Annotated in this window: 58 protein-coding genes and 2 other annotated features (2 of these 60 only partly in view); all 58 genes read right to left on the bottom strand. The window is 44.0% G+C overall.

Going from position 1 to position 57,671, the window contains the following annotated elements; all coding sequences use genetic code 11:
- Nucleotides 1–389, bottom strand: partial view of a 30S ribosomal protein S7 gene (rpsG, locus tag J2Z37_RS12365; RefSeq protein ID WP_209810564.1) — the 5' portion only. 82 nt of this gene lie to the left of the window's left edge; 389 of the gene's 471 nt are visible here — the first part of the coding sequence; it begins with the start codon at nt 387–389; its stop codon lies beyond the left edge, outside the window.
- 64 nt (nt 390–453) lie between these two features.
- On the bottom strand, nt 454–876 hold the full coding sequence (gene rpsL, locus J2Z37_RS12360; RefSeq protein ID WP_209810563.1) for a 30S ribosomal protein S12: 423 nt from the start codon (nt 874–876) through the stop codon (nt 454–456).
- Nucleotides 877–1,027: 151 nt separating this feature from the next.
- Nucleotides 1,028–1,282 carry a 50S ribosomal protein L7ae-like protein gene (locus tag J2Z37_RS12355; RefSeq protein ID WP_209810562.1) on the bottom strand — a complete coding sequence of 85 codons (255 nt, stop codon included), beginning with the start codon at nt 1,280–1,282 and terminating at the stop codon, nt 1,028–1,030.
- Nucleotides 1,283–1,395: 113 nt separating this feature from the next.
- On the bottom strand, nt 1,396–5,031 hold the full coding sequence (rpoC, locus tag J2Z37_RS12350; RefSeq protein ID WP_209810561.1) for a DNA-directed RNA polymerase subunit beta': 3,636 nt from the start codon (nt 5,029–5,031) through the stop codon (nt 1,396–1,398).
- Between the two features lie 95 nt (nt 5,032–5,126).
- Nucleotides 5,127–8,765, bottom strand: a complete 3,639-nt coding sequence (gene rpoB / locus J2Z37_RS12345; protein WP_209810560.1) for a DNA-directed RNA polymerase subunit beta — start codon at nt 8,763–8,765, stop codon at nt 5,127–5,129.
- Between the two features lie 458 nt (nt 8,766–9,223).
- Complete coding sequence (locus J2Z37_RS12340) at nt 9,224–9,823, bottom strand: class I SAM-dependent methyltransferase (RefSeq protein ID WP_209810559.1); 600 nt, start codon at nt 9,821–9,823, stop codon at nt 9,224–9,226.
- Between the two features lie 208 nt (nt 9,824–10,031).
- Nucleotides 10,032–10,397, bottom strand: coding sequence for a 50S ribosomal protein L7/L12 (gene rplL, locus J2Z37_RS12335; protein WP_209810558.1), 366 nt, complete (start codon nt 10,395–10,397; stop codon nt 10,032–10,034).
- A 100-nt stretch (nt 10,398–10,497) separates the two neighbouring features.
- Nucleotides 10,498–10,992, bottom strand: a complete 495-nt coding sequence (gene rplJ / locus J2Z37_RS12330; protein WP_209810557.1) for a 50S ribosomal protein L10 — start codon at nt 10,990–10,992, stop codon at nt 10,498–10,500.
- Nucleotides 10,993–11,017: 25 nt separating this feature from the next.
- Nucleotides 11,018–11,145, bottom strand: a sequence feature (ribosomal protein L10 leader region).
- Between the two features lie 56 nt (nt 11,146–11,201).
- Nucleotides 11,202–11,903 carry a 50S ribosomal protein L1 gene (gene rplA, locus J2Z37_RS12325; protein ID WP_209810556.1) on the bottom strand — a complete coding sequence of 234 codons (702 nt, stop codon included), beginning with the start codon at nt 11,901–11,903 and terminating at the stop codon, nt 11,202–11,204.
- A 163-nt stretch (nt 11,904–12,066) separates the two neighbouring features.
- Nucleotides 12,067–12,492: a 50S ribosomal protein L11 gene (rplK, locus tag J2Z37_RS12320; protein ID WP_209810555.1), complete on the bottom strand. Its 426-nt coding sequence runs from the start codon at nt 12,490–12,492 to the stop codon at nt 12,067–12,069.
- 148 nt (nt 12,493–12,640) lie between these two features.
- Entirely contained in the window at nt 12,641–13,174 is a 534-nt protein-coding gene (nusG, locus tag J2Z37_RS12315) for a transcription termination/antitermination protein NusG (protein ID WP_209810554.1), read from the bottom strand.
- Between the two features lie 36 nt (nt 13,175–13,210).
- On the bottom strand, nt 13,211–13,426 hold the full coding sequence (secE, locus tag J2Z37_RS12310) for a preprotein translocase subunit SecE (protein WP_209810553.1): 216 nt from the start codon (nt 13,424–13,426) through the stop codon (nt 13,211–13,213).
- 32 nt (nt 13,427–13,458) lie between these two features.
- Nucleotides 13,459–13,608 (bottom strand): 50S ribosomal protein L33, encoded by a 150-nt coding sequence (rpmG, locus tag J2Z37_RS12305; RefSeq protein ID WP_209810552.1) that lies wholly within the window; start codon nt 13,606–13,608, stop codon nt 13,459–13,461.
- Between the two features lie 292 nt (nt 13,609–13,900).
- A complete protein-coding gene (gene sigH, locus J2Z37_RS12300) occupies nt 13,901–14,560 on the bottom strand; it encodes an RNA polymerase sporulation sigma factor SigH (protein ID WP_209810551.1) in 660 nt (219 codons plus the stop codon).
- 87 nt (nt 14,561–14,647) lie between these two features.
- Nucleotides 14,648–15,157, bottom strand: coding sequence for an NYN domain-containing protein (locus tag J2Z37_RS12295; protein WP_209810550.1), 510 nt, complete (start codon nt 15,155–15,157; stop codon nt 14,648–14,650).
- A gap of 17 nt (nt 15,158–15,174) precedes the next feature.
- On the bottom strand, nt 15,175–15,924 hold the full coding sequence (rlmB, locus tag J2Z37_RS12290) for a 23S rRNA (guanosine(2251)-2'-O)-methyltransferase RlmB (RefSeq protein ID WP_209810549.1): 750 nt from the start codon (nt 15,922–15,924) through the stop codon (nt 15,175–15,177).
- A complete protein-coding gene (locus tag J2Z37_RS12285; protein WP_280922205.1) occupies nt 15,921–16,340 on the bottom strand; it encodes a Mini-ribonuclease 3 in 420 nt (139 codons plus the stop codon). The genes rlmB and J2Z37_RS12285 overlap by 4 nt, the downstream gene beginning before the upstream one ends.
- Complete coding sequence (gene cysS / locus J2Z37_RS12280; RefSeq protein ID WP_209810548.1) at nt 16,337–17,731, bottom strand: cysteine--tRNA ligase; 1,395 nt, start codon at nt 17,729–17,731, stop codon at nt 16,337–16,339. Before cysS ends, J2Z37_RS12285 begins: the two co-directional genes overlap by 4 nt.
- Nucleotides 17,732–17,750: 19 nt before the next feature.
- On the bottom strand, nt 17,751–18,422 hold the full coding sequence (gene cysE, locus J2Z37_RS12275) for a serine O-acetyltransferase (RefSeq protein WP_209810547.1): 672 nt from the start codon (nt 18,420–18,422) through the stop codon (nt 17,751–17,753).
- A 65-nt stretch (nt 18,423–18,487) separates the two neighbouring features.
- Nucleotides 18,488–18,726 (bottom strand) — a binding site (T-box leader).
- Between the two features lie 21 nt (nt 18,727–18,747).
- Nucleotides 18,748–20,196 (bottom strand): glutamate--tRNA ligase, encoded by a 1,449-nt coding sequence (gene gltX / locus J2Z37_RS12270; RefSeq protein ID WP_209810546.1) that lies wholly within the window; start codon nt 20,194–20,196, stop codon nt 18,748–18,750.
- 186 nt (nt 20,197–20,382) lie between these two features.
- Complete coding sequence (gene ispF, locus J2Z37_RS12265; RefSeq protein WP_209810545.1) at nt 20,383–20,859, bottom strand: 2-C-methyl-D-erythritol 2,4-cyclodiphosphate synthase; 477 nt, start codon at nt 20,857–20,859, stop codon at nt 20,383–20,385.
- Complete coding sequence (ispD, locus tag J2Z37_RS12260; RefSeq protein ID WP_245203758.1) at nt 20,852–21,547, bottom strand: 2-C-methyl-D-erythritol 4-phosphate cytidylyltransferase; 696 nt, start codon at nt 21,545–21,547, stop codon at nt 20,852–20,854. Before ispD ends, ispF begins: the two co-directional genes overlap by 8 nt.
- Nucleotides 21,548–21,576: 29 nt before the next feature.
- Nucleotides 21,577–22,665 carry a PIN/TRAM domain-containing protein gene (locus J2Z37_RS12255; protein WP_209810543.1) on the bottom strand — a complete coding sequence of 363 codons (1,089 nt, stop codon included), beginning with the start codon at nt 22,663–22,665 and terminating at the stop codon, nt 21,577–21,579.
- Between the two features lie 143 nt (nt 22,666–22,808).
- Complete coding sequence (gene pssA / locus J2Z37_RS12250; RefSeq protein ID WP_209810542.1) at nt 22,809–23,555, bottom strand: CDP-diacylglycerol--serine O-phosphatidyltransferase; 747 nt, start codon at nt 23,553–23,555, stop codon at nt 22,809–22,811.
- A gap of 79 nt (nt 23,556–23,634) precedes the next feature.
- On the bottom strand, nt 23,635–24,996 hold the full coding sequence (radA, locus tag J2Z37_RS12245) for a DNA repair protein RadA (RefSeq protein ID WP_209810541.1): 1,362 nt from the start codon (nt 24,994–24,996) through the stop codon (nt 23,635–23,637).
- A gap of 218 nt (nt 24,997–25,214) precedes the next feature.
- Nucleotides 25,215–27,668: an ATP-dependent protease ATP-binding subunit ClpC gene (gene clpC / locus J2Z37_RS12240; RefSeq protein ID WP_209810540.1), complete on the bottom strand. Its 2,454-nt coding sequence runs from the start codon at nt 27,666–27,668 to the stop codon at nt 25,215–25,217.
- Nucleotides 27,669–27,715: 47 nt separating this feature from the next.
- The gene (gene mcsB, locus J2Z37_RS12235) at nt 27,716–28,786 is read right to left on the bottom strand and encodes a protein-arginine kinase McsB (protein WP_209810539.1); all 1,071 of its coding nucleotides are present in this window, start codon (nt 28,784–28,786) and stop codon (nt 27,716–27,718) included.
- A 17-nt stretch (nt 28,787–28,803) separates the two neighbouring features.
- A complete protein-coding gene (mcsA, locus tag J2Z37_RS12230; RefSeq protein ID WP_209810538.1) occupies nt 28,804–29,322 on the bottom strand; it encodes a protein-arginine kinase activator protein McsA in 519 nt (172 codons plus the stop codon).
- Nucleotides 29,323–29,339: 17 nt separating this feature from the next.
- A complete protein-coding gene (locus J2Z37_RS12225; protein WP_209810537.1) occupies nt 29,340–29,804 on the bottom strand; it encodes a CtsR family transcriptional regulator in 465 nt (154 codons plus the stop codon).
- 124 nt (nt 29,805–29,928) lie between these two features.
- Nucleotides 29,929–30,618, bottom strand: coding sequence for an HAD family hydrolase (locus tag J2Z37_RS12220; protein ID WP_209810536.1), 690 nt, complete (start codon nt 30,616–30,618; stop codon nt 29,929–29,931).
- Between the two features lie 409 nt (nt 30,619–31,027).
- Nucleotides 31,028–32,539: a lysine--tRNA ligase gene (gene lysS, locus J2Z37_RS12215; RefSeq protein ID WP_209810535.1), complete on the bottom strand. Its 1,512-nt coding sequence runs from the start codon at nt 32,537–32,539 to the stop codon at nt 31,028–31,030.
- A gap of 34 nt (nt 32,540–32,573) precedes the next feature.
- On the bottom strand, nt 32,574–33,053 hold the full coding sequence (greA, locus tag J2Z37_RS12210) for a transcription elongation factor GreA (RefSeq protein WP_209810534.1): 480 nt from the start codon (nt 33,051–33,053) through the stop codon (nt 32,574–32,576).
- A 145-nt stretch (nt 33,054–33,198) separates the two neighbouring features.
- Nucleotides 33,199–34,209: a tRNA dihydrouridine synthase DusB gene (gene dusB, locus J2Z37_RS12205; protein WP_209810533.1), complete on the bottom strand. Its 1,011-nt coding sequence runs from the start codon at nt 34,207–34,209 to the stop codon at nt 33,199–33,201.
- Nucleotides 34,210–34,220: 11 nt separating this feature from the next.
- A complete protein-coding gene (locus tag J2Z37_RS12200; RefSeq protein WP_209810532.1) occupies nt 34,221–34,433 on the bottom strand; it encodes a helix-turn-helix domain-containing protein in 213 nt (70 codons plus the stop codon).
- The gene (gene folK, locus J2Z37_RS12195; protein WP_209810531.1) at nt 34,385–34,915 is read right to left on the bottom strand and encodes a 2-amino-4-hydroxy-6-hydroxymethyldihydropteridine diphosphokinase; all 531 of its coding nucleotides are present in this window, start codon (nt 34,913–34,915) and stop codon (nt 34,385–34,387) included. Before folK ends, J2Z37_RS12200 begins: the two co-directional genes overlap by 49 nt.
- Before the next feature lie 6 nt (nt 34,916–34,921).
- The gene (gene folB, locus J2Z37_RS12190) at nt 34,922–35,290 is read right to left on the bottom strand and encodes a dihydroneopterin aldolase (protein WP_342453819.1); all 369 of its coding nucleotides are present in this window, start codon (nt 35,288–35,290) and stop codon (nt 34,922–34,924) included.
- A complete protein-coding gene (folP, locus tag J2Z37_RS12185) occupies nt 35,287–36,123 on the bottom strand; it encodes a dihydropteroate synthase (protein ID WP_209810530.1) in 837 nt (278 codons plus the stop codon). Before folP ends, folB begins: the two co-directional genes overlap by 4 nt.
- 134 nt (nt 36,124–36,257) lie before the next feature.
- On the bottom strand, nt 36,258–36,833 hold the full coding sequence (pabA, locus tag J2Z37_RS12180) for an aminodeoxychorismate/anthranilate synthase component II (RefSeq protein WP_209810529.1): 576 nt from the start codon (nt 36,831–36,833) through the stop codon (nt 36,258–36,260).
- Between the two features lie 142 nt (nt 36,834–36,975).
- Nucleotides 36,976–38,586 (bottom strand): DHA2 family efflux MFS transporter permease subunit, encoded by a 1,611-nt coding sequence (locus J2Z37_RS12175; RefSeq protein WP_342453818.1) that lies wholly within the window; start codon nt 38,584–38,586, stop codon nt 36,976–36,978.
- 11 nt (nt 38,587–38,597) lie between these two features.
- Nucleotides 38,598–39,872, bottom strand: a complete 1,275-nt coding sequence (locus tag J2Z37_RS12170) for an efflux RND transporter periplasmic adaptor subunit (protein ID WP_209810528.1) — start codon at nt 39,870–39,872, stop codon at nt 38,598–38,600.
- An 11-nt stretch (nt 39,873–39,883) separates the two neighbouring features.
- Entirely contained in the window at nt 39,884–40,543 is a 660-nt protein-coding gene (locus J2Z37_RS12165) for an efflux RND transporter periplasmic adaptor subunit (RefSeq protein ID WP_209810527.1), read from the bottom strand.
- Nucleotides 40,540–40,977 (bottom strand): MarR family winged helix-turn-helix transcriptional regulator, encoded by a 438-nt coding sequence (locus tag J2Z37_RS12160; RefSeq protein WP_209810526.1) that lies wholly within the window; start codon nt 40,975–40,977, stop codon nt 40,540–40,542. Before J2Z37_RS12160 ends, J2Z37_RS12165 begins: the two co-directional genes overlap by 4 nt.
- 161 nt (nt 40,978–41,138) lie before the next feature.
- Nucleotides 41,139–42,071, bottom strand: coding sequence for a cysteine synthase A (cysK, locus tag J2Z37_RS12155; protein ID WP_209810525.1), 933 nt, complete (start codon nt 42,069–42,071; stop codon nt 41,139–41,141).
- A 79-nt stretch (nt 42,072–42,150) separates the two neighbouring features.
- Entirely contained in the window at nt 42,151–43,035 is an 885-nt protein-coding gene (locus J2Z37_RS12150; protein ID WP_209810524.1) for a peptidylprolyl isomerase, read from the bottom strand.
- Nucleotides 43,036–43,053: 18 nt separating this feature from the next.
- Nucleotides 43,054–43,941: an Hsp33 family molecular chaperone HslO gene (hslO, locus tag J2Z37_RS12145; protein ID WP_209810523.1), complete on the bottom strand. Its 888-nt coding sequence runs from the start codon at nt 43,939–43,941 to the stop codon at nt 43,054–43,056.
- Between the two features lie 6 nt (nt 43,942–43,947).
- Nucleotides 43,948–44,721, bottom strand: coding sequence for a type III pantothenate kinase (locus J2Z37_RS12140; protein ID WP_209810522.1), 774 nt, complete (start codon nt 44,719–44,721; stop codon nt 43,948–43,950).
- A 17-nt stretch (nt 44,722–44,738) separates the two neighbouring features.
- Nucleotides 44,739–45,593, bottom strand: coding sequence for a carboxylating nicotinate-nucleotide diphosphorylase (gene nadC / locus J2Z37_RS12135; RefSeq protein WP_209810521.1), 855 nt, complete (start codon nt 45,591–45,593; stop codon nt 44,739–44,741).
- Nucleotides 45,590–47,203, bottom strand: a complete 1,614-nt coding sequence (gene nadB, locus J2Z37_RS12130; protein WP_209810520.1) for an L-aspartate oxidase — start codon at nt 47,201–47,203, stop codon at nt 45,590–45,592. The genes nadC and nadB overlap by 4 nt, the downstream gene beginning before the upstream one ends.
- A gap of 96 nt (nt 47,204–47,299) precedes the next feature.
- Complete coding sequence (gene nadA, locus J2Z37_RS12125) at nt 47,300–48,250, bottom strand: quinolinate synthase NadA (protein ID WP_209810519.1); 951 nt, start codon at nt 48,248–48,250, stop codon at nt 47,300–47,302.
- Between the two features lie 250 nt (nt 48,251–48,500).
- Nucleotides 48,501–50,393 (bottom strand): ATP-dependent zinc metalloprotease FtsH, encoded by a 1,893-nt coding sequence (gene ftsH / locus J2Z37_RS12120; RefSeq protein ID WP_209810518.1) that lies wholly within the window; start codon nt 50,391–50,393, stop codon nt 48,501–48,503.
- A gap of 85 nt (nt 50,394–50,478) precedes the next feature.
- Nucleotides 50,479–51,018, bottom strand: a complete 540-nt coding sequence (gene hpt, locus J2Z37_RS12115) for a hypoxanthine phosphoribosyltransferase (RefSeq protein WP_209810517.1) — start codon at nt 51,016–51,018, stop codon at nt 50,479–50,481.
- A gap of 2 nt (nt 51,019–51,020) precedes the next feature.
- Nucleotides 51,021–52,445 carry a tRNA lysidine(34) synthetase TilS gene (tilS, locus tag J2Z37_RS12110; RefSeq protein ID WP_209810516.1) on the bottom strand — a complete coding sequence of 475 codons (1,425 nt, stop codon included), beginning with the start codon at nt 52,443–52,445 and terminating at the stop codon, nt 51,021–51,023.
- Between the two features lie 189 nt (nt 52,446–52,634).
- Entirely contained in the window at nt 52,635–55,121 is a 2,487-nt protein-coding gene (spoIIE, locus tag J2Z37_RS12105) for a stage II sporulation protein E (protein ID WP_209810515.1), read from the bottom strand.
- Between the two features lie 358 nt (nt 55,122–55,479).
- Nucleotides 55,480–55,791: an FtsB family cell division protein gene (locus J2Z37_RS12100; RefSeq protein WP_209810514.1), complete on the bottom strand. Its 312-nt coding sequence runs from the start codon at nt 55,789–55,791 to the stop codon at nt 55,480–55,482.
- Nucleotides 55,792–55,802: 11 nt separating this feature from the next.
- Nucleotides 55,803–56,390 carry a spore cortex biosynthesis protein YabQ gene (gene yabQ, locus J2Z37_RS12095; protein ID WP_209810513.1) on the bottom strand — a complete coding sequence of 196 codons (588 nt, stop codon included), beginning with the start codon at nt 56,388–56,390 and terminating at the stop codon, nt 55,803–55,805.
- Nucleotides 56,387–56,674 (bottom strand): sporulation protein YabP, encoded by a 288-nt coding sequence (gene yabP, locus J2Z37_RS12090; RefSeq protein WP_209810512.1) that lies wholly within the window; start codon nt 56,672–56,674, stop codon nt 56,387–56,389. Before yabP ends, yabQ begins: the two co-directional genes overlap by 4 nt.
- 64 nt (nt 56,675–56,738) lie before the next feature.
- A complete protein-coding gene (locus tag J2Z37_RS12085; RefSeq protein ID WP_209810511.1) occupies nt 56,739–57,035 on the bottom strand; it encodes an RNA-binding S4 domain-containing protein in 297 nt (98 codons plus the stop codon).
- Nucleotides 57,032–57,671, bottom strand: partial view of a bifunctional methyltransferase/pyrophosphohydrolase YabN gene (gene yabN, locus J2Z37_RS12080; RefSeq protein ID WP_209810510.1) — the final stretch only. 830 nt of this gene lie beyond the right edge of the window; 640 of the gene's 1,470 nt are visible here — the last part of the coding sequence; its start codon lies off the right edge, out of view; it ends in the stop codon at nt 57,032–57,034. The genes J2Z37_RS12085 and yabN overlap by 4 nt, the downstream gene beginning before the upstream one ends.

The raw sequence follows: 57,671 nt of genomic DNA, 5'->3' as shown, positions 1-57,671 counted from the left end.
TTATTGGCAGCATCCAAGATTTCAGCAGCAAGACGCTCTTGCATGGTATGTTCACCGCGATTGCGGGAATATTGAACCAACCAACGTAATCCCAAAGCAGTACGGCGCTCTGGTCTTACTTCTACAGGAACTTGGTAGTTAGCTCCCCCTACACGGCGGGCACGAACTTCAAGAACCGGCATGATATTTTTCATTGCTTCTTCGAAAACCTCAATTGGTTCACGACCTGTACGTTCTTGAATTACATTAAATGCATCATAAATAATGCCTTGAGCAACACCTTTTTTCCCGTCGATCATAAGACGGTTTACAAGGCGTGTTACTAGCTTGCTATTGTATATTGGATCAGGTAATACGTCACGACGTGGTACTGGTCCTTTACGTGGCATGTGATTCCCTCCTTTGTTACAAAAGTTAATCTAGACAGCTTGTCTATTTTTCGTTCTAAAGTGATTATTTCTTAGCTTCTTTTGGACGCTTTGCTCCGTAGCGAGAACGAGCTTGCTTACGGTTTGCAACACCAGCAGTATCCAATGCACCGCGGATGATCTTATAACGAACCCCTGGAAGGTCCTTTACACGTCCACCACGGATTAAAACAACACTGTGCTCTTGTAGGTTATGTCCAATTCCAGGAATATAAGCAGTTACTTCGATTCCGTTTGTTAAACGTACACGAGCATATTTACGAAGAGCGGAGTTAGGCTTCTTCGGAGTCATTGTACCTACACGAGTACAAACTCCACGCTTCTGTGGAGAAGCAAGATTGGTGTGCTCCTTCTTCATGCTATTGTAACCCTTTAATAGAGCTGGTGCTTTGGATTTTACCTCTTTCTGTTCGCGACCTTTACGTACAAGCTGGTTAATAGTTGGCATTGCCGCACCTCCTTCCAAATTTGCATGGGGTTTTAAGCCCACAGATCCAGGTGAGTCATATATGAGCAAAACAAAAGTTTTTGATCCGTGAAGTATGGTGTAAGCAAAGAGATCGCTTATCACCACGCCTCACAGATTCAAAAACGCTATTCTACTCATTTATCAGGATGGCTGCCGCTGCAGCTCCTACTTCAATTCCACAAGCCTTGCCTAGATGCCTCATAGAATCAACGTATTCAACCGGCAGTTGTTTCTCTTGACAGAGATGGGCAACCTTACCCGTCAGTCTTGAGTCCGCATCTTTTGCGATATAGACTTCCTTCACCATTCCTTGTTCAATGGCCTTCAATGTTTGCTTCAAGCCAATGACCAGTCCAGTAGCCTGTTTTACTTTTTCATAAGACATGTTTCTATATCCTCCAAAGTACAGGATCACTTGGCACACTACGACATATTAACATTTTCATTTTCCAAAGTCAACTGTATTTTTTCCTGTTAAATAAGTCTTTTTTCCAACACTTATTCTACAGTCACAGTTTCCTTTTCTTCATTTGAATCAATCACGTCATCATGATCTTCTTGTTCTTCAACAAGTTTTGTATTGCGATAGCGTGACATTCCTGTTCCTGCAGGAATCAACTTCCCTATAATAACGTTTTCCTTCAATCCAAGCAACTTGTCGATTTTTCCTTTTATAGCTGCATCTGTCAATACGCGTGTTGTTTCCTGGAAAGATGCGGCCGACAAGAAGGATTCCGTTTCCAGTGATGCCTTTGTAATACCAAGCAATACAGGACGAGCTACTGCAGGTTCTCCACCTTCGCGGAATACCTTTCGGTTTGCTTCTTCATATTCTTGAATGTCTACATAGGAACCTGGCAACAAGTCCGTTGTTCCACTATCAATAATTCGAATCTTGCGGAGCATCTGACGGATCATAACCTCAACGTGTTTATCGTTGATTTCTACCCCCTGCATCCGGTAAACCTTCTGAACTTCCTGCAGGATATAGTACTGAACTCCGCGCAGACCTTTAATGCGCAACAATTCCTTCGGATCAATCGAGCCTTCTGTCAGTTCTTCACCAGCATTGACCTTAGAGCCAACTGAGACACGCATACGGGAACCAAACGGAATTTGATAAACCTTTGTCTCAGCGTGACCCTTGACCTCAATTTCACGGCGATCCTTGCCTTCACGAATATCCACAACTTCACTGTCAAATTCAGTGATCGCAGCCTGACCTTTCGGGTTACGTGCTTCAAACAGCTCCTGAATCCGCGGTAAACCTTGGGTAATATCGTCTCCCGCAACCCCACCGGTGTGGAAGGTACGCATGGTCAACTGGGTACCTGGTTCACCGATCGATTGTGCAGCAATGATTCCAACTGCTTCACCAATCTCTACATCTTGGCCTGTAGCTAGGTTGCGTCCATAGCATCGCTTGCAGACACCATGTTTGGTCCGGCAAGTGAGAACTGTGCGGATATGAATCGTTTCTTTACCTAAATCATCTATTAATCTTTCCGCAATATCTTCGGTGATTAATTGGTTCTTTTGAAGGATTACTTCGCCAGTTTCCGGATGTTTAACCGTGGCAAAGGAGGTTCTTCCAACAACCCGGTCATAGACATTTTCAATAACGTTCTTTCCGTCCCGAATGGCTGAAACCTGAATCCCTTTATCTGTACCGCAGTCTAATTCACGTACGATGACATCTTGGGCTACGTCAACAAGTCGTCTGGTTAAATAACCAGAGTCAGCTGTACGCAATGCCGTATCCGCCAAACCTTTCCGAGCACCGTGTGTAGAAATGAAGTACTCCAATACGGTTAACCCTTCACGGAAATTGGACTTGATCGGCAATTCAATGATACGACCAGATGGGTTAGCCATCAATCCGCGCATCCCTGCTAACTGGGTGATCTGTGATACGTTACCACGGGCACCGGAGTTTGCCATCATGTAGATGGAATTAAATTTGTCTAGCGACCCCATCAAAGTTTCTGTTACTTCATCCTTCGCCTTACTCCAGATAGAAATGACTCGATCATAACGCTCATCCTCGGTAATCAGACCACGGCGGAATTGATGCAAAATGGTTTGTACCTTATCCTCCGCATTAGCGATGATTTCCTTCTTCTTTTCCGGTGTCTTAATGTCGGCAACAGCAACAGTCAGACCTGCCTGGGTAGAATACTTGAATCCTAATTCCTTAATGCGGTCAAGCATAACCGATGTCTGTGTCGTGCCAAAGCGACGGAATACCTCGGCGATAATTGATCCTAGGAAACTCTTCTTAACGGCATCCATTTCTTTTTCTAGCTTGGTTTCAATAAATTCGGCAACATTCTCACCTTTATTAAAGATAAAGTAACGATCAGGTGTGCCGACCTGTAAATTGTATTTTGTCGCTTCATTAATGTAAGGCATATCAGGCGGGAAAATTTCGTTAAAGATAATCTTTCCGACTGTTGTCACCAATAGAGCGTTTTGTTGTTCAGGTGTAAACGATTCTTTGCCTAGGCTGTTTGCCGGAATAGCAATCCGGGCATGCAGTTCAACATGAGCGTTTTGGTAGGCATGGATCGCAGCATTAGGAGCATGGAATAACTTCCCTTCCCCTTTTGCACCTTTCTTTTCAATGGTTAAATAATAGCTTCCCAATACCATATCCTGAGATGGTGTAACAACTGGCTTCCCATCCTTCGGATTGAGGATATTCTGCGCAGCAAGCATTAACAAACGTGCCTCAGCCTGGGCTTCAGCAGAAAGTGGTACGTGAACAGCCATCTGGTCACCGTCAAAGTCCGCATTATAAGCCGTACAAACAAGTGGATGAAGACGAACGGCACGGCCTTCTACCAAGATCGGTTCGAAAGCCTGGATTCCCAGACGGTGCAAGGTAGGTGCACGGTTCAACAGAACTGGATGTTCCTTAATAACTTCCTCAAGTACATCCCAGATTTCTGGGTGGACGCGCTCTACTTTTCGTTTTGCCGATTTGATATTGTGTGCAAGACCTTTGCTTACAAGCTCTTTCATAACGAATGGTTTGAAAAGCTCCAAGGCCATTTCCTTTGGCAAGCCGCACTGATACATCTTCAAATATGGACCAACTACGATAACGGAACGACCAGAGTAGTCAACCCGCTTTCCTAGCAAGTTTTGACGGAAGCGTCCCTGCTTCCCTTTCAGCATATGGCTAAGTGACTTCAGTGGGCGGTTCCCAGGCCCTGTTACAGGTCTGCCACGGCGACCGTTGTCAATGAGAGCATCAACAGCCTCCTGAAGCATTCTTTTTTCGTTTTGTACGATGATATCAGGTGCTCCGAGATCAAGCAGTCGCTTCAAACGATTATTCCGGTTAATCACACGTCGATATAAATCATTCAAATCAGATGTAGCGAAACGGCCCCCATCCAGTTGCACCATCGGACGAAGTTCAGGTGGGATGACAGGAAGAACATCTAACACCATCCAATCGGGATGATTGCCAGAGGAACGAAATGCTTCAAGAACTTCCAGTCTCTTAATGATTCTTGCCCGCCGCTGACCTTGGGCTGACTTCAACTCTTCCTTCAGCTGATCAACCTCTTTATCCAGGTCGATTTGCTGCAGCAGTCTTTTGATGGACTCTGCTCCCATCCCTGCCTGGAAGGAGTTTCCGTATTTCTCACGATAATTCCGGTATTCTTTTTCAGACAACAGTTGCTTTCTTTCTAGCGGAGTATCCGCAGGATCAATGACAACATAGGAAGCAAAATAAATGACTTCTTCCAAGGACCGCGGAGACATATCAAGAACAAGTCCCATCCGGCTTGGAATTCCTTTGAAATACCAGATATGGGATACTGGGGCAGCAAGCTCGATATGGGCCATTCTTTCCCGGCGCACCTTCGCCCTTGTTACCTCAACGCCACAACGATCACAAACGACTCCCTTATAACGGACTCGCTTGTATTTTCCGCAATGACATTCCCAATCCTTTGTCGGACCAAAGATTTTTTCGCAGAACAACCCTTCCTTTTCGGGTTTCAGCGTACGATAATTTATTGTTTCAGGTTTTTTTACTTCCCCATAAGACCAAGATCTTATTTTCTCCGGCGAAGCCAAACCTATTTTCATAAATTCAAAGTTATTTACGTCTAACAAGGGGCATACCTCCCATGACCGGTTTTTCCGCATCAGATTGAACGTATCGTCATAAAACTATCTTAAGAAGGCTCAGAGAGCCTTCTTCAAGCTTTTTAATCTTCGGCGCCAATCCCTTGGAGGTTAAGGTTTAATTTATCACCTGTATTTTCATCCTCTTCGTCGACTTCGCGCATTTCGATTTCCTGTTCATCTTCCGCAAGAATCTTCACATCCATCCCCAAACTCTGCAGCTCTTTAATTAACACTTTAAAGGATTCAGGAACGCCTGGCTCGGGAACATTCTCCCCTTTAACAATCGACTCATAGGTTTTCACACGACCTACAACATCATCTGACTTAACGGTAAGAATCTCTTGCAGGGTATAAGCAGCACCGTAAGCCTCTAAAGCCCAAACCTCCATCTCTCCAAAACGCTGTCCACCAAATTGGGCCTTCCCGCCCAATGGCTGCTGTGTAACCAACGAGTAAGGTCCCGTTGAACGGGCGTGGATCTTGTCATCAACCATGTGTGCGAGTTTGATCATATACATAACACCAACGGTTACGCGGTTATCAAACGGTTCACCAGTACGGCCATCGAACAGGACTGTTTTTCCATCGCGGGACATTCCGGCTTCTTCCAACGTATCAAACACATCATCTTCCGTAGCACCATCAAACACTGGCGTTGCAATATGAATCCCAAGTGCTCTCGCCGCCATTCCCAAGTGGGTTTCCAAAACCTGCCCAATGTTCATCCGCGATGGTACCCCAAGTGGATTTAGGACGACCTGCACAGGTGTACCATCTGGTAAGAATGGCATATCTTCTTCTGGCAGGATCCGTGCAATAACCCCTTTGTTTCCGTGTCGTCCAGCCATCTTATCACCAACAGATATTTTACGTTTCTGGGCAATATAGACCCTCACCAGTTGGTTCACGCCAGGAGGTAGTTCATCTCCATTATCTCGCGTGAAGACTTTCACATCGACGACGATTCCGGAACCGCCATGCGGAACACGCAAGGAAGTATCACGCACTTCACGGGCCTTTTCACCAAAGATGGCATGCAACAAGCGCTCTTCTGCCGTTAATTCGGTTACCCCTTTTGGTGTTACTTTTCCAACTAAAATATCGCCATCTGAAATTTCCGCCCCAACTCGGATAATTCCACGCTCATCAAGGTTTTTCAACGCTTCTTCCCCGATGTTCGGGATATCGCGGGTGATTTCCTCAGGCCCAAGCTTTGTATCCCTAGCCTCTGATTCATATTCTTCAATATGAATCGAGGTATAGACATCCTCTTTCACCATTTTTTCACTCATCAAAATGGCGTCTTCATAGTTATAACCTTCCCAAGTCATAAAAGCGACGAGCGCGTTCCGACCAAGGGCAAGTTCACCCATCTCAGTAGAAGGACCATCCGCCAAGATATCTCCAACCTTGATAAATTCTCCTTTTCTAATCCTGGTTCGCTGATTAACACAGGTCCCCTGATTAGAGCGAATGAACTTCTGCAGGCGGTATTTATCAATATCACCTTTCACCATTTTAATACCTTCAGGCAGTTGGTTTGGCTGGTTTTCCTTAAATTCACGTCCTGTTTGTTCTGAGACGGAAAGTCCCCAATCTCGTGGAACAGGAACAGGGTTGTTGTTTTGGTCGAAGAATTGAACTCTTCTAACCCAAATCTCCCTTGCTGTAACTCTTTCCACAATCCCCGGATACTTTGCAACGATAGCTACTCCAGAGTCCTTTGCAGACTTGTGCTCCATTCCCGTTCCAATAAATGGCGCTTCTGGTACAAGAAGTGGTACAGCTTGCCGCTGCATGTTCGCTCCCATCAAAGCACGGTTGGCGTCATCGTTTTCCAAGAACGGAATCATTGCCGTAGCAACCGAAACAACTTGCTTTGGTGAAACGTCCATGAAGTCGACTTTATCGCGTGGAATAGTTAAGATTTCCCCTTTCCGGCGACAAATCACGGTATCATTCAAAAATTCCCCTTCTTCACTGATCGGCGCATTTGCCTGGGCAACATTATAGATGTCTTCTTCATCAGCAGTTAAATAGACAATATCCTTTGTCACCAGATTCGTTTCTGGATTGACAATTCTTCTAGGCGTTTCAATAAACCCGTATTCATTAATTCTCGCATAGGTAGACAGAGAGTTAATCAACCCAATGTTCGGACCTTCCGGAGTTTCAATTGGACACATCCGTCCATAGTGTGAATGATGCACGTCACGCACTTCAAAACCAGCGCGTTCCCTAGTCAAACCACCAGGTCCCAAAGCACTGAGACGGCGTTTATGGGTCAATTCAGCCAATGGATTGGTCTGATCCATAAACTGGGATAACTGACTGCTTCCGAAGAATTCTTTAATGGCTGCAATCACAGGTCGAATATTAATCAGAGCTTGTGGAGTGATCGCATTCGCATCTTGGATGGACATCCGTTCACGAACCACTCGCTCCATCCGTGATAAACCGATACGGAACTGGTTTTGCAATAATTCCCCAACAGAACGGAGACGACGATTCCCTAAATGGTCAATATCATCGGTGTTTCCAATTCCGTGGAGTAAGTTAATAAAGTAGTTAATGGATGAAATAATGTCAGCAGGCGTAATATGCTTGACGGATTTATCAATCAATCCGTTCGCCATTACTTTCACTACTTTTCCATCGTCGATTGGCGAGAAAATATTAATGCTTTGTACTTCTATTTCCTCTTCTATTACTCCGCCGCGAGGTCTAATCTTGGCTAAATTCAAGCCCTTCTCAAGGTATCTTTCCAGCTTATCCATTAATCGACGATCAACGGTTTGCCCAGCCTCTGCAAGGATTTCACCTGTTTCACTATCAACCAACGTTTCTGCTAGCTTTTGATTATAAATTCGATTGCGAATATGTAGCTTCTTATTGATTTTATATCGACCGACACTAGCTAGATCATATCTTTTCGGATCAAAAAAGCGGGAAACCAATAGGCTCTTGGCATTATCTACAGTTGGCGGCTCACCTGGACGAAGACGCTCATAAATTTCGATTAATGCCTTCTCCGTAGAATCCGTGTTATCTTTTTCTAGTGTATTCTTGATATATTCATCTTCACCGAGGATATTCAGGATTTCCGCATCTGATCCAAATCCTAATGCACGCAAAAGAACCGTTACTGGAATCTTCCTTGTACGGTCGATACGGACATAGATGACATCCTTAGCATCGGTTTCCAATTCCAACCAAGCACCGCGATTCGGAATAACAGTAGCCGTATAAGCCTGTTTCCCGTTCTTATCAATTTTGGTACTGTAGTATACACTAGGAGAACGTACAAGCTGGCTGACAATAACCCGTTCAGCACCATTAATAATGAAGGTCCCGGTTTCTGTCATGAGCGGAAAATCACCCATAAAGACTTCCTGTTCCTTCACTTCTCCTGTTTCCTTGTTGATTAAACGCACCTTCACACGTAGGGGTGCAGCATAGGTAACATCCCGTTCCTTCGTTTCATCAACGGAATACTTTGGTTCTCCTAAGCTGTAATCTATAAATTCTAACACGAGGTTCCCCGTAAAATCCTGAATCGGAGATATATCATGAAACATTTCACGCAATCCTTCATCAAGGAACCATTGGTACGATTGTTGCTGGATTTCAATTAAATTAGGGAGCTCCATTACTTCTTCAATCCTGGCATAACTCCTACGTTTACGATAACGTCCACTTTGAATCAGATGACCTGCCAAATCCATTCACCCCTCAAACCCGAAGTTTAGCTTCCTGCCGATCAGATTCATCCTTCTGATATCGGTAAATCCCCGTATGCATAATAAAAAGCTTCAATCGATAGGTCAATGAAGCCACTTATGATTGGGGAATCTAAAGCCATTTCATTAAAACGAGAAAAAATGCAAGCTATTAGCGGTTGTTCTAATAGAGCATTTTTAAAAATATGGTCGGTTATTATGTTATTATTGACAAAAAATAACCAAGCCATTCATTCGAAATGGTCATTTTAAGAAAAGCTTCTATTGAATCTTTAGGAGAAGCTTTTCATGCCGATAGAAACGTTTTGTTCACTTTGACATTTTGCGAAGTCCAACTTTCCTATGCGGTAAAAAATCAAGTCTTGACATCTATAAAAAATTTGCCTTTTATAGCATTTTATAACGATAACACAATAGGGATAATTATGTCAATAACTTTATTTCATTGCTTTGATAATCCAATATCCTTTGTCTTGTGTCACCTTTTCCACCGTTTTATAGGTCTCTTCAAGCTTGCTGTAAGCTGAAGGAGCTCCTTGTTTTTTCTGAATCACAACCCAAAGCGCTCCGCCTTCCTTCAAACGATGATAGGCCTCTTCAAAAATCTGATGAACCACTTCTTTTCCAGCCCGAATCGGAGGATTGGTGAGAACTACATCATAAATCAGTTCGTTAGGAATCTCTGTAAAAAGATCACTAACAATAACCGCAGCGTTTTCGATGTGATTGTTTTTCAGGTTTTCCTTCGCAAGACCTACTGCCCTTTCATTAATATCAGCCATTAAAACATGACCCCGGTTTGCCAGTTTCGCAGCAACAATACCTACTGGACCATAACCACAGCCTACATCGAGAACACGGTCAGTCTCCCGAATATCCATCTGCTCTATTAAAAGAACACTGCCGAAATCAATCCGATCTCTCGAAAAGACACCAGCGTCAGTTTTAAAACGATAGGTCATGCCGCGCAAGACAAACGTAAACTCATGGATATCATGTTTTGCGTTTGGTTGGTTCGTATAATAATGGTCAGCCAATCAGATCACCCCCGAAAATTAAAAACACCCTTTAGCCAAATGATTTTTATTTCAGTAGATTGGAGGTTAACAATGAGGTTTAGAGGTTAACTCAAACAAATTTTTACCATTTCCTTGATTTTACGAGATATATGTAAAAGGAGGGCACTCATAGAGCCTCCTGTAAAAAGGATCTCCATGAGTCACCCTCCCGAATAACACTTTTAAACTATTTTACTTCGATAGTAGCCCCAGCTTCTTCAAGCTTAGTTTTGATGGTTTCAGCTTCATCCTTAGAAACGCCTTCTTTAACAGTTGCAGGCGCGCCATCAACCATAGCTTTTGCTTCTTTCAAACCAAGACCAGTGATTTCGCGAACAACTTTGATAACGTTGATTTTGGAAGCACCAGCGCTAGCAAGCACAACATTGAATTCAGTTTGTTCAGCAGCTGCATCAGCTCCGCCAGCAGCACCAACTACAGCTACAGGTGCAGCAGCAGTTACTCCAAATTCCTCTTCAATTGCTTTTACAAGATCGTTCAACTCAAGAACGGACATACCTTTAATCGCTTCAAGAATTTGCTCTTTAGACATTTTATAATCCTCCTAATATCATTTTAATAAATTTATTTACCCCGAGTGGGTAGTCATTCAACCATAACTTCAAGCTAGGCTAACTACATGTAATAGTATCCTATGCTTCTTGTTCTTTTTGCTCGGATACTGCTTTAACAGCAAGAGCAAAGTTGCGCATTGGTGCTTGAAGAACGCTAAGCAACATAGAAAGTAAACCTTCGCGAGATGGAAGGGAAGCAAGGGCTTTGATTTCTGCTTCAGACATAACTTGTCCATCAACAATACCTGCTTTAATTTCTAGTTTGTCGTTTTTCTTTGCAAATTCTGCAACAATCTTAGCAGCTGTAATTTCATCCTGTGCAAAAGCAAAAGCGGTTGGTCCAGCTAAAAACTCGTTTAAGCCTTCTGCTCCTACTTCTGAGGTTGCACGCTGCGCTAATTTGTTTTTGTAAACTTTAAAGTCTACACCAGATTCGCGACAAAGCTTACGAAGCTCAGTAACCTGTTTCACAGTTAATCCGCGGTAGTCAGCCAACACAACACTTTTTGCATCCTTAAATTTAGACGCGATTTCTTGCACGGTTTGGACTTTCTCTTCACGTACTACTGCCATGGTACACCTCCTACAATTAATTATGGCGCACATAGAAAATGCCCTTCGCAGAAAACGAAGGGCACAAGTATTCCACAGGAAATCTATTATGCACCTCGGAAGGATATTAAGCCTTTCGGCACCTTCTGTCTACGGTAGATATTATTTTAAAATGAATGCGCTCGAAAAGCACATCTATTATATTATCAACAGTCGATTACAATGTCAACCTACTTCGTTGCACCAATTGTTCCCACATCAACCTTCACGCCAGGTCCCATTGTAGAACTGATAGATACGTTCTTCATATACATCCCCTTAGCTGCAGCTGGCTTAGCTTTTTGAAGGGTATCAATAATCATAGCAAGGTTTTCAGCAAGTGCTTCCTCACCGAAAGATACTTTACCGATTGGAGCATGGATATTACCAGCTTTATCAGTACGGTATTCAATCTTACCTGCTTTGATTTCTTTAACAGCTTTTGCTACTTCGAAAGTAACGGTTCCTGTTTTAGGGTTTGGCATTAAGCCCTTAGGACCAAGAACACGTCCCAACTTACCAACTTGTCCCATCATATCAGGAGTTGCTACGATTACATCAAAATCAAACCATCCTTGTTGGATCTTGTTGATTAGATCTTCTTCACCAACAAAATCTGCACCGGCTTGCTCAGCTTCTTTTGCTTTTTCGCCTTTAGCGAAAACAAGAACACGTTGAGTTTTACCAGTACCATGTGGCAATACAACAGCTCCACGAAGCTGTTGATCAGCTTTCTTCACATCTACACCAAGCTTCACTGCAACTTCAACAGTTTCATCAAACTTTGCAGGTGCAGCTTTTTTAACTAGATCAATCGCTTCAGAAACCGGATAGGACTTTGCGCGATCGATTGTTTTTGCAGCTTCTTGATACTTCTTACCTTTTTTAGCCATGTTAAAATAGCCTCCTTCATTAATGTGGTAGTAGCGGCTTGATGGTTTTACCTCCCACTTGACCGTTAGACAGAAATCTAACAAGTCAAAACCGATCTCCTCAAACGAAACGTCGGCTCAAATAGAACTTGTCCATTTCACAGCCGACGTCCTTTTCGTTCCATTAGTCTTCAATCACAATACCCATGCTGCGGGCAGTACCTTCAACCATACGCATTGCAGATTCAACATTCGCTGCATTTAGGTCAGGCATTTTTTGTTCTGCGATTTCACGAACTTTATCACGTTTGATGGTTGCAACCTTGTTACGGTTTGGCACACCAGAACCAGATTCAACACCAGCAGCTTTCTTCAAAAGAACAGCAGCTGGAGGAGTCTTTGTGATAAAAGTGAACGAACGGTCTTCAAATACAGTTATTTCAACAGGGATAATTAATCCTGCTTGATCTTGTGTGCGTGCATTGAATTCCTTACAGAATCCCATAATGTTCACACCTGCTTGACCAAGAGCCGGCCCTACTGGAGGGGCTGGATTCGCTTTCCCTGCAGGAATTTGTAATTTAACCATTTTGATTACTTTTTTAGCCATGTGACACACCTCCTTAGTCCGAAATGTGGTTGACGGGCATTCCGAAGAAACAACCCTCCCACTTTACAAGCAACCTATCCAATAAAGGATAGATCAAACAAAATCGAAATTACCACAATCAGCGGTTGATTTCAAGATATTAACGACTTTATATTTTTTCCACTTGATTATAATCCAGTTCGACCGGTGTTTCACGACCAAACATGTTTACGTGTACCTTAATTTTGTGCTTATCGAGTTGGATTTCCTCAATCGTACCGACAAAATCCGCAAACGGCCCTTCCTTCACTTTTACCGTTTCCTTCAAGGAGAAATCGATCTTCGCTTTGACCTCTTCGACGCCCATTTGCTTATAGATCGCTTCCACCTCATTCGGCTTAAGGGGAGTGGGTTTCGAACCAGATCCCGAGGAACCTACAAAGCCAGTCACCCCAGGTGTATTGCGTACAACGTACCATGAATCATCCGTCATAATCATCTCGACGAGAACATAGCCAGGGAAAACCTTCTTGGTCACGGTTTTCTTCTTGCCATCCTTCATCTCTACTTCATCTTCGGTAGGGATAAAGACACGGAAGATCTTATCCTTCATATCCATGGACTCGACACGCTTTTCTAAATTCGTTTTAACTTTGTTTTCATACCCGGAGTAGGTATGAACAACATACCACTGTTTTTCCATGACACAGGACAAACCTGTCCCTTCCCCCCTATCGATTTATCGACCTAAAATCAATTCAATGATCTGCGAAATCCCTAAATCGATAACCGCAAAGAATACGGAAATCAGTGTCACCGTTACAAGAACAACAATCGTATAGCTTGTCAGTTCTTTACGACTGGGCCAGCGTACCTTCTTAAGCTCGCTCCAGACTTCGCGTAAAAAGGTAGGCCATCTTTTGAACCCGGCACCAAGCCTAGCTAGAAAGCCCAAAACGACACCTCCAATACCTTGAGCCTATATGTTTAGCGAGTTTCGCGATGAGCTGTATGTCCATTGCAATACTTGCAAAACTTCTTCATCTCAATGCGGTCAGGATGTTTGCGCTTGTTCTTGCCTGTGGTGTAGTTACGTTGCTTACACTCGGTGCACGCTAAAGTTACAATAACCCGCATGATATTACACCTCCCACATCTATACTAAAACTATATCAGAACAGGTAAAACCAGCTATTTGCACAGCTACCCTAAACACTTTAGCACATCGATATTTCTATGTCAAGAAATTCCCTTATGGGGTATCTAACTTTTCAACAGCTACTGTCTGTTCTTTATTCTTTCGGTCTATCAAAACTAGGGATATAATCAGCCTATTGCCATACATAGTATTGCCAGATCCTGGCGTTTGAAAACTAACCCTCAGAAAAAAAGCAAAAAGCTCCGAACCCGAAGCCTTTGACATCAATTGCTATTTAAGAATAGAAATTTCCCTGATTTCCAAATATTTCTCCAATTTTCTTTTCACTCGTTGTAAAGCGTTATCAATCGACTTCACATGACGATCGAGGTCTACAGCAATTTCCTGATAGGATCGCCCATCCAGGTATAACATTAGGACTTGCCTCTCTAAATCGCTTAGAATCTGCCCCATCTTATCTTCGATATCATCGAATTTTTCCTGGTTGATAATGAGTTCCTCCGGGTCGGTTACCCGATTGCCACAAATGACATCAAGCAATGTACGATCAGAATCTTCATCATAAATGGGCTTGTCTAAAGAAACGTAAGAGTTAAGGGGGATATGTTTCTGCCTTGTGGCAGTTTTAATTGCGGTGATAATTTGTCTGGTTATACAAAGCTCTGCGAAGGCTTTAAAAGAGGTGAGCTTGTCCCCACGAAAATCACGTATAGACTTATATAAACCAATCATACCTTCCTGAACAATATCCTCTCTGTCAGCCCCGATTAAAAAATACGATCTCGCTTTTGCCCGCACAAAGTTTTTATACTTGTGAATGAGAAATTCGAGGGCGTCAGAGTCTCCTTCTCGGACCATGTCAACCAGTTCTTCATCAGCTATGGTTTCATAATGTGATGACGGATTTATATCTTTAAGGTCAACATTCACCTGCATCCCCCCGGGCTTGAGACATAAATAGTTATGTTAATTATACATTATGTAATCTAAAAACGTCAACACAGCTGTATATCCTAGCTACTTTTGTCTGCGCCACTTCTCAAAGATCGAGGCAATCTCACTGTTTAAAGGTATCCCGGTACGAAGGGGTTCATATTTTTGCTGTTCTACTGTTTTTCGTATCGATTGTTTCGCCCGATTAATGTTTTCCAATAGTTCCCTTGCTGACATACGAAGGGCCCCATGACCAAAAGTGATGTTTTGTTCAGTATAATCTGAGGTTGCAACGGTAATCCGCCTTGTCCGCGATCGTAGTTTTTTGGTAAGCCTTTCGATCAGCTCATCCGCCGTCTCCTCTTCTTCTGTATAATAAATATCGATTTTATACTGTTTTATCTTTTTTCCCATCCCAGGGACTTGGTGCGCATCAAACACGACCACAACCTTCGTACCTGAATAGGCCTGATATTCAGAAAGGATGGACAGAAGTTCATCCCTCGCCCTCCCCAGTTCCTTCTCTTTATATTTGATCAGCTGTGGCCAGGCACCGATCATATTGTACCCATCAACAATTAGTAGCTCTTCCATCCCTCTCTATCCCATCATTATGCTTTTTCTATCGGTTTTCTTTGTCTATACACTTCAAACATAAGCAAGGCAGCAGCCACAGAAGCATTTAATGAGGTGACCTGACCAACCATAGGCAAACGAACAGTAAAATCACAGGTTTCCTTCACCAGGCGGCTCATCCCTTTTCCTTCACTCCCAATGACCAGCCCGATCCCCATATCGTACCGTCCCTGGCGAAAATCTTGTGTCCCGGAAGCATCTGTACCAACCATCCAGATTCCCTTTTCTTTGAGTTCCTCCATCGTTCTGACGATATTCGTCACCCGGGAAACCGGTACATACTCCATCGCTCCTGCGGAGGATTTTGCTACGGTTGAGGTCAAGCCTACAGCCCGGCGTTTAGGAATAATGACACCATGTGCGCCCACCGCATCAGCGGTACGAAGAATCGATCCCAGATTGTGCGGATCTTCGATTTCGTCGAGGATAAGTATAAATGGCTCTTCATTCTTGTCCTTCGCAGCTTGTAAGATATCTTCTACCTCTGCATAGGCATGGGCTGCAACAAATGCAACAACTCCCTGATGTGCTTCACCTTCTGCCACCTGATCCAGCTTCTTTTTGGGAACGAGCTGAACCTGAATTTTCGCTTCCTTCGCCATCCCCATCACTTGGTTCATCGTGCCCTTCAGCGACCCTTCCGCAATCCAAATCTTGTTGACGGATCGACCTGAACGAAGTACTTCTAGTACAGGGTTTTTTCCTACGATATACTCTTCACTCATTCTTTTTCACCTGCCTCAATAATCCTAAATACCTTGTCCATGATTTCTTGTAGTCTTTCCTGTTGATGGGTCAAATAGAGGTAACCAAGCATGCATTCAAAACCGGAGCTCATGCGATATTCCATGATATCCGTATTTTTCGGAACAGTACCTGATTTCGTGTTGCGCCCTCTTTTTATGAACCACCACTCCTCTTCGCTTAAATGTTCTTGTAGCGCTAGCAACACTTTGGCCTGCGCCTTTGCTGAAACATATCCTTTAGCCATCTGATGAAGTTGGTGCGGCTTCCCGCCTCTCATTTGAATGAGGTGATGCCGCACAAAAATCTCCAGTACAGCATCACCCATATAAGCTAGTGAAAGAGGATTTAACAGTTTTGGGTCTTGATCCAATTTCCCTGCGGGCGGTAGCATCATTTTCTTCTCCACCTGATTCCTTGTGGTGTGTCTTCCAAAATAATCCCCTTTTCCATGAGAAGATCGCGAATTTCGTCAGCCCTTTGAAAATTCCTCTGCTTTCTTGCTTCCGTACGTTCTTGTATCAAAGCCTCAATTTCTTGGTCCAACAACTCTTCTTCTGCAGGTTCCAGCTGCAACCCTAGCACCGAGCCCATTTCTTCAAATAAATCCAGATAAACCTGAACCCCTTGATTCGAAACCTTTTCTCCCAACAAATATTGGTTGGATTCACGCACCCATTCAAATACAATAGCCAATGCATCCGCCGTATTAAAATCATTATCCATCGCTTCGATAAATTTCTTCCGATAGATCTCTTGCTTTTCATTTTCCTCATTTACTTCGGAAGTCGCTGCCACTTGCCTGTGCCGAAGATTTGAAATCGCTGTTTGAATCCTCTCCAGACCATTTTTCGCTTGCTCGATCAGATCCTCACTAAAATTGATCGGGTGGCGATAATGGGCGCTTAACATAAAGAAACGCAATACCTGGGGGGCAATTTTCTCCCGAATATCCTTGACGAGAACAAAATTCCCCAAGGACTTAGACATTTTTTCATTATCGATATTAATATACCCGTTATGCATCCAATATTTCGCCATCGGATGCCCCGTTAATGCTTCGCTTTGAGCAATTTCATTTTCATGGTGTGGAAACATTAAGTCATGCCCGCCACCATGAATATCAAAGCTCTCCCCAAGATACTTCATCGACATGGCCGAACACTCAATATGCCAGCCAGGTCTGCCTTTTCCCCAAGGGCTTTCCCAGTAGATTTCACCTGGTTTGGCACTCTTCCAAAGGGCAAAATCGAGCGGGTTATCCTTTTGCTCGTTTACCGCAATCCTTACCCCAGCCTGAAGTTCCTCAATATTTTGATGGGATAGTTTCCCATACTCAGGGAACTTCTCCGTGCGGAAGTAGACATCTCCTGATGACTCATAGGCGTACCCCTTATTGATTAACTTTTGAATGAAATCTATAATTTCCTCAATATGGTTAGAAACCCTAGGATGGACATGGGCCTCTTTCACGCCAAGGGCCTGGGTATCTTCCTCAAAAGCTCGGATGAAACGATCTGCCACTTCTAAAACTGTGACCCCTAACTCTTCCGCCTTTCTAATTAACTTGTCATCCACATCGGTGAAGTTTTGAATAAAGGTCACTTCATAGCCTCTATATTCGAAGTATCTGCGAACCACGTCGAAAAAGATGGCAGGTCTCGCATTTCCGATATGAATATAATTGTAAACCGTTGGGCCACACACATACATACTGACCGTCCCGGAATGGAGCGGAACAAACGGCTCTTTTTTCCTTGTTAATGTGTTATAGATTTGAATTCCCACTGGTCGAACTTCCTCCTTATTATTTTTGAACCACGTCCAGCCCATCCGCCGGCCGACTTTGCTGTAATCTTTTAATCTCGCTACGCAAATCATCGATCTCCTGTTGCATCGAACGCAACATATCTGCTACAGGGTCTGGGAGGTTGACCTGGTCAAGATCATCCTGGACTTTCACTCCATTCTGAACAACCACTTTCCCTGGAATCCCAACTACAGTGGAATTCGGTGGTACTTCTTGAAGGACAACCGAACCAGCCCCTATCTTTGAATGATCACCGATCTTCATTGATCCCAACACCTTTGCCCCAGAAGCGATCAGGACATTATTCCCAATGGTAGGGTGACGTTTGCCTTTTTCTTTTCCTGTACCACCCAGTGTCACCCCTTGATAAAGGGTTACATTATCGCCGATTTCACAGGTCTCTCCAATGACGATTCCCATTCCATGGTCGATAAATAGATTTTTTCCGATCACAGCTCCTGGATGGATCTCAATCCCAGTAAGAAAACGGCCGAATTGGGAAAGCATACGAGCGACTGTGTACCACTTCTTTTTCCAGAACCAGTGGCTGATGCGATACATCCAGATCGCGTGTAGCCCTGAATAGGTTAAAACGACTTCAAGGGTGCTCCTAGCGGCAGGGTCTCGGTCAAAAACAGCCTCAATATCTTCTCTTATCGTTTTAAACACCGTCACCCACTCCTTTCATTATATTTTTTAACGTAAAAAAAAACCGCTCCAAAGCTTATCTAAGCCTCAGAGACGGTTTTCCCGCGGTTCCACTCTGTTTAGAGCAAGACAAATTGCCTTACTCTCTCTCATAACCCTGTTAACGGTGGTCAACCGGTTGCACCTACTCATCCCTGGTCAGGAAGATTTTCAGTTGAACAGCTCCCAGGCGCATTTCCAATCACTCGTAAGCGAACTGATTTCAGCCGGGTCAGTTCTCTCTGTGGCCTCTACGTGATCGTACTTTCCTGTTCTACGCTTTTTCCATCTTTATCTTATCATTACCTTATTGTATGAATCCTAAAAGACGACCGGACACTTTCTCTTTACCCAGGAGGGAAATCGTATGATTTAAATCCCTGCCGTGAAGTTCCCCGGTTACAGCCGCCCGAACAGGCATAAACAGGGCTTTCCCTTTGAATCCTGTCCCTTTTTGTACAGCCTTCAGCGCCTGCTTAATATCCTCGTCCGTAAAGCTCTCTAACGCTTGAAGTTCAGCATAAAAAGCCTTTAACACTGTAGGGACTTGGTCCTCGGAAAGGACTGTTTTCGCTTCTTCTCCGTATTCTATCTCATCTTGGAAGAAAAGAGAAGCCAATTCTACAATCTCTGCACCGAAATGAAGCTGCTCTTGATACAACGCAACCAAACGCTTGATCCACTCTTCATCGGACTGTTCATTGATCCATCCAGCCGCTAGAAGATGTGGTTTACACAGCTCAACCACTCGCTCTACAGGCTGTTGTTTAATATAATGATTATTCATCCATTTTAATTTTTCCTGGTCAAACACAGCTGGAGACTTGGACACTCTCTCTAACGAGAACTGTTCGATCAACTGCTCTCTTGTAAAGATTTCTTCCTCACCCTCTGGTGACCAGCCAAGTAAAACCAAGAAATTCAAAAGTGCTTCCGGAAGATACCCTAGATCACGATATTGTTCTACAAACTGCACAACCGATTCATCCCGCTTGCTCATCTTTTGCCGATCTTTATTCAAGATGAGGGCTACATGGGCAAATTCCGGCGTTTCATAACCGAAAGCCTCATAAACCATCAGCTGTCTCGGCGTATTAGACAAGTGTTCTTCCCCGCGAATGACATGGCTGATTTTCATTAAAGAATCATCCACTGTGACGGCAAAATTGTAGGTCGGGATCCCATCTGGGCGAGCAATGACAAAATCACCAATCCCATTGGATTCAAAGGTAACTTGTCCCCGAACATGGTCAGAAACAACATATTCTCGGTCTTTCGGCACGAGGAAGCGAATGGATGGTTTGCGTCCTTCCTGCTCTAGCTTTTGTCTTTGGTCCAAGGTTAAATGACGACATCTCCCGGCATATTGAGGCGTTTCACCTTTGGCCTTTTGCTCTTCACGATCCTTCTCTAGCTCTTCTGGTGTGCAATAGCAGTAGTAGGCTTTTCCTTCATCAATCAACTGCTGTAAATGGTTTGTGTAAATATCCATTCGATCCATCGAACGGTAAGGTGCATAAGGCCCTCCCACATCGATGCTTTCATCCCAGTCCACGCCAAGCCAGCGCATGCTGTCAATGAGCTTAGCCTCCGCATTTTCAACATTTCTCTGCTGATCCGTATCCTCAATGCGAATGACAAATTTCCCACCCTGATGGCGGGCAAATAGGTAGTTGAACAAGGCGGATCGTGCCCCGCCGATATGTAAATGTCCTGTTGGACTTGGTGCAAACCGAACACGTACTTCTTTTGACATAGCTTTGACACCTTCCTTATCTGAATACAGCGATTATCGGCATTAACGGGCAGTAAGTCCCACACTTCAATACCATTTAAAACAAAATAGGAGGAGGGGGACAACTGCCCGTAAATGCCCGATAAGTCAGCTAACCATCAGGGGGGGTGCAGCTCCCTTTCTGATGGAAGTTTTCTTTATAGCATACTACGCTTTTTGCAGGAGGACAACCGCTTGGGCAGCAATCCCTTCCCCGCGTCCGGTAAATCCAAGCTTCTCCGTTGTTGTCGCCTTCGTATTCACCCGGTCCATATCCACCTCGAGCAGCTCAGCAATCTTTTCATTGATCTGGGGAATATAGGGAGCCATCTTCGGTTTTTGAGCAATAATCGTCCCATCCACATTCACGACTTTATAGCCCTTCGCTTTCATCTGCTCTACCACATGCTTTAATAAAACTTTACTGTCTGCTCCCTTGTACGCCTCATCCGTATCAGGAAAATGTTTTCCGATATCCCCTAATCCCAAGGCTCCTAAGATAGCATCTGTAATCGTGTGCAGCAATACGTCGGCATCGGAATGTCCAAGCAGTCCCTTCTCATAAGGGATTTGAATGCCGCCAATAATTAGATCCCGTTCTTCGGCAAATTGATGTACATCAAACCCTTGTCCTATTCTAAACATCCTTTTCTCCACCTTTTTTCTCTATAATCTTCTCTGCCACTTGTAAATCTTCCGGTGTGGTCAACTTGATATTTGAATATTCCCCATCCATGATATGTACCGTAATCCCTTTGGCTTCGAGCAATGTTGCATCATCCGTCCCCAAAAACTGTTGCTCCTTGGCCCAGTGATGAGCCTCAAGGATCGTGGAAAGACGAAAAGCCTGTGGGGTTTGCACAGCCCACAAGCTTTGCCGCGGGGGAGTCGATTGCACCTCCCGCTTTTCGTTAACCACTTTAATCGTATCCTTTACAGGAACAGCCGGGATGACTGCGCCGGTTTCTGCTACCCTAGCAATCAAACGATTGATCAGATCCTGCGTAGCAAAAGGTCGGGCGGCATCATGGATCAACACAAACTCGGAGTTTTGAAGGGCCTTCAGGCCGCAAAGAACACTTTCTTGCCGTTCCTTGCCGCCTTCAACAACGGTAACATAGGCAAAGTCTTTTACGATTTCTTTGGTTTGTGCCATGTCTTCTTTCGAAGTCACCACAACAATTTCCTGAATAAACGGGTGCTCTTTAAATAGGCAAATCGAATGATATAAGACCGGTTTCCCTTTCAATTCAATAAACTGCTTGGGAATTCTTGCACCCATTCTTTTCCCCTGGCCTGCAGCCGCAATCACAATTCCAACCTTCACCGTCATATTCTCCCTTAATTAAGTCAGTCCCCGGCTTATAATGCCTTTTCCAACATTTTTGGTTTTGCAAAAATCATTCGACCGGCAGACGTTTGCAGGACACTGGTCACTAGGACGTCAATCTGCATCCCAATAAAATCGCGTCCACCTTCTACTACGATCATTGTTCCATCATCCAAATAAGCGACACCTTGCCCGTGTTCCTTCCCATCCTTAATCAGCTGTACGTTCAGTTCCTCACCCGGGAGTACCACAGGCTTGACCGCATTGGCTAAATCATTGATATTTAGAACCTGAACACCTTGCAGCTCACACACCTTATTCAAGTTGAAGTCATTTGTGACAACAATCCCTTGCGTAACTTTTGCCAGGCGAACCAATTTACTGTCCACTTCATGGATATCATCAAAGTCTTTTTCCTCAATCGTTACTTTTACTTTCAGCTCTTTTTGAATTCGATTTAAAATATCCAATCCTCTTCTTCCCCGGTTTCGTTTCAGAACGTCCGAAGAATCAGCAATATGCTGCAATTCTTCCAGCACGAATTGGGGAATGACCAGCGTGCCTTCGATAAATCCCGTCTTACAGATATCTGCAATTCGCCCGTCAATAATCACACTTGTATCAAGAAGCTTAAGGTTTTCCGCCTTCGCTTTCGGTTCATCCTTCTTCCCCTTGGACAGCTTTCCTATTGAGAAAGTAGACATCAGTTCGTCACGCTTGCGAAATCCTACTTGGAATCCCATGTATCCAAATAAGAACGAGAAAATAATAGGCAAGTAGTCACCGATAAACGGCAACGGGATGTAACTAATCGGCAGAAATAATAAGAAAGCAACTATAAGACCTATGATAAGACCCATTGCACCAAATAAGACATCGGTAATCGGTAATTTTATAAGAGCATCCTCACCCCAACGCATGAAATTAACAATATACTCTGCTAGCCATGTAGAGAGCAGGAAGAAAAGGATTGCACCTACCGCTGCACTAATATAAGGACCAGCCGGACTACCGCCAATATTCAAGAGGGGATCCAAAAGCATAAACAAATCAGCTCCAATACTGAACCCCAGACCACCACCAATTATCGTGATGATTAACTGAATAAATCTTCTTACCATGACTTCACCTCCTTCCTACATTATTGACAAATTAAGCAAATTAAAATCAGCCTTTTCCATTTCAGGAACAAAAAAGCTTCTCAGCGAGAAGCTTTTTGCTCGTTGCGATGTTAGGATACTATGGACTGGATATATTTGTCAAATTAACCGTGGAAGCTGGAATCGTGATACACCTTTTCCTCTTCTTCCAACTGCTGCTTACGCGATCTTCTTCTCAGGTGGAAAAAACTTTTCCTCACTCCATACAATGCATATAAAGCGAGCGGAATGCAGACAATCTTTGGAAATTGCGTTGGAAACATAAACCCGAGAATCGCAACAACTGCAATTAACAGGGGGACAACCCAATACGTTGATTTGGGCAAACCTACTTTTTTGAAGTTGGGGTATTTCACCTTGCTTACCATCAAGTACGACAATAAGAGCATAAAAACCAAAAGATAAGTGCTGGAAAATTGATTATGGTAAAGGGCCAAGGTTGCTAAAACCCCACCTGCAGCAGTTATAGGTAATCCTACAAAATACCCGGTATTCCCCCCAGTTTGAATGTTAAATCGGGCAAGCCGCAGTGCTCCACAGGCTGGAAAGATCGCTGTTGCCAAAATCCCAGCTACTCCAAGTTCCTGTAATCCTGCAACATACATAATGATTGCAGGCGCTACCCCAAAGGTAATGACATCAGACAAAGAATCTAGTTCCTTGCCAAATTCACTCTGGGCGTTCAGGATTCGCGCCATCCTTCCATCCAATCCGTCCAAAAGCATGCCAATAATGACCGTAATTGCAGCATAGTCCACATAGCTGAAGTCATCCTGAAAGGCTAACAAAATGGCTAAGATGCCAACAAACAGATTTCCAATTGTCAGCATATTGGGTATGGCTTTAATCATCTCTTTTTCTTCCTCCTATCCATATCCCTCTATTTTAATACGAAAATCACACTTTTAAAGTTTCACTTTTTTCCGGTTCTCAACCTCCAAGCGCTTCTCGCAGGGCATCCTCTACTGTTTTCACGGGAATCAACTCAATTCCGCGCGGATGCTCCCACCCTGCCAAATTTTTCTCGGGAATAATCACCCGTTTAAATCCCAACTTTTGGGCCTCTTTTACTCGTTGCTCAATCCTGGAAATCCCGCGCACCTCACCTGTCAATCCAATTTCACCCAGGACCACATCATCTGCCTGCGTTGCTCGGTTGCGGAAGGAGGAAGCAATGCTTACTGCAATGGCCAAATCAATCGCAGGTTCATCCAGACGAACGCCACCTGCTACATTGACAAAAGCATCCTGATTTTGCAAGAGCATCCCTACTCTCTTCTCCAGTACTGCCATGATTAAAGCAACGCGGTTGTAATCAACTCCGGTAGCTGTCCGCCGCGGAGAGGGGAAGCTAGTCGGTGTAACCAACGCCTGAAGCTCAACCAATACTGGGCGCGTGCCTTCCATACTGGCTACTACAGTCGCTCCAGCAGCTATACTCCGTTCGGATAGGAACAGTTCAGATGGGTTGGATACTTCACGCAGCCCCTTTTCCATCATCTCAAATATTCCCATTTCATGTGTGGAGCCAAAACGATTCTTGACAGAGCGAAGGATCCGATACGTATTATGCCGTTCCCCTTCAAAATAGAGAACCGTATCCACCATATGCTCAAGCAGGCGAGGTCCAGCAATTTCCCCTTGTTTTGTCACGTGTCCGACAATCATAATGGCGATTTCTTTTGTTTTCGCAATACGCATGAGATGTGCGCAACATTCTCGAACTTGAGAAACACTCCCCGGAGCAGAGGTGACGGTCGGGTGAAACATCGTTTGAATGGAATCAACGACAACGACCCGAGGGTTAATCTCGTTTAATTGCTCTTCAATGGTTTCGATATTCGTTTCCGAGAGAACAAACAAGTCATCATTATTAGCACCTAACCGTTCCGCTCTTAACTTCACTTGTTTGGTTGACTCTTCACCAGATGTATATAGTACCTTATGCTTGGAATGGGCTAAAAAATGAGACATTTGCAAAAGAATCGTTGATTTTCCAATTCCGGGGTCTCCACCAACGAGAATGAGCGATCCAGGGACAATCCCGCCGCCTAACACCCGGTCCAATTCATCCATACCCGTGCGAATTCTCGGTTCCCTTTCACTCTGAACCTGACTGATCGGAAGGGCTTTATTCTGCTTCGTCGTAAGCGACCTTCCACCCATCCGGTGAGTTTCAATGATTTCTTCAACGAGGGTGTTCCAGTTCCCACAGCCTGGGCATTTTCCCATCCACTTGGGTGTTTCATATCCGCATTCTTGGCAGACAAACTTGGTTTTTGTTTTGGACATGCTCTCTCCCACCTTCGTTTTAACATTAACTTATACTTTTTCTAGAAAACTAGTGTGGATTCCTGCCCCTCAGTCAAAATCTTATGATTTTAATTGAAAGCAAGAGATGAGGTTGGGGGAAATCGGGGAAGCCTAAATCTGAGGGCAGGGGATCGTGATCATAGGTAGCAAAAAGGAGACAGTCCATTTCACCCCGGACTGTCTCCTTTACTCCATGATTAGTTCTCTTTTGCTGCCAAAGTTTTTTCTTCTCGTTTCACCGTTAGGCTGCCATCTTCAAAACCAATCAATACGGTATCGCCTTTTTTAATATTGCCCAGGAGAAGTTCTTCCGACAATCTGTCTTCAATGTGACGCTGAATAGCCCGGCGTAACGGACGTGCTCCAAACACAGGGTCGAACCCTTCTTTAGCCAGATAAGCTTTCGCTTCATCCGATAGAATAAAGTCGATATCCTGTTCTCTCAGGCGCTTTCTCAATTCTCCTGCCATCAAGGTGGCAATTTCTGCAATATGCTTTTCCTCCAAAGAGTGGAAGACAATTAGCTCATCGATCCGATTCAGGAATTCTGGACGGAATGTCTTTTTCAATTCCTCCATCACTCGATCTTTCATGTTTTGATATTGCTTCTCTTGACCCCCGGCTATAAATCCTAAAGAAGTATTTTTCTTAATCGTGTCTGCTCCCACGTTTGATGTCATAATAATCACTGTGTTGCGGAAGTCGACGGTTCTCCCTTTAGAATCTGTTAATCTTCCGTCTTCAAGTACTTGCAGCAGGATGTTAAAGACATCCGGATGGGCTTTCTCGATTTCATCTAAGAGGACGACAGAATACGGCTTTCTTCTAACCTTTTCTGTTAATTGTCCGCCTTCTTCATATCCAACATATCCCGGAGGTGCACCGACCAGACGAGAGGTCGAATGTTTCTCCATGTATTCAGACATGTCAATGCGAATAATGGCTTCTTCATCACCGAACATGACTTCCGCTAAAGCACGGGCCAACTCCGTTTTCCCAACACCAGTAGGTCCTAAGAAGATAAAGGAACCAATCGGGCGTTTCGGATCCTTGAGGCCTGCCCTTGCTCGGCGGATTGCCCGTGAGATCGATTTCACCGCTTCTTCCTGCCCAATCACACGCTTATGAAGGATTTCTTCCATTTTAAGAAGTCGATCAGTTTCTTCTTCCTTCAACTTATTAACCGGGATCCCCGTCCATCCGGCAACAACATGCCCAATATCTTCCGGAGTCACTTCATAGTCGGATTGACCTTGCTTTTCCTGCCATTCAGCCTTGGTTGACTCCAGCTCTTCCCTTAGTTTTTGCTCCTTATCGCGAAGCGCTGCGGCTTTTTCAAACTCCTGACTTTGTACTGCAGAATCTTTTTCTTTGCGTACTTCCTCCAACCGCTGCTCCAATTCCTTCAGATTGGGTGGAACGGTAAAGGATTGAAGGCGAACTTTGGAAGCTGCCTCATCAATTAAATCGATCGCTTTGTCAGGCAGGAAACGGTCAGAAATGTATCGATCGGAAAGCTTGACTGCTGCTTCAATGGATTCGTCAGTGATTTTTACCCTGTGGTGTGCCTCGTAACGATCACGCAGCCCTTTCAAAATTTGAATAGCTTCTTCAGCACTCGGTTCATTCACTTGAATCGGCTGGAATCTCCGTTCTAAAGCAGCGTCTTTTTCGATGTATTTCCGATATTCATCGAGGGTTGTCGCCCCAATACACTGCAGCTCTCCTCTGGCCAAAGAAGGTTTAAGGATGTTCGATGCATCAATCGCTCCTTCCGCACCACCAGCTCCAATTAGCGTATGAAGCTCATCGATAAACAAAATGATGTTTCCAGCCTGACGAATCTCATCCATAATCTTTTTCAACCGATCCTCAAATTCCCCACGATATTTCGTCCCCGCCACAACGGTCCCCATATCTAGGGTCATCACCCGTTTATTACGCAACGTTTCAGGGATCTCGTTGTTTACGATTTTTTGTGCCAATCCTTCGGCAATCGCTGTTTTTCCCACTCCAGGCTCACCGATTAACACAGGGTTGTTTTTCGTCCGTCGGCTTAATACCTGGATGACCCGTTCAATTTCCTTTTCCCGACCAATTACCGGATCCAGTGCCCCGTCTTTGGCAATTGCAGTAAGATCACGAGCTAGACTATCCAGTGTAGGGGTGTTAACAGCAGCATTTCCTGCTCCCTGGTTACTCGAGGAAAGCGCCTCATTGCTTCCCAACAACTGCAGTACCTGTTGCCTCGCTTTATTCAGACTAACGCCAAGGTTATTTAAAACGCGCGCAGCAACCCCTTCACCCTCACGAATCAGCCCTAAAAGGATGTGCTCTGTTCCAACATACGTATGACCAAGCTTCCTCGCTTCATCCATGGAAAGTTCGATAACCTTCTTGGCTCTTGGTGTATAATTGATATTGCTTGGATGTTCTCCACCGCGTCCGATTAGACTTTCCACTTCACCCTGAATTTTGTCAAGGCCAAGCCCTAGAGCTTGTAAGGCCTTCGCTGCAATCCCTTCCCCTTCGCGAATCAAGCCAAGGAGGATATGTTCAGTTCCAATATTCTTGTGACCAAGCCGAACTGCTTCTTCTTGGGCTAACGCTAGTACCTTTTGGGCTCTTTCTGTAAATCGACCGAACATCATGTGAGAAGACCTCCATTCTATTAAATATTCTAATTTTTACAGTTCTACTATGATTCCAAGGCAGCAGACAGACGTTCTCGAATAAGCTTGGCCCGTCTCGCATCCCGCTGTTCAGGAGTTAACTCTTTCCCTGAATACATCTGTAAAAATCCCGGTTGTATAAGAACCATTAGTTCATTAATAATATGAGCGGAAAATCCAGTTATGAGTCCCAGATCCACGGCTAGCCGCAAATCAGATAAGCGGGTTGCTGCTTCTTTTGATTCCATGATCCTTGCATTGGCCAGAATCCCATAGGAGCGACACAGGCGATCTTCAAATTGTAATTTATTATGTTCAAGCAGAGATCTTCTCGCTGCACGTTCATGCTCAATAATTTGTTTTGTTACACCATATAAATTCTCAATAATCTCTTCTTCAGAGTGCCCTAGGGTAATCTGGTTGGAGATCTGGAATAAATTCCCTGCTACCTCACTGCCTTCTCCATAAATCCCCCTCACCACTAGGCCGATTTGGTTAATCGCGTTGAGAATCCGAGTGATCTGCTGGGTCATGACCAGTGCCGGCAAATGCATCATCACGGAAGCGCGAATTCCCGTACCTACATTGGTTGGACAACTTGTTAAAAAGCCGTGCTTCTCATCAAAGGCAATATCTAATGAATTCTCAAAGAGATCGTCTATTTTATCCGCCATTTTCCAGGTCTCCATCAATTGAAACCCAGGAAACAAACATTGAATCCGTAGATGGTCTTCTTCATTGATCATGATGCTTACTGCTTCGTTTTCGCTTAATACTACGGCACCATTCCGAGATTCATTGGCTAAGTGTGGACTAATCAAGTGTTTTTCTACAAAGACTTTTTTCTCCAGGGCAGAAAGGTTATCTAGCTTTAGCAATTCGTAGCGGCCCAAGTTTTGAAATTCCTCTGAGCGCACGACTTGTTCCACTTCCTGAACCACCTGATCGGCCTCTGTATCTGTTGCAAGCAGCGGGAATGGGTGATTCCGCAGGTTCCTGGCCAATCGGACTCTGCTACTGAAAACAATATCCGAATCAGGGCCCTCCCCGTTCATCCATTCACTTACTGCTGTTTGAAGGAAACGCTGTAAAGACATTGGTACCACTCCCTCCATTATGAATGAGCAATCTCTTTTTCCAACTGCTTGATTTTATCGCGCAGCTTGGCTGCTTGCTCAAACTCCTCCCGGGCTACTTTCTGCTGTAATTGCAGTTTCAATTCCTGCAATTCCTTTTTTAGCTTGATCTTTCCCCCGGAACGTTGGGGAACCTTTCCACTGTGCTCCATATTGCCATGAATTCTCTTCAAAAGCGGATCCAAACGGCCAGCAAAGCTGGTATAACAATCCACACAACCGAATCTTCCGCTCTTGCTAAACTGAGAATAGGTTAGACCGCAGGTTTCACAACGAAGTGGCTTCTCCGTAGACGGACCACCGATCGATGTTCCTGCTCCGTTAAAATTGAGCAATCCGGACAACAAATGGTTGATGGTAAAATTGGACGGCGAAGAAAACATATCTCCCTTTTCACCTGCACATGTTTCACATAAATGAAATTCCGTTTTTTCACCGTTTACAATCTTCGTAAAATGAATGGTTGCCGGTTTTTGTCCGCATTCTTGACAGATCATGGGGGTCTTCCCTCCTCTTATCCATGCATGAAAATTTGCGTAATCATCGCGCGCATGATAACTGCCCTTAATTTATCCCTAATTTGCACCTGAAAGGATAATACATCGCGCGAAATCGCAGCTCGCATAATTTGGGCCTCTCTATGGGAAATGATCTCCTCTTCCTGAAGCCGACCCACCATATCCTCCGCCTGTGACTGACTCATTTCGTCGCCAATCATATCCATCAATAAGGAATAAAGATTTTTGCTTCGTAATATTTCCACCTTACGAATCCGGATATAACCTCCGCCCCCACGTTTACTCTCCACCAGATATCCTTTTTCAGTTGTAAATCGGGTGCTTATTACATAGTTTATTTGTGAAGGAACACATTGAAATTTATCCGCCAATTCACTGCGCTGAATCTCAATTAAGCCATTTTTGCTTTGCTGCAGGATCATCTTCAGATGCTGTTCAATGATGTCTGATATATTCCGCATAGATTCACCCCCTTCTACACGTCAAATAGAACGATACGATAAACCCCTGTTTGACCTTGACTTTCTTTGACTTTTATTATAATATCCTTTTTCACTTTTCGCAACTCTTTACTATATTCTTATCTTAGCCCAAATTTCCTTCTGCTAATCTATTTTTTATAATTGATTTCATCTCTTGGAAGGAATGGATCAACTGGTCTGCCCCTGATAACTCTCCCTCATCTGCAAACCCAAAGCAGCAGCCTACAGTATATAGCTTGTTCGCCTTACCCGCTTGGATATCAGATTTCCGGTCCCCTACCATAATCGCTTTTTGGATTTGATGGTCGTGTAGAAGCTTGGCTACTAGTTCATCCTTCGAATCTGTCTGGAATCTCCCAGCGCTGTAGAGATCAGTGAAAAGATTAGAGATTTCAAAACGCTCACAGATTGCCCGGATATATTCATCTTGTCCGTTGCTGGCCACGAACAGGTGAATCCCCTCTTGTTTCAGTTGCTCTAGAGTTTCTTTAACCTGTGGGTAAAGATGAACGTCTTCCTGCTGTAGTATTTCCAACTCGTATTTAAGCATGAGGCCGTCAGCTTTTTGATGGACTTGTTTGGGTTGGTCTGGGAGAAGTTCCTTCCATATGTCCTCCAAAGTCATACCAAGGACACTCGTGAATTTCTCATCCGAGGGGATCTCCCCTTGAAACTCACCTTTTTCCTTGAGCGCTTCGAAAGTTCTTTTAAAGGCGGGAACCGCCACCTTTTCTGTTTGTAGTAAGGTGCCGTCCATGTCGAAAATGGCGGCAAAGGGTATTGGATTGTTCATGGGTTCCACTCCTTATGTATGTTTTTCCTTTAAAGGCGATCATGAAGATCAATCTCTCCAGGTTTCGCGTTGGCTTTGATCTTCATAACCCTGATGAAGTTCATTCCAACCGATTTCCACCCTGGTATTGATCTTCATAACCCCGATGAAGTTCATTCCAACCGATTTTTACCCCGGTATTGATCTTCATAGCCCCGATGAAGGTCATTCCAACCGGTTTTCACCCTGGTATTGATCTTCATTACCCCAATGAAGTTCATTCCAACCAATCTTTACCGGGTTTTTGATCTTCATAGCACTTCTCAAGGCAGCTAACCGGATAATGGGATCCCCTGACAAAAAGGGGAGCGCCAACCTATATGAAAAAACAACCGATTAGGTACACCCTAACTCGGTTGTTTTCAATAAACTATTCTTCCCCAGCCCCAGCATCCGCATGGGTATGTCTCATCAACGGGAATAAGAGTACATCGCGGATCGATGGAGAATCGGTTAACAGCATCACTAGACGATCGATTCCGATTCCCAATCCGCCAGTTGGTGGCATTCCGTATTCGAGGGATTCTAGGAAGTCTTCATCCATCATATGTGCTTCATCATTTCCGGCTTCACGTTCCATTAACTGTGACTCAAAACGTTCACGCTGATCGATCGGGTCGTTGAGTTCCGTGAAAGCATTGGCATGCTCACGAGCAACAATAAACAACTCAAATCGGTCAGTAAAACGTGGATCCTCTTCATTCTTTTTAGCTAACGGGGATACTTCCACCGGGTGGCCATATACAAAGGTTGGTTGAATCAAGGTTTCTTCGACTTTTTGCTCGAAAAATTCATTGACGACGTGCCCGAACTTCATCCCCGGCTTCACTTCCACATTGTTAGCGCGGGCTAATTCATGTGCTTCCTCGTCACTCATTGTCCGCCAGAAGTCAACCCCTGTCACTTCCTTTACAAGGTCAACCATATGGGCCCGTTTCCAGGCAGGGGTGAGGTCAATCTCTTCCCCTTGGTACATAACCTTGGTCGTTCCCAACACGTCCTGAGCAATATGGGCAACCAATTCCTCTGTCAGCCTCATAATATCCTCAAAGTCAGCATAGGCCTCATATAGTTCAATAGAGGTAAACTCCGGATTATGACGGGTGGAAATTCCTTCATTCCTAAAGATCCGCCCGATCTCATAAACTTTCTCCAAGCCGCCCACAATCAATCGCTTCAAGTGTAGCTCGGTAGCGATCCGCATATATAGCTGCATATCCAATGCGTTGTGGTGAGTGATAAATGGACGTGCTGCAGCACCGCCAGGAATCGAATGCATCGTTGGGGTTTCTACCTCTAAATAACCCCGCTCATCTAGGTATCGTCTCATGGATTGCAAGATCTTGCTGCGCGTGATAAAGGTTTCCATGGAATCGGGACTCATAATTAAATCCAAATAACGCTTCCGATACCGGGTTTCAACATCCTTTAAGCCATGGAATTTTTCCGGGAGCGGACGGAGCGATTTGGTCAAAAGGGTAAAGGCTTTAGCCTTGACAGTTAGTTCCCCTTTATTCGTTCGAAAGACTGTTCCTTGCACCCCGATAATATCCCCAATATTGCACAGGTCAAAGACACCGTATTCTTCTTCCCCAACTTGATCCTGCCGGACGTAAATCTGAACTCTCCCCGTACGGTCCTGAATATGGGCAAAACCTGCTTTTCCTTGTCCACGCTTGGCCATAATTCTTCCTGCAATCGTAACTTCGACCACTTTCTGATCCAGCTCTTCTTTGCTCAGGCCGTCAAATTCACGCACAATATCCTCAGCGGAGTGGGAGCGGTGAAACTTCTTGCCGAATGGGTCCACACCCATTTCGCGAAGCTGGTTTAGTTTATCTCTTCTTACAAGTAGTAGTTCGTTGAGTTCCTCTTGGGACACTGAAAAATCATCTCCTAAAATCCATAGCAGGACACTAATTAAATTTTATGTCCAGAATTTCATATTGTATAACGCCCGCAGGCACATTTACTTCAACCACAGCACCTTTGGTTTTGCCAAGCAAAGCCTGACCCACAGGTGATTCGTTGGATATCCGATTGTTTGCTGGATCTGATTCAGCTGAACCAACAATGGTATAATTCACAACATCGCCGAATTCCAGGTCTTTCAACTTAACCGTGGTTCCTACACTAACCACACCTTGTGCCATATCTTCCTGGCTAATTACGCGAGCATTGCGGAGCATTTTTTCAAGGGTAATAATTCTTCCTTCAATAAATGCTTGTTCATTTTTTGCTTCCTCATACTCCGAGTTCTCACTAAGATCACCGAATCCGATCGCTTCCTTAATTCTTTCAGCAACCTCTCGACGTTTCACCGCTTTTAGATGCTCTAGTTCATCCTCTAGCTTCTGTAATCCTTCACGTGTCAGGAATACCTCTTTTTCGGACATGATCATTCCCCCGATGCATATTTTTAGCAAAATATCTCATACATGATATGATGAATAGTTCACAAATTATTCTTTCATCTCATGGCTTTTCTTACCCATTTATCATAGGTATTATATGGGAATTGAAAACCCTTGTCAAATGACTCTAATGGTGAATCACAGCCTGTTCTCCATTTTCTTGCTGGACCCCATCCACATAATTAAGGAGCAATGTTCGCAAACCTTCGCGTGTAGTTTGGTCATTGACCTGCTGCCTGACTTGGGCGGAATTCTTTAATCCCTTCAAATACCAAGCTGCATGCTTGCGCATCTCTTGAACTGCAACTTTTTCTCCTTTTAGATCAATTAACCGATCAAGATGCAGTAAGCAGACATCCACCTTTTCCTTTGCATCAGGATCACCCAGTAACTCCCCTGAAGATAAATAATGAACCGTTCGGTACAGCATCCATGGATTTCCTAAAGCAGCCCGACCAATCATGACTCCATCACAACCGGTATGATCGAGCATTCTTTTGGCATCTTCCGGACTGGCGACGTCCCCATTGCCAATCACGGGAATCGATACCGCCTGCTTCACATCACGGATATAATCCCAGTTAGCCTTTCCTTCATACATTTGTACCCGCGTTCTCCCGTGCACAGCAACAGCAGACCCTCCTGCCCGTTCTACCGCGCGAGCATTTTCTACGACATAGATATGATCCTCATCCCAACCAATCCTCATTTTAACGGTGACTGGTTTATCCACGGCTTCCACAACAGCGGAAACCATTTCTTCAATCTTATTTGGGTCTAATAGCCACTTTGCCCCAGCTTCATTATTTACAATTTTTGGTACTGGGCACCCCATGTTGATATCGATAATATCCGCATTCGTATGCTTATCAACATGCTTTGCAGCTTCTACCAAGCTTTCTTTTTCTCCGCCAAAAATCTGCAGGCTGAGTGGCTTTTCCCGATCGTCAACATACAGCATCTGCATCGTGCGTTCATTTTTAAAATTAACCGCTTTATCACTAACCATTTCTGCGCAAACTAACCCTGTGCCAAATTCCTTTGCAATTAAACGAAAAGCCGGGTTGCAAACCCCGGCCATTGGAGCCAAAACCACATTATTTTTGCATTCCACATCTCTAATTTTTAATTTCTTCATGCTTATCCCTTTCATCCATGTTTTTCACCGAGTAAATCCCGGCTATCAATGTTCAACAAGGCTGCAATCTGCACAAGCATCTTCTCCGTCGGGTCCTTCATCCCTCTTTCAATGGATCCCAAGACAGCAACCGATATTCCCAATTGTTCCGCAAATTTCTGTTGTGTATAACCTTTTAATTTACGGAATGCCCGAATTCGATTTCCCAAACGCGTTCCTTCCATTTCCTCACACCATTCTTCTCTCCAACTTTCTTTAGCTGCTCAAGTGGCGTTGTATAGGTTAAACCTGTAGGGATGGGATAATTTGCATCCAGTTCAGCCAAAGGAATTAAAACAAATGCCCGCTCCAACATTCTGGGGTGGGGAATTTGCAAATCTTCTTCGTTCCAGGATTCAGTTCCGTACAACAGAATGTCCAAATCGATCGTCCTCGGTCCCCATCTGACCTCACGAATTCTTCCAAGGGCTTTTTCCACCTCTAGAATTACATGCAGGAGTTCTTTTGGCGTTAAACTGGTTTTCCCAGCGATTACGGCATTCAGAAAAGCCGGTTGATCCGTGTATCCAACAGGTTCTGTTTCATAGACACTGGAAAGGTCTGTGATTTGGATTTTCGAATGCCCATGCAATCGACGAATCGCTTTTTCTATATACTGAAGCCGATCCCCGAGATTACTACCCAAAGATAAAAAGAAGGGTTTCATCCTATCCTATCTCCCTCTGCGGATTTCTACAGCAACCGAATCATAGTGTCCTTGGATCGGAGGATCTGGTTTAATTACGCGAACTAGCAATTCCTCCAACAAGGGAAACTTTTTTAACGATTGCTCTGCGATCTCCTGTGCAATCCGTTCTACCAGCTGGTACTGCTCATTTTCCACAATCTCTTTGCATAGCTGATAAACGTCTGCATAGTTAATCGTATGTTCTAGCTTGTCTGAGAGCCCGGCCTTTTTCAGATCCAAATATAATTCCAGATCCACCTTGAACCGCTGGCCAAGCTTGTTTTCTTCGGTAAAAACGCCGTGATACCCGTAAAACTCCATTTTATTAAAGTAAATCTTGTCTAGCGCTGTCACCTGTTTTGCTCCCTCTTTTTTATCTCATCGATCATCCGACAAACCCTCACGGTTTCTTTCACATCATGAACACGTACAATCTGGCAGCCCTTTTGCACCCCGTAACAGACTGTCGCAAGTGATCCCTCTAGTCGTTCTTCAACTGGCAAATTCAAGGTTTGACCAATAAACGTTTTGCGGGAGGTCCCTAAGAGCACGGGAAAACCGGTAGCGACAAATTCCTCTAAATGGGCCATGGTTATCAGATTGTCTTCTAGCGTTTTGGCGAAACCGATCCCTGGGTCAAGCCAAATATTCTCAGATCTAACCCCTGCTTCTTGCACCAACTGGATACTTTCCTCCAGATCTGAGAAAATATCCCGTAATAAATCTTGATAGTTTTTATTGTTTCTATTATGGATAAGAATAATCGGGACATCGAGTTCAGCTGCCACACGTGGCATCTCCGGATCGAAGGTTGCCCGCCAGATGTCATTAATGATATCCGCACCTGCTTGGATTGCTTCATAAGCTACGCGGGCTTTATACGTATCAACAGAAATAGGCACATCAAGCTCACGACGTATCGCTTCAACCGCTGGAACCACTCGCTCCAATTCTTCCTCCAGAGAAACCGGCTCTGCTCCCGGACGTGTAGATTCTCCGCCAATATCAATGATGTCTGCGCCATCCTCTACCAGCTTTTTCGCATGAAGGACAGCCCGTTCCTCTGAATTATATCTTCCTCCGTCAGAAAAGGAGTCCGGTGTAACATTTAAGATTCCCATCACTAACGTTCTCTCACCGATCTTCCATTCACGCCGTTTTCTCTCTTTTACTGAAAAATTCATCATCATTCACACCACCTTAGTGTATATAGTAATGGCTATTTTCCCATTTTTTATGAATAAGCAGGGAACAAAAGAAAACCGTGATTCATAGCAAATATCACGGCTTCCTATTATAGAAAGTACTTATATGCTTTTCTTTAAGGCTGTAAAACAGATTGAACAAAGTTGGCTAACAATTCCTTTCCGTGCTCGGACATAATCGATTCCGGATGAAATTGAACCCCTTCAACTGGCAGCGACTTATGCCGAATGGCCATTATTTCTCCCTCTTCCGTCCAAGCCGAGATCTCCAGACAATCTGGCAAGGTAGCCTTGTCTGCAATTAAAGAATGATACCTAGTAGCTGTAAAAGGAGAAGGGAGCCCAGAAAAGATGGTTTTGCCGTCATGATGGATGGGCGATGTTTTCCCATGCATCAAACGCTCCGCGCGAACCACCTTCCCGCCAAAAGCTTGTGCGATCGACTGATGTCCCAAACAGACTCCCAGAATGGGTATTTTCCCACTGAATTTTTCTATCACTTGTAAACTGATTCCTGCTTCATTCGGCGTACACGGACCAGGAGAAATCAGAATATGATCTGGATTTAATGCCTCAATTTGTTCTAAAGATATTTTATCATTGCGAAATACCTTTAGTTCCTCTCCTAGTTCACCTAAAAATTGAACCAAATTATACGTAAACGAATCGTAATTGTCAATCATCAAGATCATGCGCTATCCTCTCCTTTTCTTCACTCAACTCATTCTCTTCCAACTGAACTCTACTACTCTCACAAGCGCCTTTTTTCTAAATCTTTATTTCCTTTCGGTTATGATACCGTGCATTCGCTTTTCAGTCAATAGCCTTCAAGAATCAACCTTGCGCTGACGCGGATGGTTGATTTTGTGGCTTCATTTTTGCCGATGCATCCGGTGCGGAAGATTTTTTCCGTTTTATAAAGAAGAAAATAAACGGTATACATATAAAGACCGGGATCGATGATAACAGAAAGGTGTCTGCAATTGATCGTACCAATGCTTCCTTCTGAACCATGCCGGCAATCAGGGCCACCGCTCCTCCCTGTGCGGTTCCCGCGTCAACGCCTCCCAGTGCAAAGACAGAACCAAGCATCTTAATTGCCCCTGTTGTAGCATCGGAATCCATCTGAAGATGTTCCGAAATACCTGCTGCATGAAAGGTCTGGCGAGCAGACATAATGGATGTTAAAACGGCGATCGAAAGCGACCCCATAACCTGTCGGAATACATTGGAGACGGAAGAAGCCCGCCCAACCTCGGAACGCTCCACTGCATTCATCCCAGCTGTAGTGAGCGGCATCATGCACAATCCAATCCCAATTCCGCGAATGGTTAATATCATGTCCAGCCACTCATTTGGGGTATCCATCGTTAAACGATGCAATTCATAAGTCGTTGTCCCTAATATGGTTAATCCGATGAGACCCAGCGGTACGACGCCAAAACGGTCAAACAACTTCCCGCTGATTGGCATCATCAGAGCCATGGCAATCGATTGCGGCATCAGGACCAGACCTGTATCGATTGCTGATAAACCTTGAATATTTTGTAGATAAAGTGGGGTAAGGAACACTCCCCCAAATAACCCCACCATAACAAATCCGGAACAAAGTGTACTTAGTGTAAACGTCGGGTTTTTAAAGAATCGCAGATCAAGGATTGGGTATTCCTTCCCGGTCTCCACCCAAACAAGAAGCAGCATACTAAAGAACGAAACAAAAAAGAGGCTCACAATATAGAGGGATGTCCAACCCTCGGATTGTCCTTTACTTAAAGCTAGCAGCAGCGTTCCAAAGAACACAATAGACAATACTGCGCCTGGCAAATCGAAGGTAATATGCTCTTTTTTCGGTGTTTCCCTTAACAAAATGCTGCCCATGACAATGGCAAATACCCCTATAGGCAAGCTGAGAAAGAACAACCATCTCCAGCTGGCTACTTCGATCAGGTACCCACTTAAGGTTGGACCTACGGCAGGGGCAACCATTGCGGCAATCCCCCACAAACCAAGGGCCATTCCTATTTGGTGACGGGGCATAATGGAATAAATAATGGCCATACTGAGCGGCATAATAAATCCCCCGGTTAACCCTTGGATTATGCGGAAAACAATTAAGCTGGTGTCACTCCATGCCAACCCGCATAGAAAAGAACTGATTGTAAATCCACTTAAAGATAGAAGAAAGATTTTTTTATAACCAAATTTGTCCCCTGCAAATCCGCTCATCGGAATAACTACCGCAGAAGCTAGCATATATCCTGTCAAAACCCATTGTATATCCTCTGTTGACGATCCAAAAACTGCCATTAGCTTAGGGAGGGCTACGTTAATCAAACTGTTATTCAATACGGCTACGAACGCGCCGAGAACGATGGCTATAAGGGCAAACCACTTATATGCACCGGATTCTTCTTCTTTTTGATGTTCATCTGGATTTTGTGACACATCCTCCCCTCCTATTCAACCCGTACCTGGGCTCCATCTGCTAAGCTGTCTGTTGGGTTGATAACGATCTGATCACTGCTTTCAATTCCGCTTTTCACATAAACCCAATCTTGGTTCTTCGGCTCAACCTGCACTTCAATCAACTTTGCCATGTTGTCTTCAATCTTAAAGACATAGTTTTTATTTTCTTTTTTTACCACCGATGCCGTTGGAATTTCGATACCGCTCTTCGTGTGTCCAGAAAAGACAACATCTGCGAGCATCCCTGCACGAAGCACCCCGTCCTTGTTTTCGACTCGAATCTTTACCGGGAAGTTCGTACTGTTTTCATCTGACAAAGGACTGATAAAATCGATCGTTCCTTCTAGATCCTTCTCAATACCCTTCACTAAGACCTGCACCTTATCTCCCTTCTTCAACTGGTTGACATGCTCCTGGGAAACACTCACCTGGATCAAAACATGCTGCAGATCCACAATAGTCATTAAGGATACACCGGGTTGCGCCATTTCTCCCGGTTCAATGTTTCGAACCGCGACAACGCCCGAAATTGGGGATACGATGGAAGTATTCTGCAGGGCATTCTCCGCAAGGTCTTTACTTGCTTGTAAACGGGTCAATTCCGCCTGCATCGCTCGAATCGTATTGGCTGTTGCCCCTTCTTTAGTTAAGCTGAGCTTTGCCTGATTCGCTTCCCACTGAGATTTTGCCTGTTGATAGGCCGCTTTTGCATTTTCCAGCTGAAGGTTTGCATTATCCCATTCGGCTTGGGAAATCGCACCTGCTTCAAATAAAGCCTTCATCCGTTCATTGGTCTTCTCCGTTGTGTCCAGAGCAGTTTGCGCTTGCACCACCGCTGCTTCAGAGGCTTGCAGCACGCTTTCCAAAGCGGCGATTTCTTGCGCTCTAGCCCCATCCTTTACATCTGCCAATTTGGCCTGGGAAGCTTGAATCCCTGATTCGGCCTGTTTTACCTGTAAAACATAATCGTCGGATTCTAGCTTAATCAATTCCTGTCCCTTTTGTACCTGAGTCCCTTCCTTTACCGTTACATTGGCCACCTTACCGGAAACCTTTGAAACCACATTTACTTCCTGATCGGCGATCACCTTACCGCTGGATGTTAAACCGCTGTTTGATGCCTCCGCAAGCTTAATCACCTTTACTGCGGTTGCTACTGTATCTTCCCCATTGGCTGTAGAAACTGAATTGCACGCACCTAAGACAAAGATCATGGAAGAAACCGTTGCACATGCTAATGCCTTTTGGATATAACTATTTCTCATCTTTATTCCCCTTACTTTTCTTTAACGTGAATTTTAATGACCGTGTTCAATCCTGGTGATAAATTCAACCCTTGCGTGTCTGTGAAGGCAATCTTAAGCGGAATCCGCTGTGTTATCTTGGTAAAGTTCCCACTCGTATTGATCGCTGGCAGTAAGGAAAAGGTGGAAACTGTTGCTTCTCCAATTTCATTAACTTCCCCCTTCAAAACCCTCCCGGGGAAAGTATCCACGGTAATATCTACTGTTTGACCAACATGAACGCGATTGAGTTCGGTTTCTTCAATATTGGCATTTATATACAGATTGCTCTTATCCACAATCATCGCCAAAGCCTGACCGGGAGCCACGACTTCCCCTTCCTTCGCCAACGTTTTGATTACCGTTCCACTAATCGGAGCACGAAGGATAGCGTTATCTAGCTGATTTGTCGATAGATTGCTCTGATCCTGATTCCCTACAATCTGATCGGCAATGACGGTGTCCCCTTCCTCAACGGAAAGAGCAGCCAATTTCCCTGAGATTTTTGGCATCACCCGATAGATATCACCGGCAATACGCGAATCCTCTGTCTGCACATAATTGCTTCCTTGATACCAGTAATAGTATCCTATCCCCCCACCACTCAAAAGCATGATCGCTAGTATCACGATAAGTACACTCTTTCTCTTCATTCCTTCTCCTCTACCTTCTTCTCTAATTCTGACACCAATAGCTGAAGACTTTCTTTGATCTGCTTCATCTTGTCTTCTGGGATCCCCTCAAACAGTTGAATATAAAAATCATCCTGAAAATATGGGACCTGGTTTTGGATTTCATCCAACTTTTCGGCTTTTTCGATCCAAACCACACGCCGATCTCGCTCATCGCGAATCCGCCTAACAAAGCTTTCCCTTTCCAATCGATCAACAATTCCCGACACCGTACTGTAGGATAACCCAAGCGCTTTACTGATTTGGCCGATCGTTTTGGGTTCATGATAAATCTGTTTAATCACAAAGAGCTGCGGTGCAGTTAAACCGAATTCCTCCAGATCCTTTGTCACTAATATTTGCAGATATTTCTTCAATCTGTTAAGTAAGACCCTCATGTTTAATCCATTGTCCAATCACCTGACCCCTTTCCTAAAATATTTCGTATAAGAAATATTTATGCATAGTGTATTATTACATATATTGTCGATTTCGTGAAGAAAAAAGTTTAGTGGGGGAAAACATTTTCCGACAGCAAAAAAGCCGGACACATCATCCGGCTTTACAAAAACTAGATCTATTCTTCAAATTGATACAAAGGTGTGCTCAAATATCTCTCCCCATTATCCGGGATAATGGCAACCACTTTTTTACCTTTGCCAAGTTTCTTCGCTACCTGCTGTGCAGCAAAGATGGCTGCACCGGCGGAAATTCCGCCTAGGATCCCTTCTTCTACGGCAACACGGCGAGAAGTTTCGAAGGCCTGCTCATTTTCTACTTTTATAATCTCATCGTAGACTTCTGTATTCAAGGTTGCCGGAATAAAGCCAGCTCCTAACCCTTGGATTTTGTGTGGGCCAGGGTTCCCGCCGGAAAGGACCGCGGATGCTGCTGGTTCGACAGCGACAATTTGAATGTTTGGGAAATTTTCTTTTAGAATTCCTCCCGCACCTGTGATGGTTCCGCCGGTTCCGATTCCGGATACAAACGCATCGATTCCACCCATCTCTTTGGCTTGGGCAACTAGTTCTTTCCCTGTTGTTTCTCGGTGAATTTTCGGATTGGCCTGATTTTCAAATTGTTGTGGCATAAAGGAATTTGGTGTTTCCTTTAGAAGTTCCTGTGCCTTGCGAATCGCTCCACCCATTCCTTCCGCTCCAGGAGTCAGCACGAGTTTAGCTCCGTAAGCACGAAGTAGGTTACGGCGTTCCATACTCATTGTTTCTGGCATAACTAAAATAGCTTGATACCCTTTTGCTGCTGCTACCATTGCTAAACCAATTCCTGTGTTTCCACTAGTTGGCTCAATGATTGTATACCCTGGCTTCAGTAGACCTTCTGCTTCAGCACTTTCAACCATAGCCATGGCGATTCTGTCTTTTACACTGCTTCCAGGATTGAAAAATTCGAGCTTCAAGTATATATCTGCCGCATCCTCATCCACAACACGGTTCAATTTGACAAGGGGAGTATCTCCAATTAGATCGAGAATAGAATTCGCTACTTTCATTCCGACTTCCTCCAATACCGAGTATTATAGTAGGTTTTATAGAAATTATACTCCTAAACGTCTTTCCCTGTCAATTCTACTATTTATACAATACTTGAACACCGAGTCCCTTCTTCAATGTTTGCAGGACATTTTCCAAAGGTCCTACCTGATTTAAAGCGAGCTCTCTTTTCAACTCGTCTTTCACATCCTCATACGTCCGAATGATCGCTTCTTTCTTTTTGACCGCTTGAATCACTGCATATCCTCTTTCCAAAGGGATCGTTGAACTAATTTGGCCCTCTTCTAATGCTGCAGCTTCATCTAATATTTCCGGAGGGAGATCCCCGTCCACCAGGGAAATCCACCCTAAATCCCCGCCGCTCGACGCGGAATAAATATCGGAGGAACGTTCTTTGGCTAGCGTTGGAAAGTTTGCTCCCTTTTTTAACTCCTGAACAACCTGCTCCGCCTCCACCTTGCTGTTTACATATATAGCGGAAATCCGTACCAATGGCGGCTGGTTGTACTTTTCCCGATTTTTCTCGTAGTATTGGTAAGCCTCTTTGTCATCAATGCGAATGTCCTGTGTGGCAATCTTCTCTAACAACAAATAGTGGCGCAATTCCTCTCTAAGCGCCTGTGAATCCTTCTTGCTAACCTGTATGAATTGATCGAGCATTCCTAACTGATCTGTTCGATCTTTCTGCAATTTTTCTAATTCTAGATCCAACTCTTCCTCGGTGACAGACACGCCGTTTTGTTCTGCATACAAAGAAACGACCTGCCTGTCAATCATTTGATTGAGGACCAATGTTCCATACTGCGCCTTTAGCTGATCGACCCAAACGCCTTCCGAAATGGCTTTGCCGCCAATCACCGCAACTTTTCGAGTACCCGCCAATTCGCTATATTTCCATGTTCCGACTAAAATAAACAAAATGAGACAGCCGATTATTCCCCATAATACCTTTACATTCCTCACGGCAGTTTTCCTCTCGATTTATTTCTGTATGGAAGCGAGCAAGCCTTCTAATCTTTCTTTATCCAATTCATACTTTTCGTTGCAGAAATGACAGGTCACATCCGCCTTCCCTTGTTCTTCAATCAAGCTTTTTAATTCATCATAGCCCATGCTGATTAAGGCATTTTCTACTCGTTCTTCGGAACAATGACAAGAAAAAATGATATCCATTTCCTTTAAAATGGTCAGGTCATTCCCTAAAACCTGTTCGAGAATTTCTTCGGGTGATAATCCTTCGTCAATCATGGTTGAAACAGGGGAAATCTGTCCCAACATGTTTTCAATTTCATTTATTTCCTCATCTTTAATGCCTGGCAGCAACTGAATGATAAATCCTCCAGCTGCTTTAATTGAGTTGTCCGGGTTCACCAACACGCCAACACCGACAGCGGAAGGGGTCTGCTCTGATTTCGCAAAATAATAGGTGAAATCCTCGCCAATCTCTCCTGAAATCAGTTCCACACTTCCGTGATAAGGATCTTTTAATCCAAGATCCTTGGTCACGACTAATGAACCCTCTACTCCGACTGCAGCAGCAACGTCCAGTTTGCCCTTTTCATTAAGAGGAAAATGAACATGTGGATTGGAAACGGTTCCTCTCACTTCTCCCTTTGCATTGGCATCCACAAAAATTGTTCCGATGGGACCACCGCCCTTGATCTGGATGCTGAGCCGTTCATTGCCCTTTAGCATAGCTCCCATCATCGCCCCGGCTGAAACCGATCTGCCTAAGGCCGCACTAGCTACAGGCCACGTATCGTTCTTTTTCCTTAATTCTTCGACAATCCCAGTTGACCGGATGGCTAACGCACGTACCTTTCCATTTCGGGAGATGCCTCGAACGAGGTAATCCTTGTTTTCCTGCATAAACGTTTATCTTTCCTTTCTGTTACGCTCATAAATCAGCTTTAATCCCTTCAGGGTTAACATTAAATCAATTTTGTCAATGGATGTGGTCTCTTCCTGTAATAGCTCAGATAATCCACCTGTGGCGATCACCTTTGCATCTGTACCGGACTCCTCCTTCATACGTCCGACAATTTCATTGACCTGCCCGACAAATCCGTAAAAAGCACCCGCTTGCATCGCTGTTACAGTATTCTTACCGAGGATTGTTGGCGGCTTGGCAATTTCAATTCGCGGCAGCTTGGCCGCCCGGTTATACAATGCCTCTGTGGAAATATTGATACCTGGGGCAATCGCTCCGCCCGCCCAGTTTCCTTTTTCATCAATATAACAGAAGGTTGTTGCCGTTCCAAAATCAACAACAATTAAAGGAGTGCCATAATGATGAACCGCTGCAACCGCGTTGACAATGCGGTCAGCCCCAACTTCACGGGGGTTTTCTGCTTTGATATTTAAGCCTGTTTTTGTTCCGGGGCCAATGACCAATGGCTTTTGATGAAAATATTTTTCCACCATATGCTCTAACGCAAACATAATGGGCGGTACAACAGATGACATAATAACGCCATCAATCATGTTCACTTCAAGTCCGGCATCGCGAAACAAGCATTTTATCAAAATCCCATATTCATCATCTGTCTTATTACGATCCGTGGCAATCCGCCAATCATGGATTAGCTCTTCCCCCCGAAACACACCGAAGACAATATTCGTGTTTCCTACATCTATGACAAGAATCATTTAAGTTCCTCCACAACTTATCTTTTTCTCTGATTTAAATCAAGGCTAATATCCAGCGCCTTCACAGAATGGGTAAGCGCTCCTGAAGAAATAATATCTACACCAGTTGCGGCAATCTCCTCAATTGTATCCAGGGTGATGCCTCCAGAGGCCTCCAACACAGCTTGTCCATTTACTAATTGAACGGCTTCCCTCATCTCATCTAGGCCCATGTTGTCAAGCATAATGATATCTGCCTTAGCTGCCACTGCTTCTTTTAATTGCTCAAGCGATTCCACTTCCACTTCCACTTTTACAGTATGTGGTATGTATTGTTTAGCTGATTCGACAGCTTGCCCGATCCCTCCGGCTGCTTTAATATGGTTGTCCTTGATCATCACCGCGTCGAATAAGCCGAATCGATGATTATGCCCGCCGCCCATTCGAACAGCGTATTTCTCCAGCATTCTCATTCCGGGAGTTGTTTTACGAGTATCAACTATTCTCACCTTGGGATTTCCTTGTTGTGCCCTTTCAACATATCGATGGGTCATCGTGGCAATACCTGATAAACGCTGCAACAGGTTCAAGGCTAAGCGTTCTGCTGTGAGGATCGATCCGGCAGGGCCTGATACTTCTGCGATGACATCCCCTTTGTCAACCGCCTGTCCGTCCTCCATCGTGGATTTAAACGCAAGGCTTGAATCCCATGTTTCAAACACCAGACGGGCAACCTCCAACCCGGCGATAACCCCTTGATCCTTGGCATAGATGATTCCCGTAGCGCTTTCGTCCCTAGGTACCGTAGACAGTACGGAAATATCTCCTTGTCCAATGTCTTCTTCCAGCCATTCTTCGATTTTCTTAACCAGTATTTTCTTATTCATCATCATACAAACATCTCCTCTTTAATCCCTTCCTCAATCGAATGAAGAATATGTTTCCGCCAGATTTCATCATCACGTTCCGGAAAATCATCACGATAGTGCCCCCCACGACTTTCTTCCCGCAATAAGGCAGCTTTGGCCGAGAGCATGGCACAGGTTAACATATTCAAATATTCAAACTCCTTGTGACCCTTAAGAAGTTTCCGAAAATGTTTGCTGTCCTTCTCAAGTTCTTTCAGGGCTTTTTCTAATCTCATTTTATCCCGCTTTAAACCAACCTGCCTCACCATTAGTTTTTGCAGCTTCAATCTCTCTACCAAGGTTTCCTCTTCCTTCATTTCTTTCTCTCTCATTATAGAAAAGGAGAGAGACTCAATAGGCTGTTTTATCGGTGTGAGTTGTTTGATTCTCTGGGCGATCCGTTTTCCAAAAACAATCGCTTCCGAAAGGGAATTGCTGGCCAAGCGGTTTGCCCCATGGACTCCTGTACAGGAAACCTCTCCACAAGCGAACAATCGAGCAACACTGGTTTCTCCCCATAAACCGGTTTTAACTCCACCCATCATATAGTGCGCAGCTGGTGCAACGGGGATCCAATCCGTAACCATATTCAACCCGTATTGCAAACAAACCTGGTAAATGGTTGGGAACCTGTGCTTAATTAAGTCTTCAGATTCGTGCGTAATATCTAGATAGACGAAAGTCGATTCATTCTGTTCCATTTCTGAAACGATGGCTCTTGCCACGATATCGCGTGGGGCTAGTTCTAACCCAGGATGGTACTTCTCCATAAACCGCTCACCGTTGATATTGCGCAAGACTGCCCCTTCTCCACGAACCGCCTCAGAGATCAAGAACCGCGGCGCTCCAGGGTAGCATAAAGAGGTGGGATGAAATTGTATAAATTCGACATCCTTTATCAGAGCTCCAGCTCGATAGGCCATGGCGATCCCATCCCCAGTAGCTACCTCTGGGTTCGTTGTATAACGATATAATTGGCCTGCACCCCCAGCTGCAAGAACGGTTGCCTTGGCGTCAATATATAACCGTTTACCAAGCGGAGTTAGTACAATCACACCCCGACATTCCCCATCCTTAGTCACCAAATCTATAGCAAAGTGGTGCTCTAAAATATGTATGCGGGGATTTTCTCTTACCTCCCTGGAAAGAGCCCTGACAATCTCTGCACCCGTCGAATCTCCATTAGCGTGAAGGATCCTTCGTTCACTATGTGCCCCCTCTTTGGTCAAAGCCAACTGGTTCCCTTCTTTATCAAATACCGTACCATAACGTATTAACTCATAGACTCCTTCGGGACCCTCATTCACCAAAACATCCACAGCTTCATGCGAACAGAGTCCTGCTCCTGCGATTAGCGTATCCTGACGGTGGAGGGCGATAGAATCCTTCTCGGTAATCACCGCAGCAATTCCGCCCTGAGCATAACGGGTATTACTTTCCAATAAACCTTCCTTGCAGATGAGGGTCACGTCAGAGTGTTCTGCTGTTTTGAGTGCTGTATACAGACCGGCAATTCCAGAACCAATAATGATGACTTCTGTATTTAATTTTTCGAGATCCTGCATCTTAAAATCAATCAGGTAGCGAGGTACCATAGTATTTTCCCCTTCTATGCAAAAAAAGTATAAAATAGTGAATTTACCACTATTTTATACTTCTTCCTTAAAAGTAACCAGAATTTATTGTTCCCTTTATTGTATTTCAGCCTGAAATTGCAACATCCGCTCCAAGGATTCCCGAGCCGCGTCCGCGACATGTGGTGGAACATAGATTTGCGGCTTCATAGTTTCTAGGCATTCTGCAATCTTTTTTAGGTTATTTACCTTCATATTTGGACAAACCAAATACTTGGAAGCAAAATAAAACTTCTTGTTCGGGCTGTCTTGACTAAGACGATATAATACGCCGTCCTCGGTTCCGACGATAAATTCATCGTGCTCAGACTCCCGGCAATATTTTAAGATGCCCGTTGTGCTTCCAACATAATCCCCCATCGCAACTACCTCTGGTTTGCATTCAGGATGTACTACAAATTGGGCATTTGGATGTTCTTGCTTCAAGCGGGTAACATCTTCCACGGATAATTGATCATGTGTATTGCAGTACCCTTCCCAGATGTACATCTTTTTATCGGTAAATTGTGATACATAATGACCCAAATTTTTATCCGGTACCCAGATTATCTCTTCCGCATCAATGTTTTCGATAACCTTTTTGGCATTGGACGATGTACAGCACACATAGGTCTCTGCCTTTACATCCGCAGAGGTATTAATGTAAGCTACAACCTTTGCATTTGGATGTTGGGCCTTCAGTTTACGCAGACCTTCCACATTGACCATATCTGCCATCGGACAGCCAGCACGTTCATCCGGTATTAAGACCGTTTTATCCGGAGAAAGAATTTTTGCACTTTCTCCCATAAAGTGAACCCCACAAAAAACAATCACATCAGCATCGGTCGTTTTAGCCTTCTGGGCCAGTCCAAAAGAATCCCCTAAAAAATCGGCAATTTCTTGAATTTCTGGACGTTGGTAATAATGCGCTAAAATAATGGCGTTGCGTTCTTTTTTCAGGCGAAGAATTTTCTCCTTCAATTCCTTATTTCGCTCGGCCTTCTTTGCTAACGCTAAAGCCTCCATTGATCTCCCTCCTCAAATCCCCAACTGCTTTATTTTTTAAAAATATCTATTAACAGTCACAGAATAGACCTAATTTTTTATGACTGAATTGTAGACCGAGGCGCTCTTTTTGTCAATAATGAAAACGCTACCTGTAGATGTCTCCTCTCATTGCTATAGCCCTCTATACCCTTTTAACGGCCCCAAATCCCCTAAATCACAACGAAAAGACCCATCAGTGAAAATACACACTAATGGGTCTTCATAATTACTATTGTTCATCCTTCTTGGGCTGGATCTGTACTTTGACATCTCCACCCTCTTCGTTTTTCACTGTGATCTGTTTCGGCTCCAAGCGTCCGTTTTCAATCAATTGCTTAATCTGCTCGGCATCAAGTGTTTCCACTGTCAGCAAGGTTTGCGCAACAATTTCAAGGTGATCACGATATTTCGTAAGAAGGTCTTTCGTTCGCTTATATTCTTCACGGATAATTCGCTGAATTTCCTCATCAATTCTCTGTGAGGTATTTTCACTGTAATCACGTTCGTGGCCAAAATCGCGACCTAAGAATACTTGACCTTGAGAACGTCCAAACTGCATCGGTCCAAGCAAGTCACTCATTCCAAATTCCGTTACCATGCGACGAGCAATGCCGGTTGCGCGTTCAAAGTCGTTATGGGCACCTGTACTAATTTCGTTTAGTACAATCTCCTCGGCCACACGACCACCCAATAAACCAGAAATCTTATCAAGAAGTTCAGAACGTGTAGCAAAATAACGATCTTCTTTAGGCAGCATGACTGTGTAGCCTCCTGCACTTCCCCTTGGGATAATCGTCACCTTGTGCACCGTATCAGCATGTTCTAGATGGTAGCCGACAATGGTATGACCTGCTTCATGGTAGGCTACCAGTCTTTTCTCATCGTCGCTGATAACCCGAGATTTCTTGGCTGGTCCAGCAATCACTCGATCTATCGCTTCATCTACTTCAACCATCTCGATTTTCTTTTTCCCTTTACGAGCTGACAACAAGGCAGCTTCGTTCAACAAGTTCTCTAAGTCAGCCCCTGTAAAACCAGGCGTTCTTCTGGCGATGACGTCTAAATCCACATTCTCTGCCAAAGGCTTGTTTCGAGCATGAACTTTCAGTACGGCGAAACGGCCTTTTACATCTGGTCGATCCACAGTAATTTGGCGGTCAAAACGTCCTGGACGCAACAACGCAGGGTCCAGAATGTCTGGACGGTTGGTCGCAGCAATGATAATAATTCCCTCATTCGCTCCGAATCCATCCATCTCCACCAGCAACTGGTTCAGTGTTTGTTCTCGTTCGTCATGACCACCGCCCAATCCGGCGCCACGCTGACGACCTACCGCATCAATCTCATCAATAAATATAATACAAGGTGCATTCTTCTTCGCATTCTCGAATAAGTCCCTTACCCGAGATGCACCAACACCAACAAACATTTCCACGAAGTCAGAACCACTGATGCTAAAGAACGGCACACCTGCTTCACCAGCTACGGCTCGAGCAAGCAAGGTTTTACCCGTTCCGGGAGGACCAACAAGTAGGACACCCTTGGGAATTCTTGCTCCCAATTGAGCAAATTTCCGTGGGTCCTTAAGGAACTCTACGACTTCCTCAAGCTCAGCCTTTTCCTCGTCTGCTCCGGCCACATCGTTAAAGGTGACCTTTTTCTTTTCATCATTGTAAAGCTTGGCTTTACTCTTCCCAAAGTTCATGACGCGGCTTCCGCCACCTTGGGCTTGGTTTAGCAGGAAGAAAAACAGAATAAAGATAATGACAAAAGGAATGATGGAGGTAAGAAAGGTTAGCCAAACAGATTCCCCTTTTTGCTCTTCATACACTTCCTTCTGCACCTTGGCAGCTTCGATCTGCTTTAACAGTTCCGTGTTATTGTATAACGGACCGTTGGTGAAAAACACCTCTCCGCTCTTCAATTTCCCCTCAATATAATAAGTTCCGCTGTCAGGGCGAACCATTATCTCTGATACTTGCCCTGATTCAAGATTTTGCCGAAACTCATTGTAAGGCATTTTTGATGTTTCAGTTCCTTGGTTCGCAATAAAATTAACGATCCCTACGGTAACAAGGAATATTAGTAAATAAAAACCTGTATTACGGAAAAACCGATTCATCGCTGACCTCCTCTCACGACAACAGCACTCATATTATTTTACCATAATCTGTTCTTTGTCCACAACCAGTGTGAAAGATTAAATACTAGCTTGTATATACTTCAGGTTTAAGGATTCCGATATAGGGCAGATTCCGATACCGTTCTGCATAATCCAAACCGTATCCCACCACAAATTCATCAGGCACGATAAATCCGCAGTAATCCGGTTTCAGTTCAATCTTACGATTATGTGGTTTATCAAGAAGGGTGATGATCTTTACGCTGGCTGCTTTCCTTCTATGGAGAAGATCAAGCAGATAACTTAGCGTCAATCCACTGTCAATAATATCTTCAACGAGCAGAATATGTCTCCCCTCAACGCTTGCATCCAAATCTTTAATAATGCGGACCTCTCCAGATGAAACCGTTGAAGCACCATAGCTGGACACAGCCATAAAATCCATTTCCATATGAATGGAAATCCTCTTGATCAGATCCGACATAAAAGGAGCTGCGCCTTTCAGAACACAGATTACCAAAGGATTTTTCCCTTTATAATCTTCGCTGATTACCCTGCCCAATTCCTTTATTTTCAGTTGAATTTCTTCTTCACTTAGCAGCACATCTAGAATGTCGTTTTCCATGCTTACCTCCCAAAGTTATCAAAGCTAAATGGTTGTATTCTTACAGTCAGTATCTGCTTGGTTTGAGGAGTAGGGACAGCCAGGTTTGATCTTCGTAGACCAGGGATCCAAAGAATTTGTTTCTGATCACAAAGAAGTGGAAGCAACTCTCGATGTCCACGCGAAACCTTGGCATCGATCATAATGTCTTTAACCTTTTTGTGTCCGGACATCCCTAACAGAGTCATGCGGTCACCCGTTTTTCGAGTTCTCAAGATCAAATCTCCTTGAATCGCTTCCCAGTCAAATACCGCGGTGAATCGATCTTCACTAACATTGGATACTGTATCACTCCAGCTATCCAACCGTGTATCAATAGAAACGCCAAGCTCTTTAATATATGTATTTCCTGGAATAAGAACTTTATAGATATATTCTTGATTCTGCTTAGGATACTGCTCAAAAGAAAAAATAATATCGTCATACTCTTTCCAGGCAAACAACCCATGTGGCAACACTAACTCCGTGGATGTTCGACCTTCACGGATCCAACCGCAGACTTGATCTATATGTATAAATCCTAAATTCTGCTGCTCTTGCAGCAGATAACTAAATATTAGTTTAATCATCCTCCTTTGTAAAGCAAGGTGATGGGATAGGAATAGTTTTCCCTTGATTACAATTTTATTATGTTTCTTCCATTTGATGATTGCTTTTAGTTTATCTTTGCTCATTTCTTGAATCAGTTCATTTTCCCCTTGGACAATCTCCCCTAGATGTAACAACGCTGTTTGCACAGAAGGATTGATCTCCTTCTCGAGAAGCGGAAATAATTTCAGTCGAATAAAATTCCGGCGATATTTTGTTTTTAGATTGCTACTGTCTAACCGTGGGATGATCCCGTAGGTCTCAGCGTAATGTTCTAATTCATCCTTGAAAATGGTTAAAAAGGGGCGGACAATAAGGAGTCCATTTTCTTCGCGCTGTTCGGGAATCCCGGCCATTCCTTCCATTCCTGTGCCGCGCAAAATTCTCATGAGTACTGTCTCAGCCTGATCATTTGCGTGGTGGGCAAGCGCCAATTTGTTTAGCTGGAATTGGTTCGCGGCACGGTGGTAAAACTCGTAGCGAGCCTTCCTTGCCACTTCTTGCGGATTTTCTTTCGAGTCCTTAATCAACTTCGGGACATCAATACTCTCGGTAGCACAGGGAATATTTCGTTCCTTGCAAAATTGCTGAACATAGCGGGCATCCTCAGCGGATTCCTGTCCACGAAACTGATGATCTAGATGGGCGGCACAGACCGTCCATTGTTCTTCCTTCGATAGCTTATGCAGAACATCGAGGAGGACGAGGGAGTCTACCCCTCCAGAAACGCCAACCAAAATTTTTTCGTGTTTGGACAGCAATCTCTTTTGTTTAAGCAGATCTCGAAAGCGATTTATCATTTTCATCAACCTTCTAAAAGAAGAATAAGTAGAATGCAGACTTGTTCAGGTATTATATCATACCTTCCAGTTGTATTGCGAAGCCAAGCACGAAGAAAGCCCAAAGGTGAAAATCACCCTTGAGCTGTCTCACCCTTTATCTCCATGTTCATTATGGGCAAAAAGCCGTCTGATCATACAATTTTTTGTTTAACTCACCCGCTTGGGACGCTGAATTTTTTCCAACCCTGGCATTGGGAATGTCCCCCACCTTGGAACAAACTGGTCGACACTTGCTACTAAAACCGTCATATCATCGTCAATTTCCCCAAACTTGCTGCGAATCACCCTTTCAATTAGTATATCGGCCACTTCTTCTGGTTCCTCCGTCTTTAATTCCGAGATCACCCTCTTGAACCACATCTCCTTGTTTTCAATTTGTGTGGGAGCCTCTAGAAGGCCATCAGATACCATGATCAACAGATCACCTGGTTTAAGTGTTTCCGTCACTACATCTACCTCTATGTCTTCAATAATCCCAATTGGCAGATTATTAGCCGTAATTGACAGGACCTCCTTTCCACGTTTAATAAAGCTCGGTGTTGATCCCGTTTTAATAAACTTTGTGTTTCCTGTATATTGATCGACAATCGCCAAATCAACCGTGGCAAAAATTTCGTCAGGTGATCTAAGGGAGAGCACGGTATTGACCGATTTAATCGCTAGTGATTCATCAAGACCCACTTCCAATAGTTCCTTCATTAGATCCAGGGTAGAAGTGCTTTCCATATGGGCTCGGTCTCCATTCCCCATGCCATCACTAATCGCCATAATATATTTGCCGCTGCCCAATTCCATGGTCATAAAACAATCTCCTGAAACCAATTTTCCATCTTTTGCGATTCCTGTCCCGTAAGAACTTACTCGATAGTTCTTTTCCGAGCCGAGAATGACCGTACAGGTCCCATCCCCGACCGTATTGCATTCTTTGCTTTTCACCGCGATATTTTCCCCGACGATCGATGTAAGCATGGGGGCTATAATGCTTTCACACTGGACATGGCCATCACAGACAGGCTGCGTAATTTCGATGTCAACTTTCCCCTCCTCCAGACTTAGAATATTTACCTTCTGTACAGACAATCCAATATTCTCCAACGCACTTAAGATTTGCTGCTCCTGCAGTGATAGATCGATTCCCTCCCTTTTTAATTCATTAGCAAAATTCAACATTACACCTGACACACCAGATAATTGATCGGCAACAAGACGCCGACTATCCTTTACTTGTTTTTGTAAAAACAAACTTTCCCGCAACTGTGTGTATTCGTCACGAATCACACCTTCCAAACGATCTTTATTTGTACAAGCTGTCTGATAAGGGGTCTCCATCCGTTCTCGATCAAAGCCCCCATACACATCCAGCTGCTGAATTAGTTCACCCAAGATTTGAATGGTCGCCTCCGAATCCTGTTCAGACCAACATTTATCTTTTTTCCAACAGGTCTGGCAGGATCTCTCGGTTATCTTCGCCATAAACTCATGCATGTCCAACGGATTAGTTTCCTCTTCATTTTGCTTCTCCTGCACAGATACATAGTTAAAAGCATCGGATAATTGCTGGAACAGCGTGGAAAACTTCATAATTTTTTTCACCGTGACATCGCGAACCTTTTTCATATATTCATACTGCGATTTGGCGTTTTCTTCTGTCCCTGGTATAAACCGAGAAATCTGCTGGACAAAGTACTTTGGAGTAAGCAAAAAGGCCAGAATTCCAATCAATGTTTCCATGCTAGTGAGGATAATGGACTGCTTGTCCCCTACATAAAAGATGATGATCGCAGAACCCATTAACATTCCTAAGGCTGCACCGAAACGCTTTCCTTCTTTTAATAGACCTGCCAATAACCCTGCAAAGGCTAAAAGGCTGATTTGTTCGATTTGCCAAATATCAGCAAGACTAATAATCACCCCTGTAATAACCCCAACTGTTGCCCCGATCATCCCTCCCCCAACAAATGCCAAAAGGAGAACCAAGTACTTAGCAAGAACACTTTGTACCGCTATATCCTGTATCTGCCAACCGATGGTCCCGGTCATTACTGACGCTAGTAATATCACTAGACAAACGATTTCTTCTGTTTTTAACTCATGATGATACTTTTTACTCGTTAAAAAAGGTAATGACTGGACAAAGATCAGTGTCAAAATCATTGCCAGAATGGCTTCCACAAAATGCATGGACGCCGCATAAACGGTCAGTTCCCCTTTGAAATAGGTATAGCAAAGATGACTGAGAAAGATGGAAGTCAACACAATAAAGGGCGCATGGTTCAATTCTTTTTTCCTCATTCGTTCCATAACCTGTAAAAATGCAAAGGCTAGCGATATATTTAAGAAAATGATTAGGGCATGCTCGGACGATCTCGAGGCTGCACCTAAAAGCAGGGCCATCGCAGTGAGGAACACCTTATCGCGGCGCAGAAAGTAAACCACAATAAAATAGGCAGCTGCAAATGGCGCTAGTTCCTGTAAGATTAGGGCTCGTCCAAGTAGATATCCCATTAAAATATGAAATATACCAAGTCGTTGAACCCACTTTTCCATGATCATATTGACTTTAAGCATAAGGAATTGGATCGGAAAGAACATTTTTTGACCGACGTTGGCCGCTACCGCTTGAAAGCGAGACATAATCATCACACCACCCGATTTGTTTTGTTGTGTTTGATTATATCTGTGCAGACTTGTAAATTTTGTCAAACCCTCAGATCATATTCCAAAAACTTTCCGACAAATTGCGGCTGTGCTCAACATAAATATAGATCGTACAGCATATTTAAGGAGAATCGATGTTTGGTTTAGGAAAAACTAGCTATGAAACTGTAAATGAATGTCGATATTAGCATCGAAATGGGATGAAAGTAGATACTGGAGAGAAATTCATTTCGGTATTAACTTGAAGGATAACGAGGAAGAAGAAACCTAGGGATTAAAGGATAGACTAGAAGAAGTTGCAGGAACAACCTCTTCTATTTGTTTAACGATGCCCCTAGCGATCCGGAGTTAAGAAAATAATCTCCCCTGGTTTGGATAAATAATAGTCGCGTCGGGCGATCTCAGCAATATAATCACGATCATTTAGCCTGCTGACTTGATATTTCAGTTCGTCATTCTCCAATTTTACCTGGTCTGCTAGTTGCTGCACCTCTTTCAGTTCCTCCTTCTTCTCAAGGAGGGTTGCTTGCTGATCATACCAAGTGAAGCCGGCCCAAAGACAAAAAGCTGTAATGACTACTCCCAAAACTCGCAGTCTTCTTTTTTGACCCTTCATCCTATTCAAGGAAGAATCCAGATCATTCATTGGTTGGCACCTCATTCGTCTTTTGTTTTGTCTCGTCTAAATAGTTTCGCCAACCGTTTTAAAAATCCTGCTCCCTTTTTCTTTGATGAGGAAAGTGCTTTCCCCCCCAAGTTTTTCACATATTTTCCGGAAGGAATAAAGATTTTTTTAAAAAGCTGATAGATGAATAAAAGGATCCTCCAAATAAAAAGGGCAATCGCCACGATGACGGCAACTACGACTTTATATAAAAAAATCAGCGGTTTAACCAGCAAGATTTCAATTGTTCGCACGACAAAACGATAGATCGCCTTGACTAAACGGATAAATCGCAAAAACCATTTAATATAAAAGGTATGAAAAAGAACAAAATACAACCATGCCCCAATTCCCATTCCCAGAAAAAGATAGATTCGGACAATTCCTTCGTTAATTCTTAACAGGGTTCCAAATACAAGAAAAGTACAGCTTGCCCAAAATAAAAGGTCGCAGATCAGTACCAGTAGCCCTTCCATACCAGTCTGCCCCTTCATTACCCGGTAAGTATCATATAATAGTCCCATGGTGACTCCACAGGCTACCATTAAAATCATGGTTACCAGTTGGGTCTCGATGTTCACTTGAACAACCTGCCAAATAACCCTTTGCCCTTGGAGCCCCCTGAGTGTTCATCAATGTATCCCATGTCATGGACGTAACCCTCAATGGATACCTGTCCTGTTTCCAAACTTAAGTTCTTCATATGTAGGTTCTGCCCTTTAATGCAAAGAAACCCGCATTCCGTTTCCAGTAGGAACTCTTCATTATCAAAGCTTTCTACATTTAATACACCGGAGATTTCAAGTTTTTTTCGATTAAACATCATAATTTCATGTCTTGGATTCTTCTTCGTCGAATCAACCATAATGGGGGAACCTCCATCCATCGTGCTTTTTGTACATGTTATGGTTGTTCGCCGAAGTTTAGAACTAAGAAAATGGATAATCCGGGTCTTCCTTTGCTGCTTCCTGCTGGATCCGCTCTTCTGAAACGAGCGTATACATGGTTGCCGCTTCTTCTTTTTTCGTTGTGTCGACTATTCTCTCCACTTTTACTGTAACATGCTTATTTCCATAGCGAATCATCAGCTCGTCGCCCACTTTCACAGCTGTACTCGATTTCGCTTGTTTGCCATTGATTTTCACCCGTCCCTGATCAGCCACTTCCTTTGCCATCGTTCTTCGCTTAACTAATCGGGAAACTTTAAGATATTTATCTAATCTCACGCTTCTCTCTCCTTCTTTTTCGCTTCCTGCCACAACCATTCCATTTCGTCTAATGTTGCTTCTTCCAACGGTTTTTGCAGATGTTCTTCGATAAAGTGGAATCGCCTTTTAAATTTCAAATTAGTCAAGGCCAAAGCCTCCTCTGCATCGATTTTCAGAAAGCGGGCTAAATTTGCTACAGCAAACAGCAAATCTCCCAATTCCTCCTTTATTTCTTCGGAACCCTTGGCTTCTTTCACTTCTGATAATTCTTCTTCTATCTTAGCATAGACATCCTGCAGTTGATCCCAATCAAAGCCAACCTTTGCCGCCTTTTTGGATAGCTTATAGGCTGTCATTAGCGCAGGAAGATCTTTGGGGACTCCTGATAACAAGGATTGCTTCGTAGGATCAATGCCTTTATCTCTTTTTTCCTGCGCTTTAATTTCTTCCCAATTTTTCACCACCTCTTGACTTGTTTCCGCTTCTCGCTCCCCGAATACATGCGGGTGACGACGAATTAATTTTTCATTTAAGACTTGAATAATATCTTCTACATTGAAATCTCCTTCATCTTCCGCAATTTGCCCGTGCAACATCACCTGCATCAAAAGATCACCTAGTTCCTCACATAAAGCATCTGGTTCTTCCAAGTCA

The sequence above is a fragment of the Ammoniphilus resinae genome, assembly GCF_017873965.1.
GTDB lineage: Bacteria > Bacillota > Bacilli > Aneurinibacillales > RAOX-1 > Ammoniphilus_A > Ammoniphilus_A resinae.
Note: the sequence above shows the minus strand (reverse complement) of the source record. Positions and strands in the feature narration are given on the sequence as shown.

What these genes read in the sequence shown, in the direction of transcription:
- nadB (WP_209810520.1), bottom strand. Translation starts at nt 47,203, where the DNA reads ATGGTACCTCGCTACCTGATTGATTTTAAGATGCAGGATCTCGAAAAA.
- J2Z37_RS12165 (WP_209810527.1), bottom strand. Translation starts at nt 40,543, where the DNA reads ATGAAGAGAAAGAGTGTACTTATCGTGATACTAGCGATCATGCTTTTG.
- greA (WP_209810534.1), bottom strand. Translation starts at nt 33,053, where the DNA reads ATGTCCGAAAAAGAGGTATTCCTGACACGTGAAGGATTACAGAAGCTA.
- J2Z37_RS12170 (WP_209810528.1), bottom strand. Translation starts at nt 39,872, where the DNA reads ATGAGAAATAGTTATATCCAAAAGGCATTAGCATGTGCAACGGTTTCT.
- radA (WP_209810541.1), bottom strand. Translation starts at nt 24,996, where the DNA reads ATGTCCAAAACAAAAACCAAGTTTGTCTGCCAAGAATGCGGATATGAA.
- mcsA (WP_209810538.1), bottom strand. Translation starts at nt 29,322, where the DNA reads ATGATCTGTCAAGAATGCGGACAAAAACCGGCAACCATTCATTTTACG.
- cysK (WP_209810525.1), bottom strand. Translation starts at nt 42,071, where the DNA reads ATGAAAGTAGCGAATTCTATTCTCGATCTAATTGGAGATACTCCCCTT.
- folP (WP_209810530.1), bottom strand. Translation starts at nt 36,123, where the DNA reads ATGATGAATTTTTCAGTAAAAGAGAGAAAACGGCGTGAATGGAAGATC.
- hpt (WP_209810517.1), bottom strand. Translation starts at nt 51,018, where the DNA reads ATGGAAAACGACATTCTAGATGTGCTGCTAAGTGAAGAAGAAATTCAA.
- J2Z37_RS12200 (WP_209810532.1), bottom strand. Translation starts at nt 34,433, where the DNA reads ATGGAAGGAACGCGTTTGGGAAATCGAATTCGGGCATTCCGTAAATTA.
- rlmB (WP_209810549.1), bottom strand. Translation starts at nt 15,924, where the DNA reads ATGAGTGAAGAGTATATCGTAGGAAAAAACCCTGTACTAGAAGTACTT.
- clpC (WP_209810540.1), bottom strand. Translation starts at nt 27,668, where the DNA reads ATGATGTTCGGTCGATTTACAGAAAGAGCCCAAAAGGTACTAGCGTTA.
- nusG (WP_209810554.1), bottom strand. Translation starts at nt 13,174, where the DNA reads ATGGAAAAACAGTGGTATGTTGTTCATACCTACTCCGGGTATGAAAAC.
- dusB (WP_209810533.1), bottom strand. Translation starts at nt 34,209, where the DNA reads ATGAAGAAATTAAAAATTAGAGATGTGGAATGCAAAAATAATGTGGTT.
- tilS (WP_209810516.1), bottom strand. Translation starts at nt 52,445, where the DNA reads ATGATAAATCGCTTTCGAGATCTGCTTAAACAAAAGAGATTGCTGTCC.
- rplL (WP_209810558.1), bottom strand. Translation starts at nt 10,397, where the DNA reads ATGTCTAAAGAGCAAATTCTTGAAGCGATTAAAGGTATGTCCGTTCTT.
- J2Z37_RS12295 (WP_209810550.1), bottom strand. Translation starts at nt 15,157, where the DNA reads ATGGAAGAGCTACTAATTGTTGATGGGTACAATATGATCGGTGCCTGG.
- J2Z37_RS12355 (WP_209810562.1), bottom strand. Translation starts at nt 1,282, where the DNA reads ATGTCTTATGAAAAAGTAAAACAGGCTACTGGACTGGTCATTGGCTTG.
- J2Z37_RS12225 (WP_209810537.1), bottom strand. Translation starts at nt 29,804, where the DNA reads ATGCGGAATATATCAGACATCATTGAACAGCATCTGAAGATGATCCTG.
- rpsL (WP_209810563.1), bottom strand. Translation starts at nt 876, where the DNA reads ATGCCAACTATTAACCAGCTTGTACGTAAAGGTCGCGAACAGAAAGAG.
- J2Z37_RS12285 (WP_280922205.1), bottom strand. Translation starts at nt 16,340, where the DNA reads ATGATGCTACCGCCCGCAGGGAAATTGGATCAAGACCCAAAACTGTTA.
- J2Z37_RS12140 (WP_209810522.1), bottom strand. Translation starts at nt 44,721, where the DNA reads ATGATTCTTGTCATAGATGTAGGAAACACGAATATTGTCTTCGGTGTG.
- rpmG (WP_209810552.1), bottom strand. Translation starts at nt 13,608, where the DNA reads ATGCGGGTTATTGTAACTTTAGCGTGCACCGAGTGTAAGCAACGTAAC.
- rplK (WP_209810555.1), bottom strand. Translation starts at nt 12,492, where the DNA reads ATGGCTAAAAAAGTAATCAAAATGGTTAAATTACAAATTCCTGCAGGG.
- ispD (WP_245203758.1), bottom strand. Translation starts at nt 21,547, where the DNA reads ATGACGGTGAAGGTTGGAATTGTGATTGCGGCTGCAGGCCAGGGGAAA.
- rplA (WP_209810556.1), bottom strand. Translation starts at nt 11,903, where the DNA reads ATGGCTAAAAAAGGTAAGAAGTATCAAGAAGCTGCAAAAACAATCGAT.
- nadC (WP_209810521.1), bottom strand. Translation starts at nt 45,593, where the DNA reads ATGATGATGAATAAGAAAATACTGGTTAAGAAAATCGAAGAATGGCTG.
- nadA (WP_209810519.1), bottom strand. Translation starts at nt 48,250, where the DNA reads ATGGAGGCTTTAGCGTTAGCAAAGAAGGCCGAGCGAAATAAGGAATTG.
- pssA (WP_209810542.1), bottom strand. Translation starts at nt 23,555, where the DNA reads ATGATTAAAGCCATACCCAATATGCTGACAATTGGAAATCTGTTTGTT.
- rplJ (WP_209810557.1), bottom strand. Translation starts at nt 10,992, where the DNA reads ATGGCAGTAGTACGTGAAGAGAAAGTCCAAACCGTGCAAGAAATCGCG.
- J2Z37_RS12255 (WP_209810543.1), bottom strand. Translation starts at nt 22,665, where the DNA reads ATGGTAAGAAGATTTATTCAGTTAATCATCACGATAATTGGTGGTGGT.
- yabP (WP_209810512.1), bottom strand. Translation starts at nt 56,674, where the DNA reads ATGGTTGATTCGACGAAGAAGAATCCAAGACATGAAATTATGATGTTT.
- spoIIE (WP_209810515.1), bottom strand. Translation starts at nt 55,121, where the DNA reads ATGTCTCGCTTTCAAGCGGTAGCGGCCAACGTCGGTCAAAAAATGTTC.
- ispF (WP_209810545.1), bottom strand. Translation starts at nt 20,859, where the DNA reads ATGTTTAGAATAGGACAAGGGTTTGATGTACATCAATTTGCCGAAGAA.
- gltX (WP_209810546.1), bottom strand. Translation starts at nt 20,196, where the DNA reads ATGTCAAAAGAAGTACGTGTTCGGTTTGCACCAAGTCCAACAGGACAT.
- J2Z37_RS12220 (WP_209810536.1), bottom strand. Translation starts at nt 30,618, where the DNA reads ATGAACAATCCAATACCCTTTGCCGCCATTTTCGACATGGACGGCACC.
- ftsH (WP_209810518.1), bottom strand. Translation starts at nt 50,393, where the DNA reads ATGAATCGGTTTTTCCGTAATACAGGTTTTTATTTACTAATATTCCTT.
- pabA (WP_209810529.1), bottom strand. Translation starts at nt 36,833, where the DNA reads ATGATCTTGATGATTGACAATTACGATTCGTTTACGTATAATTTGGTT.
- hslO (WP_209810523.1), bottom strand. Translation starts at nt 43,941, where the DNA reads ATGCAGGAAAACAAGGATTACCTCGTTCGAGGCATCTCCCGAAATGGA.
- J2Z37_RS12100 (WP_209810514.1), bottom strand. Translation starts at nt 55,791, where the DNA reads ATGAATGATCTGGATTCTTCCTTGAATAGGATGAAGGGTCAAAAAAGA.
- folK (WP_209810531.1), bottom strand. Translation starts at nt 34,915, where the DNA reads ATGAAACCCTTCTTTTTATCTTTGGGTAGTAATCTCGGGGATCGGCTT.
- mcsB (WP_209810539.1), bottom strand. Translation starts at nt 28,786, where the DNA reads ATGTCTTTACAGCGTTTCCTTCAAACAGCAGTAAGTGAATGGATGAAC.